General features: G+C 71.4%; 49 protein-coding genes (3 of these 49 cut by a window edge). 28 read left to right on the top strand and 21 right to left on the bottom strand.

Features of this window, described 5'->3' with window-relative positions; translation table 11 throughout:
• Positions 1-9, bottom strand: the beginning of a protein-coding gene (locus tag FLL47_RS31195) for a hypothetical protein (protein ID WP_144125669.1). 792 nt of this gene lie to the left of the window's left edge; 9 of the gene's 801 nt are visible here — the first part of the coding sequence; the start codon lies at positions 7-9; its stop codon lies off the left edge, out of view.
• Positions 1-931 carry the 5' portion of a metallophosphoesterase family protein gene (locus FLL47_RS31190; RefSeq protein WP_222106281.1) on the bottom strand. Its footprint begins 8 nt before the window's first position, so the window shows 931 of its 939 coding nt (coding positions 1-931); the start codon lies at positions 929-931; its stop codon lies off the left edge, out of view. The genes FLL47_RS31195 and FLL47_RS31190 overlap by 17 nt, the downstream gene beginning before the upstream one ends.
• Before the next feature lie 62 nt (positions 932-993).
• A complete protein-coding gene (locus tag FLL47_RS31185; RefSeq protein WP_144125667.1) occupies positions 994-1,419 on the bottom strand; it encodes a GNAT family N-acetyltransferase in 426 nt (141 codons plus the stop codon).
• 43 nt (positions 1,420-1,462) lie between these two features.
• A complete protein-coding gene (locus FLL47_RS31180) occupies positions 1,463-1,915 on the bottom strand; it encodes a hypothetical protein (RefSeq protein ID WP_144125664.1) in 453 nt (150 codons plus the stop codon).
• Between the two features lie 80 nt (positions 1,916-1,995).
• Between FLL47_RS31180 and FLL47_RS31175 the strand changes: the two genes are divergently transcribed.
• Entirely contained in the window at positions 1,996-2,694 is a 699-nt protein-coding gene (locus FLL47_RS31175) for a hypothetical protein (RefSeq protein WP_144125661.1), read from the top strand.
• A 55-nt stretch (positions 2,695-2,749) separates the two neighbouring features.
• On the opposite strand, the gene FLL47_RS31170 is transcribed toward FLL47_RS31175, so the two are convergent.
• Both FLL47_RS31170 and FLL47_RS31165 read right to left on the bottom strand, forming a co-directional pair.
• The gene (locus tag FLL47_RS31170) at positions 2,750-3,592 is read right to left on the bottom strand and encodes a DUF4184 family protein (protein WP_144125658.1); all 843 of its coding nucleotides are present in this window, start codon (positions 3,590-3,592) and stop codon (positions 2,750-2,752) included.
• Positions 3,593-3,658: 66 nt separating this feature from the next.
• Complete coding sequence (locus FLL47_RS31165) at positions 3,659-5,746, bottom strand: prolyl oligopeptidase family serine peptidase (protein WP_144125655.1); 2,088 nt, start codon at positions 5,744-5,746, stop codon at positions 3,659-3,661.
• A 155-nt stretch (positions 5,747-5,901) separates the two neighbouring features.
• On the opposite strand from FLL47_RS31165, the gene FLL47_RS31160 reads away from it, so the two are divergent.
• On the top strand, positions 5,902-6,948 hold the full coding sequence (locus tag FLL47_RS31160; RefSeq protein WP_144125652.1) for a glucose 1-dehydrogenase: 1,047 nt from the start codon (positions 5,902-5,904) through the stop codon (positions 6,946-6,948).
• Positions 6,949-7,027: 79 nt separating this feature from the next.
• Here FLL47_RS31160 and FLL47_RS31155 read toward each other — a convergent pair whose 3' ends face one another.
• Genes FLL47_RS31155 through FLL47_RS31145 form a run of 3 tightly spaced genes read right to left on the bottom strand, consistent with a single transcriptional unit; the run spans position 7,028 to position 10,264 of the window.
• Positions 7,028-7,819 carry an alpha/beta fold hydrolase gene (locus tag FLL47_RS31155; protein WP_144125649.1) on the bottom strand — a complete coding sequence of 264 codons (792 nt, stop codon included), beginning with the start codon at positions 7,817-7,819 and terminating at the stop codon, positions 7,028-7,030.
• Between the two features lie 55 nt (positions 7,820-7,874).
• The gene (locus FLL47_RS31150) at positions 7,875-8,768 is read right to left on the bottom strand and encodes an SDR family oxidoreductase (protein ID WP_144125646.1); all 894 of its coding nucleotides are present in this window, start codon (positions 8,766-8,768) and stop codon (positions 7,875-7,877) included.
• Positions 8,765-10,264 (bottom strand): flavin-containing monooxygenase, encoded by a 1,500-nt coding sequence (locus FLL47_RS31145; protein WP_222106291.1) that lies wholly within the window; start codon positions 10,262-10,264, stop codon positions 8,765-8,767. The genes FLL47_RS31150 and FLL47_RS31145 overlap by 4 nt, the downstream gene beginning before the upstream one ends.
• A gap of 151 nt (positions 10,265-10,415) precedes the next feature.
• Between FLL47_RS31145 and FLL47_RS31140 the strand changes: the two genes are divergently transcribed.
• Positions 10,416-11,033, top strand: coding sequence for a TetR/AcrR family transcriptional regulator (locus tag FLL47_RS31140; RefSeq protein ID WP_186316010.1), 618 nt, complete (start codon positions 10,416-10,418; stop codon positions 11,031-11,033).
• Positions 11,034-11,338: 305 nt separating this feature from the next.
• Positions 11,339-13,435 (top strand): glycoside hydrolase family 6 protein, encoded by a 2,097-nt coding sequence (locus tag FLL47_RS31135; RefSeq protein WP_186316009.1) that lies wholly within the window; start codon positions 11,339-11,341, stop codon positions 13,433-13,435.
• Between the two features lie 104 nt (positions 13,436-13,539).
• Here FLL47_RS31135 and FLL47_RS31130 read toward each other — a convergent pair whose 3' ends face one another.
• Complete coding sequence (locus FLL47_RS31130; protein ID WP_144125637.1) at positions 13,540-15,882, bottom strand: transglycosylase domain-containing protein; 2,343 nt, start codon at positions 15,880-15,882, stop codon at positions 13,540-13,542.
• A 241-nt stretch (positions 15,883-16,123) separates the two neighbouring features.
• Between FLL47_RS31130 and FLL47_RS31125 the strand changes: the two genes are divergently transcribed.
• The 3 genes from FLL47_RS31125 to FLL47_RS31115 all read left to right on the top strand — a co-directional run bounded on the left by FLL47_RS31125 (position 16,124) and on the right by FLL47_RS31115 (position 18,517).
• On the top strand, positions 16,124-16,696 hold the full coding sequence (locus FLL47_RS31125; protein WP_144125634.1) for a YceI family protein: 573 nt from the start codon (positions 16,124-16,126) through the stop codon (positions 16,694-16,696).
• A 323-nt stretch (positions 16,697-17,019) separates the two neighbouring features.
• The gene (locus tag FLL47_RS31120; RefSeq protein ID WP_144125631.1) at positions 17,020-17,409 is read left to right on the top strand and encodes a TOBE domain-containing protein; all 390 of its coding nucleotides are present in this window, start codon (positions 17,020-17,022) and stop codon (positions 17,407-17,409) included.
• Between the two features lie 58 nt (positions 17,410-17,467).
• A complete protein-coding gene (locus tag FLL47_RS31115; protein WP_186316023.1) occupies positions 17,468-18,517 on the top strand; it encodes an ABC transporter ATP-binding protein in 1,050 nt (349 codons plus the stop codon).
• Positions 18,518-18,669: 152 nt separating this feature from the next.
• On the opposite strand, the gene valS is transcribed toward FLL47_RS31115, so the two are convergent.
• Positions 18,670-21,204 (bottom strand): valine--tRNA ligase, encoded by a 2,535-nt coding sequence (gene valS, locus FLL47_RS31110; RefSeq protein ID WP_144125625.1) that lies wholly within the window; start codon positions 21,202-21,204, stop codon positions 18,670-18,672.
• Between the two features lie 358 nt (positions 21,205-21,562).
• On the opposite strand from valS, the gene FLL47_RS44325 reads away from it, so the two are divergent.
• The 5 genes from FLL47_RS44325 (at position 21,563) to FLL47_RS31085 (ending at position 24,961) form a co-directional block, all read left to right on the top strand.
• On the top strand, positions 21,563-21,787 hold the full coding sequence (locus FLL47_RS44325; RefSeq protein ID WP_246158903.1) for a TM2 domain-containing protein: 225 nt from the start codon (positions 21,563-21,565) through the stop codon (positions 21,785-21,787).
• A 135-nt stretch (positions 21,788-21,922) separates the two neighbouring features.
• Positions 21,923-22,594 carry a tRNA (guanosine(46)-N7)-methyltransferase TrmB gene (trmB, locus tag FLL47_RS31100; protein ID WP_222106286.1) on the top strand — a complete coding sequence of 224 codons (672 nt, stop codon included), beginning with the start codon at positions 21,923-21,925 and terminating at the stop codon, positions 22,592-22,594.
• Between the two features lie 253 nt (positions 22,595-22,847).
• A complete protein-coding gene (locus FLL47_RS31095; protein WP_144125619.1) occupies positions 22,848-23,861 on the top strand; it encodes a golvesin C-terminal-like domain-containing protein in 1,014 nt (337 codons plus the stop codon).
• A 273-nt stretch (positions 23,862-24,134) separates the two neighbouring features.
• On the top strand, positions 24,135-24,332 hold the full coding sequence (locus tag FLL47_RS31090; RefSeq protein WP_144125616.1) for a hypothetical protein: 198 nt from the start codon (positions 24,135-24,137) through the stop codon (positions 24,330-24,332).
• 140 nt (positions 24,333-24,472) lie between these two features.
• Positions 24,473-24,961: a hypothetical protein gene (locus FLL47_RS31085; RefSeq protein ID WP_144125613.1), complete on the top strand. Its 489-nt coding sequence runs from the start codon at positions 24,473-24,475 to the stop codon at positions 24,959-24,961.
• Between the two features lie 69 nt (positions 24,962-25,030).
• Here the strand turns inward: FLL47_RS31085 and FLL47_RS31080 are convergent, their stop codons facing one another.
• Positions 25,031-26,713: a hypothetical protein gene (locus tag FLL47_RS31080; RefSeq protein WP_144125610.1), complete on the bottom strand. Its 1,683-nt coding sequence runs from the start codon at positions 26,711-26,713 to the stop codon at positions 25,031-25,033.
• 340 nt (positions 26,714-27,053) lie between these two features.
• Here FLL47_RS31080 and FLL47_RS31075 point away from each other — a divergent pair, with 340 nt between their 5' ends.
• The 7 genes from FLL47_RS31075 to FLL47_RS31045 all read left to right on the top strand — a co-directional run bounded on the left by FLL47_RS31075 (position 27,054) and on the right by FLL47_RS31045 (position 34,461).
• The gene (locus FLL47_RS31075; RefSeq protein ID WP_144125607.1) at positions 27,054-27,890 is read left to right on the top strand and encodes an SDR family NAD(P)-dependent oxidoreductase; all 837 of its coding nucleotides are present in this window, start codon (positions 27,054-27,056) and stop codon (positions 27,888-27,890) included.
• A gap of 118 nt (positions 27,891-28,008) precedes the next feature.
• Complete coding sequence (locus FLL47_RS31070) at positions 28,009-28,833, top strand: GDSL-type esterase/lipase family protein (protein ID WP_144125604.1); 825 nt, start codon at positions 28,009-28,011, stop codon at positions 28,831-28,833.
• Positions 28,834-29,035: 202 nt separating this feature from the next.
• Positions 29,036-30,613 carry a cellulose binding domain-containing protein gene (locus tag FLL47_RS31065; RefSeq protein WP_144125601.1) on the top strand — a complete coding sequence of 526 codons (1,578 nt, stop codon included), beginning with the start codon at positions 29,036-29,038 and terminating at the stop codon, positions 30,611-30,613.
• Between the two features lie 259 nt (positions 30,614-30,872).
• Positions 30,873-32,924 (top strand): MDR family MFS transporter, encoded by a 2,052-nt coding sequence (locus FLL47_RS31060; RefSeq protein WP_144125598.1) that lies wholly within the window; start codon positions 30,873-30,875, stop codon positions 32,922-32,924.
• A 123-nt stretch (positions 32,925-33,047) separates the two neighbouring features.
• A complete protein-coding gene (locus FLL47_RS31055) occupies positions 33,048-33,494 on the top strand; it encodes a TlpA family protein disulfide reductase (RefSeq protein WP_246158901.1) in 447 nt (148 codons plus the stop codon).
• 58 nt (positions 33,495-33,552) lie between these two features.
• On the top strand, positions 33,553-33,984 hold the full coding sequence (locus FLL47_RS31050; RefSeq protein WP_144125595.1) for a DUF4395 domain-containing protein: 432 nt from the start codon (positions 33,553-33,555) through the stop codon (positions 33,982-33,984).
• Between the two features lie 90 nt (positions 33,985-34,074).
• A complete protein-coding gene (locus FLL47_RS31045) occupies positions 34,075-34,461 on the top strand; it encodes a VOC family protein (protein WP_144125592.1) in 387 nt (128 codons plus the stop codon).
• A 103-nt stretch (positions 34,462-34,564) separates the two neighbouring features.
• Here the strand turns inward: FLL47_RS31045 and FLL47_RS31040 are convergent, their stop codons facing one another.
• Positions 34,565-36,814, bottom strand: a complete 2,250-nt coding sequence (locus tag FLL47_RS31040; RefSeq protein ID WP_186316007.1) for an ATP-binding cassette domain-containing protein — start codon at positions 36,812-36,814, stop codon at positions 34,565-34,567.
• 483 nt (positions 36,815-37,297) lie between these two features.
• On the opposite strand from FLL47_RS31040, the gene FLL47_RS31035 reads away from it, so the two are divergent.
• Together FLL47_RS31035 and FLL47_RS31030 are read left to right on the top strand one after the other, a co-directional pair.
• On the top strand, positions 37,298-38,824 hold the full coding sequence (locus FLL47_RS31035) for a cation:proton antiporter (RefSeq protein ID WP_144125585.1): 1,527 nt from the start codon (positions 37,298-37,300) through the stop codon (positions 38,822-38,824).
• A 126-nt stretch (positions 38,825-38,950) separates the two neighbouring features.
• Positions 38,951-39,568: a hypothetical protein gene (locus FLL47_RS31030; RefSeq protein ID WP_144125583.1), complete on the top strand. Its 618-nt coding sequence runs from the start codon at positions 38,951-38,953 to the stop codon at positions 39,566-39,568.
• Positions 39,569-39,624: 56 nt separating this feature from the next.
• On the opposite strand, the gene FLL47_RS31025 is transcribed toward FLL47_RS31030, so the two are convergent.
• A complete protein-coding gene (locus FLL47_RS31025; RefSeq protein WP_144125580.1) occupies positions 39,625-40,761 on the bottom strand; it encodes a lytic polysaccharide monooxygenase auxiliary activity family 9 protein in 1,137 nt (378 codons plus the stop codon).
• Between the two features lie 311 nt (positions 40,762-41,072).
• Here FLL47_RS31025 and FLL47_RS31020 point away from each other — a divergent pair, with 311 nt between their 5' ends.
• The 3 genes from FLL47_RS31020 to FLL47_RS31010 all read left to right on the top strand — a co-directional run bounded on the left by FLL47_RS31020 (position 41,073) and on the right by FLL47_RS31010 (position 44,098).
• Positions 41,073-41,600 (top strand): hypothetical protein, encoded by a 528-nt coding sequence (locus FLL47_RS31020; RefSeq protein WP_144125577.1) that lies wholly within the window; start codon positions 41,073-41,075, stop codon positions 41,598-41,600.
• A 90-nt stretch (positions 41,601-41,690) separates the two neighbouring features.
• Positions 41,691-42,599, top strand: coding sequence for a Gfo/Idh/MocA family protein (locus FLL47_RS31015; protein ID WP_186316006.1), 909 nt, complete (start codon positions 41,691-41,693; stop codon positions 42,597-42,599).
• A gap of 110 nt (positions 42,600-42,709) precedes the next feature.
• Entirely contained in the window at positions 42,710-44,098 is a 1,389-nt protein-coding gene (locus FLL47_RS31010) for a serine/threonine-protein kinase (protein ID WP_144125571.1), read from the top strand.
• 96 nt (positions 44,099-44,194) lie between these two features.
• Here FLL47_RS31010 and FLL47_RS31005 read toward each other — a convergent pair whose 3' ends face one another.
• Positions 44,195-45,697 (bottom strand): GH1 family beta-glucosidase, encoded by a 1,503-nt coding sequence (locus tag FLL47_RS31005; protein WP_144125567.1) that lies wholly within the window; start codon positions 45,695-45,697, stop codon positions 44,195-44,197.
• A gap of 741 nt (positions 45,698-46,438) precedes the next feature.
• Entirely contained in the window at positions 46,439-47,035 is a 597-nt protein-coding gene (locus tag FLL47_RS31000; RefSeq protein WP_222106279.1) for a GNAT family N-acetyltransferase, read from the bottom strand.
• A gap of 301 nt (positions 47,036-47,336) precedes the next feature.
• Here FLL47_RS31000 and FLL47_RS30995 point away from each other — a divergent pair, with 301 nt between their 5' ends.
• Positions 47,337-48,092, top strand: coding sequence for an SDR family NAD(P)-dependent oxidoreductase (locus FLL47_RS30995; protein WP_144125560.1), 756 nt, complete (start codon positions 47,337-47,339; stop codon positions 48,090-48,092).
• A 102-nt stretch (positions 48,093-48,194) separates the two neighbouring features.
• Here FLL47_RS30995 and FLL47_RS30990 read toward each other — a convergent pair whose 3' ends face one another.
• The 3 genes from FLL47_RS30990 to FLL47_RS30980 form a co-directional block, all read right to left on the bottom strand.
• The gene (locus FLL47_RS30990; RefSeq protein ID WP_144125558.1) at positions 48,195-49,154 is read right to left on the bottom strand and encodes a carbohydrate ABC transporter permease; all 960 of its coding nucleotides are present in this window, start codon (positions 49,152-49,154) and stop codon (positions 48,195-48,197) included.
• A 70-nt stretch (positions 49,155-49,224) separates the two neighbouring features.
• The gene (locus FLL47_RS30985) at positions 49,225-50,244 is read right to left on the bottom strand and encodes a carbohydrate ABC transporter permease (protein ID WP_144125990.1); all 1,020 of its coding nucleotides are present in this window, start codon (positions 50,242-50,244) and stop codon (positions 49,225-49,227) included.
• 91 nt (positions 50,245-50,335) lie between these two features.
• Complete coding sequence (locus FLL47_RS30980) at positions 50,336-51,685, bottom strand: ABC transporter substrate-binding protein (protein WP_144125554.1); 1,350 nt, start codon at positions 51,683-51,685, stop codon at positions 50,336-50,338.
• A 339-nt stretch (positions 51,686-52,024) separates the two neighbouring features.
• Between FLL47_RS30980 and FLL47_RS30975 the strand changes: the two genes are divergently transcribed.
• The 3 genes from FLL47_RS30975 to FLL47_RS30965 all read left to right on the top strand — a co-directional run bounded on the left by FLL47_RS30975 (position 52,025) and on the right by FLL47_RS30965 (position 54,326).
• Positions 52,025-52,228 carry a cold-shock protein gene (locus tag FLL47_RS30975; protein ID WP_120320032.1) on the top strand — a complete coding sequence of 68 codons (204 nt, stop codon included), beginning with the start codon at positions 52,025-52,027 and terminating at the stop codon, positions 52,226-52,228.
• 245 nt (positions 52,229-52,473) lie between these two features.
• Complete coding sequence (locus tag FLL47_RS30970) at positions 52,474-53,274, top strand: trans-aconitate 2-methyltransferase (protein ID WP_144125552.1); 801 nt, start codon at positions 52,474-52,476, stop codon at positions 53,272-53,274.
• Between the two features lie 26 nt (positions 53,275-53,300).
• Positions 53,301-54,326 (top strand): adenosine deaminase, encoded by a 1,026-nt coding sequence (locus FLL47_RS30965; RefSeq protein WP_144125549.1) that lies wholly within the window; start codon positions 53,301-53,303, stop codon positions 54,324-54,326.
• Positions 54,327-54,443: 117 nt separating this feature from the next.
• Here the strand turns inward: FLL47_RS30965 and FLL47_RS30960 are convergent, their stop codons facing one another.
• Together FLL47_RS30960 and FLL47_RS30955 are read right to left on the bottom strand one after the other, a co-directional pair.
• On the bottom strand, positions 54,444-54,923 hold the full coding sequence (locus tag FLL47_RS30960; protein WP_144125546.1) for a type II toxin-antitoxin system PemK/MazF family toxin: 480 nt from the start codon (positions 54,921-54,923) through the stop codon (positions 54,444-54,446).
• Between the two features lie 10 nt (positions 54,924-54,933).
• On the bottom strand, positions 54,934-56,798 hold the 3' portion of the coding sequence (locus tag FLL47_RS30955; protein ID WP_144125543.1) for an EAL domain-containing protein. It continues 1,111 nt past the right edge of the window; the window shows 1,865 of its 2,976 coding nt (coding positions 1,112-2,976); the start codon falls outside the window, past its right edge — the gene reads right to left on this strand; its stop codon occupies positions 54,934-54,936.

The raw sequence follows: 56,798 nt of genomic DNA, 5'->3' as shown, positions 1-56,798 counted from the left end.
AATGTGCACGCGGCAAGGCTAGCGCCGCAGCTGAACAGCGGGGATCCGAGCAGCTCGATTCGACTGGGCTGGGCGGTATGAAGCGGCCGGCCGGGTGGACCGCGCTGCCGGCCGGCCCTGACCGGCGCGGCCTACGTCCGCGGGCGTCGGTGGTAGCCGGGGCCGCCCGGTTTGTCCATCTCACCGCGGTAGACACCGTCCCGGATCTCGGACTCGTATCCCGCGTACTCGGGCATGCCCATCTCCGGGCCACCGCCAGCTCGGCCTCCACGTCGTACGGCACCCGCACGAACTGGATCGAGAACGGCGCCTCGGCCTCGGACCCGTACACCCCCTCCAGGATCACGTACACCGGGGTCGGGTCGTCCATGGAGTTGCCGACGCTGCCGGTGTTGAACAGGGTGCGCCGGGCGCGGTCCACCTCGTAGTACGGGTCGTGGGTGTCGCCGTAGCCGACCACCGACGGTTCCGGTCCGTCGCCGGTCGCCGGGGTGTTGGCGAACATCGACAGGAACTCCGCCTCGTCGTGGTCGAAGCGGACGCGGTGGTGCACCGTGCCCGACGAGGCATGGTAGAGCCGTACGCGTCGCCCGCTCATCAGGAAGTCGTGGCTGAAAGGTAGCGCCCGCAGCCACTCGCCCTGCCCCTGCGACAGCTGCGCCAGCCACCACGCGAATGACTTCGTCGGGGTGTCGAAGGTCCGGGCGGGATCGGGCAGGAAGTCGTCCCAGTTGCCGAGGATGTTGACCTCGCACCGCTCCCGGCACAGGTCGATGACCTCACGCCCGCGCGGTCCCTTGCCGACGTAGTCGCCGAGATTGAAGATGCGCGTTATGCCGCGGGCGTCGATGTCGTCGAGGACCGCCTCCAGGGCGGTCAGGTTGCCGTGCACATCGGAGATCAGGGCGATGCGGTCGAGGGGCTGGCGCATTTCATGATCCTATTTGTGGCGCGGGCACGCCGCTGTCCCGTGCCGTGCACCACGGCGACCGGTCAGCGGGCGGTCAGGGGTTTGACCCAGCGCGACCACTGCGGCTGCCGCGCATAGCCGACGGCGGTCCACGCCTCGGCGGCGAGTTCGTTGGCGTCGAGCACCATCGCGTCGGCCCGCCGCCCGCCCAGGGCCGCGAACCGCTGCTCGGCGGCGTTCAGCAGGGCACGCCCGATGCCCTGGCGGCGGCGGTCCGGGTGCACGGCATACCGGTAGAGGTGGCAGCGCCAGCCGTCCCACCCGGCGATCAGCGAACCTACGATCTCGTCGCCGTCCACGGCCAGCAGCAGCGACTCGGGGTCGCGGGCCAGCAGCGCGTTTACCGCCTCGGCGGCGTCGCCGCGGTCGGTGTTCTCGGCGGCGGTCTTCCAGAAGGCGAGCAGCTGCTCGATGTCGGTGGCGTCGGCGGTGCGCAGGGAGAACGGCATGCCGGGATTCTCCCTGCCGCAGTGGAACGTGGCCGCGGTGCCCCTAGCCCGTCCAGGGCAGGAACATGAGCGCGGTGATGGCGGTGGACGCCGACGTCACGCCGAGCATGGCCGTCCAGAGCACGCTCAGCGCCGTCGGGGCCGGATTGCCGGCCAGGAACTGCCGGATGACCGTGGCACGCTCCGCGGCCGGGACCACCTGGTCGAGCCAACCTTCGGATTCGGCGTGGTAGAAACGCGTCCACAGCCGGGCGGCGTTGACCCCGACCGCGCTCAGCCCGCACAGGACCGAGGCCAGCAGCAGCAGGACGGCCTGCCGGCCCGCCAGGTCGAAGACGCCGCTGGTGGGGGGACCGACGGTGGCCGCCGCCACGCAGAGCAGCACGGTGCCGGCGAAGCCGAGCGCGGCGATGCCGTTGGCGGCGGACTGATACTGCCGCACCCGCCGCGAGGCCAGGAGAGCCAGCTGCAGGTGCACGTCAGGGGTGTCGGTCACGGCACTTTCTAGCATGGGCTGGCAATACCATGTGGTCCCTGCGTGCGACGGGTGCCCGCGGAGGCGCGACGGGGGGGTCGGTGGAGCGTAGGCGGACCGCACTGCGGGTGCGCGTGCACGCGGTGCCCGGGCAGTCACGGCTGCGCCGCGTCGTGGTGCCGGATCCGCCCCTGCGTGACACCCACCAGAGCCTGTTGCTGTGGCAGCACACGGGTGCGCTGACGGCGTCACGCGCGGACCTGTGGCGGTTGGGCGCACTGTTCCGGCTCGCCGCGGTGAGTCCGCACACCGCGGTCCACGTGCCGCTGCGGCGCAACCCGCGCGACGAGCACGCCGAGTTCTGGTCACGCGAACAGGGCCTCGGCGACCTGCTGATCATGCGAGGCGACGTGGGTCTGCGGCCGGCGCATTGGACCGCGCTACGCACCCGGCTGGGCCGCGGCCCGCGGCCGGGCAGGCTCGCCTTCATGAGCGTGCCGCCGCCGCGGCCGCCCGTCGCCGAGCCGGGCTGGGACTGGCGGGAGCACGCCCTCGGGGTGCATGAGCACGGGGACACGGTGTTCTGGTCGGGTACGGCGCGTGCCCTGTATGCCGCCGGCGACGATCTGACCTGGTGCTCCGGCCAGGTCTCCCGGCACGTGGACATCCGGCGGCACGGCGGGCCGGCCCTGCTCAGCCAGTGGACCGGTCCCGGCCGGCCGGACCGTTCCGCCGGCCGCCGGGACACCAGCTGGGAGTGCATGATCCTGGCGGTGGATCCCCGGCGGCGCCGGCCCTGACGGGTGTACGCGGTCAGGAACGCCGGCTCGTCGGCGTACAGGTCTGTGGTCCCTGTTAACGATCGGCTGCCATGCCCGACGTCGTGTGAGCGGCCGGGTCGGTCCCGTCCCCGCCGTGCCGAACTGCCGGAACGGGTCGACTCGAAGATCCGCGCTGCCGTAGGGAGGCATGCGCCTGTACCGCTGCGGCGCCCGCGAAGAGTGCCAGTGCGGCGAACAGGATCACTCGCACGGCCTGGTCGCCGATCAGCCGCACCGGGTGCAGGGGCAGCGATGCCAGGCCGAGCGCGAACACCAGGGTCACCACGGACCAGAACGGGATCGGCCGTGGCGCGGCCGTCGGCGGTCCCTGCCCGTACCAGCGCCGCAGCAGGCGGGTTCGGCCGACATGGACCAGCAGCGCGATGGCGGCGGCGAAGCCGACCAGGTTGGAGGCAGCGGACAGGAACTCCCACCACGGCATGGCCGGCCATGCCTGGCGATGCAGGAGCGGGAAGATGACGCGGCCGCCGTCGACGGTCGGATGGGTGAACGCGTCCCAGCCGATGTGGCTGCCCGCACCGATGAGCGCCGAGGTCGCGGTGACCCGCCGGCGATGACGTGCCAGGCCCAGCACGCCGTAGTCGCGCAGGGCCAGAGGGCCGCCTGCGGGCAGGTGCGCGGCGATCGTCGGCGCTGCCCAGCGGACCAACCTGGTGCCGACGACGGTCAGCGGCAACGCCCACCACAGGGGGGCGTGCCACGCGTGACTGTGGATCGTCACGCCGTAACCGTCGGCGGCGAAGGCGAGGTCGGGCGCGACTGTGCCGATCGTCAGCGCGACGCCGTCGAACCAGCGGGGACGCCACAGCTTGAGTGGGACGACGGCGACAGGATGGGTCGGCAGCGTCAGCGGCATGATCCAACCGTATAGAGGGTTCAGCCGTGACCATCAGCCCGCATCGCCCACGCGAGGCGGGCGACGTCAGGCCTGCCGGGTGTATGCGGTCAGGAACGCCAGCTCGTCGGCGTACAGGTCCAGGGTTCGTGACACGGACCGGTTGCCGTGCCCGACGTCGCCCTCGCTGCGCAGCAGCACCGGGCGCGTGCTCGACGTGGCGTGCTGCAGAGCGGCGGTGAGCTTGCGGGCGTGCAGGGGGTCTACCCGGCTGTCGCCGTCGAACACGGTGAACAGCACCGCCGGATAGTCCGTGCCCTCGTGCACGTGGTGGTACGGAGAGTAGGACAGCAGCCAGCCGAGCTGCTCCGGGTCGGCGGCGGTGCCGTACTCCCCGGCCCAGGTCGAGCCGAGGCCGAACAGCTCGTAGCGGACCATGTCCAGCAGCGGCGCGGAGCAGACCACCGCGGCGTACGCGTGCGGCCGCTGGGTCAGTGCCGCGCCGACCAGCAGGCCGCCGTTCGATCCGCCCATGATCGCCAGCTGGCCCGGGGTGGTCGTGCCCGAGGCGACCAGCCAGTCCGCGGCGGCGTGGAAGTCGTCGAAGACGTTCTGCTTGCGGGCGAGCATGCCGTCACGGTGCCACTGCTCGCCCTCCTCGCCGCCGCCGCGCAGGTTCGCCACCGCCCACACCCCGCCGGCCTCCGCCCAGGCGATGGCCATCGGCGAGTACCAGGGGGTCAGCGAGATGTTGAAACCGCCGTAGCCGTACAGCAGCGTGGGCCGTGGCCCGGTGGCGGGCGCGGCGGGCGCCACGACGAACATGCGCACGTCGGTGCCGTCGGCCGAGGTGTAGGTGACCTGCTCGGTCACCACGTCGCCGACCATTACCGCGCCGGGCGGCCGGGCCCACAGGCCGACCGTGTTGTCCCGGGCGTCGAAACGGTGCACGGTGCCGGGCGTGGTGTGGTCGCCGTAGCTGAACCAGGCCTCGTGGCCGCCGTCGCGCCGGGACGTCAGCGGGCCGAGGCTGCCCACGCCGGGCAGCGCCACCTTGGCGATCTCTTCGCCGGTGGCCAGGCCGTGCACGGTCAGCTCGCTGAGCGCGTGCCGGGTGGTGGCCACCAGCAGCACCGGCGACTCCAGCGCGGGGCCGTCGAGGATGGCGTAGTCGTCCAGCACCGCTCCGGCGTCCTCGGCGATCAGCTCGCGCCAGTGCGGGTACGCCGGGTCGGCGGGGTCGGCCACGCACAGCCGCCACCGGGGCGCGTCGCGGTTGGTCTGCAGGTAGACCAGCCCGCCGTGGAAGTGCGGGTAGGTCATCGCGTCCACGCCCTGCTGCACGGGGCGCAGCGCGGGCGCGTCCGGCGGGCTCGCCGACAGGTCGGCCAGCCACAGGTCGTTGCGCGGGTCGGTGCCCTGGGTCTCGCTGATGGTGAGCCAGCGCCCGTCCCGCGACACCCGCGGCATGAAGTAGCGGCCCCGGGGCGAGCCGTCGCCGAGGATCAGCGGGTCGGTGTCCGGGTCGGTGCCGAGCCGGTGCAGGTACACCCGGCGGTGCAGCTTCGGGTCGTCGCCGTCGACCGTACCGGGCGCGAGGAATCGCGAGTAGTAGAAGGCCTCGCCGCCGGGCAGCCAGGCGATCGCGGTGTGCCGCATCCGGTCGATGGGCCCGTCCACGATCGTGCCGGTGGCCACCTCCATCACCCGCAGCAGCGGCTCCTCGGTGCCGCCCACCGACAGCGCGTACGCCAGCAGCGTGCCTTCCGGCGACGGGTAGTACCAGTCCAGTGTCGTCGCGCCGGTCGGGTCGACGGCGTTCGGGTCGAGCAGGACCCGCTCGGTCCCGTCGGCCTCGATCACCAGCAGCACCGCGTGGTCCTGCTCGGCCGCCCGCCGCTGGAAGAAGCCGCGATCGCCGTACCAGACGGGTGCCGTCACCGCGCCGACGGCGAGCAGCTGCGCCAGCCGGTCGCGCAGCGCACCGCGTTCCGGCCAGTTCGACCGGGCGGCCGCCAGCAGTTCGGCCTGCGCCCGGGACCAGGCCGCGGTGTCCGGGTCGGCGGGGTCCTCCAGCCACCGGTACGGGTCGGCGATCCGGTGGCCGTGGATCTGCTCCACGAGGTTCAGCCGGGCGGCAGGCGGGTAGGCGGAGGGGGCGCGGTCGGTGGACATGCCGTAAAGGATGCACGACACGTGGTGTTGTCGCACGTGCGAGTAGCGGCGTCTGACGCTGGCCGGTACACCCGGCAAGCCGGACATCGTGGACATGACCGGGTCGGCGGGCGATTGCCCGGCGGATGGTGACCGACGAGCCTAGGGTGACGGCTATGCGAGGTTTGATCGTCGAGGCGGGACGCCCGAACTCGGCCCGATACGTCGACGACCTGCCCGAACCGGACGCGTCCGAGGGGCAGGTGCTGGTGGCCGCCGTCGCCGTGGGCGTGTGCGGCACCGACCGCGAGATCGTCGCGGGGGAGTACGGCACCGCGCCCGGCCCCGGAAACCGCCTGGTCATCGGCCACGAGTCGCTGGGCCGGGTCATCTCCGACGACTCCGGCCGCTGGCAGCCCGGCGATCTGGTCGCGGGCATCGTGCGCCGGCCCGACCCCGTGCCCTGCGTCAACTGCCTGGTCGGCGAGTGGGACATGTGCCGCAACGGCCAGTATGTGGAGTGCGGCATCAAGGAACGGCACGGCTTCGCCCGGGAGCGCTGGCGCGTCGAGCCCGACTTCGCCGTCGGTCTGGACGCCTCGCTGCTGGAGGTGGGCATGCTGCTCGAGCCGACCAGCGTGGTCGCCAAGGCCTGGGAGCACATCGAACGCATCGGTCTGCGCGCCCGCTACGACCCGCAGACCGTGCTGGTCACCGGCGCCGGCCCGATCGGCCTGCTGGCCGCGCTGCTGGGCCGCCAGCGCGACCTCGACGTGCACGTGCTCGACCGGGCCACCGAGGGCCCCAAGCTCGACCTGGTCGCCGGCCTCGGCGCGACCTACCACACCGGCCAGGTCTGCGACCTCGACTTCGAACCGGACCTGGTCCTGGAGTGCACCGGCGCGCCGCCGGTCATCGCGCAGGTCATCGACCAGGTCGGCCCGAACGGCACGGTATGCCTCACCGGCGTGTCCAGCGGCGGCCGCAAACTCGCCCTGGACCTCGGCGGCCTCAACCGCGACATGGTCCTGGAGAACAACGTCGTCTTCGGCTCCGTCAACGCCAACCTGCGCCACTGGCAGGAGGCCGCCCACGCCCTCCAGTCCGCCGACCAGGCCTGGCTCTCCGCCCTGATCACCCGCCGCGTCCCCGCCGCCGACTACGCCTCAGCCCTGGAGAACCAACCCGACGACATCAAAGTCGTCCTCGACTTCGCCCCCTGAGCCGTCAACCGAAGGAAGGGCACCTTCTTATCGCTATGCGTAGAGGAAGGTGCCCTTCCAAACACCTCAGTGCCGCTGATCAGGCGCCGCGGGCGGTGGTGGCGAGGATGACCTCGGCGAGCAGGGCCGGGTCGTCGCTCATCGGCACGTGACCGCACCCCGGCAGGGTCACGTGCCGCGCCTGCGGCAGCCGCTGCCGGGCGGTCCCGGCCTGGCGCGGCAGCAGGATCCGGTCGCGATCGCCCCAGGCCACGGTCACCGGCACGGAGGGCTCGCCCCGGAACTCGTAGCCTCGCGCGGCGACCCGTGCCACCGGCCCGAACCCGGCGCCGGTCCGCAGCGCGAGGGCGTCGGCGATTGCTCGCTCGGCGTCGAGCCGGCCGGGGTGGCGCATCAGCATCGCGAAGGCCAGGGCCCGGGTCCGCGAGGGCCGCATGTTGGCGCGCACCATCGGCTGCGGCAGCAGCGTGCCCCAGCGCAGCGCGGTGAGCACGGTCAGCGCGTACCGCACCTGCCAGCGCTTCCAGAAACCGGCCGGAGCGATCGCGGTCGCGGAGGCGACGAGCCCGGCCGCGGCCAGCTCCAGGGCGATCGCGCCGCCGAGGCTGTTGCCCGCCACGTGCGGCCGGTGCAGGCCCTGCTCGTCGAACCACGACGCGACGGCGGCGACGGTCTGGGCCATGTCGCCGGGCATGCCGCCGGGGGGCACCGGCGAGCGGCCGAAGCCGGGCAGGTCGATCGCGATCACGTCGTGGGCCTCGGCCAGCAGGTCGAGCACCGGCTCCCAGGCCCGCCAGTGATGGCCGATGCCGTGGATCAGCACCAGCGGCTCGCCCGCGCCGCGCCGCTCGTACGCCACCTCGATCGTCATGCCGCCCCCTCCTCGCCGCAACCGGCGCGCAGACCGCACGATGCGGCCTGCCTGCTTATCGGGTCTCCCCTCGGACGGTCTCGGCGCTGTGCGTGCCGAAGGAGCGGCCCAGCGCCGCCACCTCCCGCTCCAGCGCAGGCACCAGCGACCGTGACCGCCGCCCCACCAGCCGGTCGCTGAACGAGCTGTTCACGACCGTGCGAAGCAGCTGCACGCCGCCGATGGCCCGCGGCACGTAGACCCGCCTGCGCCGCTGCTCGACGCCGCGTACGAACGCGCGGGCGCACTGCTCGACGGAGCTGGTCGAGCCGACCGGCCAGGGCAGGCTGCCGAACGCGGCGCGGAACGACGGCAGGTCGTCCTTGGCGTCGCGGACCAGGTCGGTGTCGATCCATCCGGGATGGGCGGTGCCGACGCCGACGCCGTGATGGGCCAGCTCCAGCCGCAGCGCGTTGCCGAAGTGCTCGACCCCGGCCTTCGCCGCGCAGTACGCGGACATGCCGGGCAGCGCGGTGAACGCCGCGGTCGACGACACCAGCAGGTAGTAGCCGCGGGCGGCGATGACCGGCGCGGCCGTCGCGGCGGCCGTGCGCATCACGCCGATCAGGTTCACCTCGACGGTGCGGGCCAGCGCCTCGATGTCGCCGGTCGCGACGGTGCCGAGGCCCGCGATCCCGGCGTTGGCGATCACGCAGTCGATGCGCCCGTATGCCTGCAGAGTCCCGGCCACGGACTGCTCCAGCGCGGCCGAGTCGGTGACGTCGGCCTCGAACCAAGCCGCGTCGGCGACGGTGTTCAGCTCCTCCGCCAGCGCGCGCAGCCGGGCCGGTTCGAGCCCGACCAGCGACATCCGTGCCCCGCGGGCCGCGGCCAGCCGGGCGGTGTGCTCGCCGATGCCCCGGGCCGCGCCGGTGATCAGCACGACCTGGCCGCGCAGCGAATTCTTCATCGGCGCTCCTCGGTGACGGGAGTGCGGGCCGGTACGGCCCGGTAGGCGGCGGCGTCGAAGCGGCGCGTGCGCAGCCAGTACGACCAGGTGTAGCCGGGCCACAGGGTGGAGTTGCGGCCGCTGGCGTCGAGGTACCAGCTGCGGCAGCCGCCGCTGGTCCACACCGTGCCGTCCATTGCGCGGTCCAGGTCGGCGTTGTACGCCCGCTGCGCCTCCGGCCGCGGCTCGATCGCGGCGACGCCGGCGGTGTCGAGGTGGCGCAGCGCGCCCAGCAGGTAGCTGATCTGGCACTCGATCATGAAGACGACGGAGTTGTGGCCGAGCCCGGTGTTCGGGCCGAGCAGCAGGAACAGGTTCGGGAAGCCGGTGACGGCGGTGCCGCGGTAGGCGTACATGCTGCCGGCCCAGTGCTCGGCCAGGGTGCGTCCGTCGGCGCCCCGGATCGCCTGCGCCATCGGCAGGTCGGTGACGTGGAAGCCGGTGCCGAACACGAGGGTGTCGGCGGGGTGCTCCCGCCCGTCGGCGGTGACCACGCCGTCGGCGGTGATCCGGGTGATCGGCTCGGTGACCACGTCCACGTTGGCGCGGTCCAGCGCGGGATAGAAGTCGTTGGACAGCAACACCCGCTTGCAGCCCATCGTGTACGAGGGCGTGAGCCGCTCGCGCAGCGCGGGGTCGGCGACCGAACGGCGCAGATGCCGGCGGGCCATGCCCTGCCCGAACCGCATCAGCGCCGGGCGCAGGAATGCGGTGGCCTGGAACTCGCGTCCCCAGTACACCCCGGCCCGCACCAGCCAGTGGGTGAACGGTGCGGAGCGGAACAGTCGCCGCTCGAGCACGCTGATGCGCCGGTCGCGGCGTGGCAGCACCCAGGCGGGGGTGCGCTGGAACAGCGTCAGCGCGGCCACCTGAGGTGCGATCTGCGGTACGAACTGGATCGCCGACGCTCCCGTGCCGACCACGGCGACCCGCCGCCCGGTCAGGTCGAGGTCGTGCCGCCAGCGCGCGGAGTGGAACGTCTCGCCGCGGAAGTCGCCGAGCCCGGGCAGCTCGGGGATCGACGGCTCGGTGAGCGGCCCGCCCGCCGCGACCAGGATCTGCGCGGTGTAAGCGCCCTGCGAGGTGTCGAGCCGCCACAGCCCCGCCTGCGCGTCCCAGGCGGCGGCGCGCAGCTCGTGCCCGAGCCGCAGGTGGGGGCGCACACCGTGTTCGTCGGCGCAGCGGCGCAGGTAGGCCCAGATCTCCGGCTGCGGTGAGAAGCTGCGGCTCCAGCCCGGGTTGCGGGCGAAGGAGAAGGAGTACATGTGCGAGGGCACGTCGCAGGCGCAGCCGGGATAGGAGTTGTCGCGCCAGGTCCCGCCGACCTCGTCGCCGCGGTCGAAGACCAGGAAGTCCCGGTGGCCCGCGCCGCGCAGCCGGATGGCCGTGCCGATCCCGCCGAAGCCGGCGCCGATGATCGCGATGCGGGTATGGCGATCCGCATTGTCGCTGCTCACAGGCGACCTCCTATGTGGTACCAGCGAGTACCAGCCCTTGCCCGAGAAATTACCATCGGGTAACAGGGCAGGGAAGGCCCGAATTCGCCACGAGCCACCGGTACAGTCTCCACCCATTCGACCCCTGACGCGCCCGACCAGCGGAGGAGCCTTGGCCGCCCCCACCCGGACGCCCGAGTCGGTCCGCCGTGACCTGACCGCGGCGCTCGCCACCTGCGTCGCCGAAAAGGGCTACGCATCGACCACCATCGCCGACATCGTTGCGTTGGCCAGGGTCTCCAAGCGCACCTTCTACGAGCACTTCACGGCCAAGGAAGAGTGCCTGATGGCGCTCTACGAACACGTCTGCGACCGGCTGATCCTGATCATCCGTGCGGCGGCGTCCGGCGACCAGCCGTGGCCGCAGCGCATCAGCGACGGCGCGGCGGCCTACCTCGGCGCGCTGGAGACGATGCCCGCGTTCACCCGGACCATGCTGATCGAGGTTCAGGCGGCCGGACACCGGGCGTTCATGCTGCGCCAGCTGACCCTGCAGCGCTTCGCGGGGACTCTGGTGGACCTGGTGGAGGTGGGCCGGCTCAGCGACCCGGACCTGCAGCCGCTGTCGCAGCCGCAGGCGCTGGCCATCGTCGGCGGCATCAACGAACTGCTGCTGCACGCCATCGACCCGTACACCGGGTCGGCCGGCGAGGACGTCGAGGGCCGTTTCGCGGCACTGCACGAAGACGTGGTCCGGTTGATCTCGGCGGTGCTCTACCACCGCGCCTGAAACTTTCATCCGCTGGTCAACGCATAGATGTCCGGTGTTGTGTCGGGCTTGTTTCGTGTGCGACGATGACCGCATTCGCGTTGGGAGCACACGCGATTTCATCGCCGAGGGCACCCGGTGTCTCACCGGGACGGCGTTGTCACGGACCGCGTTCCGGTCGTCTGCGTTCACCTCAGTTCCGCCCGCCGGGCCGGGCAATCCGCACCACCTCGTGGCGTCTCGGCGCGGCCCTCCTCCGGCCGTGGCCGTAATCGTCCACACCGGACCCCTGCCCGGGGATCCGGACACGGCCCAAGGAGAAGGCAATGAGATTCCCGATCAGGCTGTCCGGAAGGCGCAAGGTGATCGCGCTGACCGGTGCGAGCGCCCTCGTGGTCGCCGGCCTTGTCACGCTCCCCGCGGCGATCGCGCACGCCGCGCCCGGTTGTGACATCACGTACACCACCAACGACTGGACCGAAGCCCCCGGCAGCGGCGGCTTCACCGCGTCCATCACCGTCAAGAACACCGGTGACCCGATCACGAGCTGGTCGCTGAAGTTCGCGTTCCCGTCCGGCCAGACGTACACCCAGGGCTGGTCCGCGAACTGGACCGCCTCCGGCGCCAACGTGACCGGCACCAGCCTGTCCCACAACGGCAGCCTCGGCACCGGCGCGTCGACCAACATCGGCTTCAACGGCCGGTGGACCGGCAGCAACCCGAAGCCGACGTCGTTCACGCTGAACAACACCACCTGCACCACGGGCGGGGTGACCCCGACGCCGAGCGGCGGCCCGAGCAGCAGCCCGAGCACCCAGCCGAGCCCGAGCACCAGCGCGAGCCCGCAGCCCCGCTCGATCATCATCACGCCGTCGTCGGTGAGCGTCGCCGAGGGCAGCAGCTCGACGGTCAACGTCAAGCTCAGCGCCGCGCCGACCGCCAACGTGACGGTGGCCCTGGCGCGTAGCGGCGACACCAGCATCACCGCGCCGACGTCGGTCACGCTGACCCCGTCGAACGCGGTCGCCGGCGTCAGCGTCGCCATCGCGGCCGCCGAGGACAGCGACCAGACCAACGGCACCGCGACCGTGGCGGCGTCCGCCTCGGGCTACACCGGCGCCTCGCTGGCCGTGACCGAGATCGACAACGACATCACGCAGAGCGGCAAGGTCGACAACCCGTACGCGGGGGCTCGCGGCTACGTGAACCCGGAGTGGAGCGCGAAGGCGGCCTCCGTGTCCGGTGGCAGCCGGGTCTCCAACATCTCCACCGCCGTCTGGCTGGACCGGATCGCGGCGATCGCGGGCACGTCGGGCAGCAGCTCGAACGGCTCGATGGGCCTGGCCGCCCACCTCGACGAGGCGCTGCGGCAGTACAACGCCGGCAGCGGCCCGCTGACCGTCCAGTTCGTGATCTACAACCTGCCCGGCCGTGACTGTTCGGCCCTCGCCAGCAACGGCGAGCTGGGCGTGGACGAGCTGCCGCGGTACAAGTCCGAGTACATCGACCCGATCGCCGCGATCATGGGTCAGTCGAAGTACGCGGCACTGCGCATCGTGGCGGTCATCGAGATCGACTCGCTGCCGAACCTGGTGACGAACCTGAACATCGCCAAGTGCGCGACGATGAACTCCAACGGCGGTTACGTCAAGGGCGTCGGGTACGCGCTGAACAAGCTCGGCGCGATCTCGAACGTCTACAACTACATCGACGCCGCGCACCACGGCTGGATCGGCTGGGACACCAACTTCGGCCCGTCCGCGGTGAAGTTCAAGGAGGCCGCGGTCGCCGAGGGCAGCACCGTCGACAAGGTGCACGGCTTCATCTCCAACACCGCCAACTACTCGGCCACGGTCGAGCCGTACTTCACCATCAACACCTCGGTCGGCGGCACCTCGGTGCGGCAGAGCAAGTGGGTGGACTGGAACTACTACGTCGACGAGCAGTCGTTCGCGCAGGCGTTCCGCCAGCGTCTGGTGACGGAGGGCTTCAACTCCAACATCGGCATGCTGATCGACACGTCCCGCAACGGCTGGGGCGGCGCGAACCGGCCCACCGCGGCGAGCACCTCCACTTCGGTGGACACGTTCGTCAACCAGTCGCGCATCGACCGGCGCATCCACATGGGTAACTGGTGCAACCAGTCCGGCGCGGGCATGGGCGAGCGTCCGCGCTCGGCCCCGGCCACCGGCATCGACGCGTACGTCTGGGTGAAGCCCCCGGGCGAGTCCGACGGCTCCTCCTCCCTCATCCCGAACAACGAGGGCAAGGGCTTCGACCGGATGTGCGACCCGACCTACACCGGCAACCAGCTCAACGGCAACAACCTGACCGGCGCCCTGGCCAACGCCCCCATCTCGGGCGCCTGGTTCCCGGCCCAGTTCGCCGAGCTGATGGCCAACGCCTACCCGCCGCTCTCCTGACCGGCTGAGTAGAAGGAAGGGCACCTTCACAACGCTATGCGTTGTAGAAGGTGCCCTTCTTAACCCTTGCGGCAGTTGGCCTGCCTGTGCGGGTGCGCCGAGGGTCAGCGGCCGGATCCGGGCGGCTGAGCGCCGCCCGCCTGGCCGCCACCACGGCCGGGTCGGCCGCCCCCGTTGCCGCCACCGGAGCCGCTGTCGCCGTTCTCGTCGCCGGAGCCGTTGTCACTCCCGTTGTCGCCGGAGCCGCTGTCGTCGTTGTCGTCGCCGCGGCCCGGACGGTCGTCGCCGTTGCCGTTGCCGTTGCCGTTGCCGTCGCCGTTGTTGTCGCCGTCCCCGTCGTGGGACTCGTCCCGGGGCTCGGTCGGCTCGGTCGGCTCCGGCTCGGGCGACAACGCCGACTCGCGCAGCGGGGCCGGGAAATCCTTGACCTCGAGTCCCTGCGAACCGGTCGCGAGGGTCGAGGCGACGGCCCGGTACACCTTCGACAGCACCGCCGCGCCGACCGCGTCGGTGGGGGTGTCCGGGTTCGCCGCGATCGCGGCCGCGGCCAGCTGAGGCGTGTACGCCACGAACGACTCGGTCATGTTGTCGGTCGAGCTGCCCGTCTTGCCGGCCACCGCGCGGCCGCCGAGCAGGTCCGACACCGCCGTCGCGGTGCCCCCGTCGCAGCGGCCGAACGCCCCGGACTGCCCGACCGGGCAACGGGCCGCGTCGGTGGCCGCCCGCGCGATCTCGGGACTGATCGCCGGACCACACGTGGTGTCGGCCACGTCCAGCTGCCGACCGGTGCCGTCGGTGACCGCGGCGACCGGCAGCGGTGCGCAGTAGACGCCGTCGGCGGCCAGCGTCGCGTACGCGTTGGCCAGGTCGAGCGGTGTGGTCAGCGAGACGCCCAGCACGAACGAGCCCCAGCCGGCCGCGTCGGTGGCCGCGTGCGAGGCGTTGTCCGGGTGCCGGAACCTGATGCCCAGCCGCTGCGCCATCTCGATCGTCTTGTCCGCGCCGACCTGCTGCTCCAGCCAGACGAAGTAGGTGTTCACCGACCGGCCGAAGCCGGTCCACATGTCGCGCTTGCCGTCCATCCACGCCGGGTTGGCATTGCGCGGGCACCAGTATCCGTCGCAGCTGGCCGGGCCGGTCGCCTCGGGCCAGGTGGTGGTGAGCTTGGTCGGCGCGTCGAACCGGGTGTCCAGGGTCTTGCCCGCCTCCAGGGCGGCCAGCATGGTGAACATCTTGAACGTCGAACCGGCCTGGTAACCGTGGATGCCGGTGCCGCCGGCGACGAGCTGGTTCATCGTGTTGCCCGCGCCGGTCGCGGCGCTGTAGCGGCGGTTCACCGCGAGCGCCAGGACCTTGCCGGTGCCGGGCTCGACCACGGCCATCGGCAGGGCGCGCTTGTCGGTGTACCCGTACACCTTGGTCACCTGGGTCTGCGCCGCGTTCTGGAGCTTCGGGTCGAGCGTGGTGACGATGCGGTAGCCGCCCTGGCGCAGTGCCTGCTCGCGGTCCTCCGCGGTGTCGCCGAACGTGTCCTGGTCGCGCCACCAGCTGCGGAAGTAGTCGCAGAAGAAGCCCCAGCCGGCCCGCGACGCGGTGCAGTCGTTGGGGCTCGAGCCGCGCTTGACCACGGGCGTGCTCGCCTTGGCGGTCGCGGCCTGTGCGGCGGTGATCACGCCGGTGCCGGTCATCGCGGTGAGCACGTAGTCGCGGCGGGCCAGGGCGCGCTCGATGCCGCCGTTGAGCGGGCTGTCCGCCTCGGGCGATTGGAGCAGCCCGGCCAGCAGCGAGGCTTCGCTCAGGGTCAGCTGCGCGGGGTCCTTGGAGAAGTACGTGTGCGAGGCGGCGTAGATGCCGTACGCGCCGGAGCCGAAGTACGCGATGTTCAGGTAGCGCTCGAGGATCTGCGCCTTGCTCAGCTCCTTCTCCACCGCCAGGGCGTATCGGGCCTCGCGGATCTTGCGAGCGGGGGTCTGCTCGGTGGCCGCGGCGCGCTCCTCGGTCGACAGCGAGGGGTCGCTCTTGAGCACGTTGCGCACGTACTGCATGGTCAGCGTGGAGGCGCCCTGCGAGACGCCGCCGCTGGCCCCGTTGGCGACCACGGCGCGCAGTACGCCCTTGAGGTCGACACCGTGGTGGGAGTAGAAGCGGGCGTCCTCGGCGGCGACGACGGCCTGCGGGACGACCGGGGCCACCTCGGCCAGCGTCACGTCGCGGCGGTTCTCGTCGTAGAAGGTGGTGACGACGGTCTTGGCGTCGTTGGCGTACAGGTAGCTGGCCTGCGCCGTGGTGGGGTGCTTGAGCACCTCGGGGAGCGTGTCGTAGGCGGGCGCGGACTTCTCCACCGCCCAGTTGGCCAGTGCTGCGGCAGGCATCGCCCCGGCGGCGACGACGGCTCCCGCGACGACGGCGAGCAGCGTGAGTCGAGTCATCCGGTTGAGCGGCGGCATCGCAGCACCTTCGGGGGAGAGGTCGGGGATGCTCAAGACTGCCCGGAGATCTCCGATGTGCCAGGATTTGTGGCGTGCATCTCATCTGAAAAAGGGCATATTCCCATGGGCTGAGTGGTCCTCCTGTTCGAGAGCGTTTGAGTGATCCGGAAAACAGCGTGTCGATACCCGAAATATCGTTGCGCCGCGTATAGTTGAACCGTCACGTAAGAGATGCACGCTTCCATCGGAGGACACGGACATGACCACGCTGAACACCCGCACCTGGAACGGCCTGACCATCCCCACGCCCGGCACCTACGCCATCGACCCCGCGCACACGCGCGTCGGCTTCGTGATCAAGCACATGGTGGTCAGCAAGGTGCGCGGCGCGTTCAAGGACGTCGCCGGCGAGATCGTGATCGCCGAGGACCCGCTGGCCTCGTCGGTGAACGCCGTCGTGCAGACCGCGAGCATCGACACCGGTGTCGCCGACCGCGACAACCACCTGCGCACCGGCGACTTCCTCGAGACCGAGAAGTACCCGGAGCTGAGCTTCCGCAGCACCGGCCTGCGGGCCGAGTCGGGCGAGGACTTCACCCTCGTCGGCGAGCTCACCATCAAGGACGTCACCAAGACGGTGGAGCTCGCGCTCGAGTTCGGCGGTGTGAACAAGAACCCGTGGGGCCAGGAGCTCATCGGCTTCACCGCCACCACCGAGATCGACCGCGAGCAGTTCAACGTGACCTGGAACCAGGCGCTCGAGACCGGCGGCGTGCTGGTCGGCAAGACCCTCAAGATCGAAATTGAGGGCGAGGCCACCCGCCAGGCCTGAGCCTGTCGGGCTCCACGCGGCCGCGACCGGCGGTCCGACGACGCCCCGCCCTGGAAGGTGCTTGGGGGAGCACCTCCGGACGTGCGGGAGACGTCCAGCCGGTCGGGCCGCGGCGTACCGGGCGGGCGCGTGGCCGCGCGTCACGTCCGGTCATCGGGGAACCCGCCGCCTTCTCTCCTCGGGCGGCGGGTTCCCCGACACGCGTTCCGGCCCCTCCGCTGCGGCGCAGGCCGCCGATGGCGTTTCGGACGTCCCGAGCCTCCGCCGCGTGGCAGTCGCTCGGACCGCGCGGCGCTCGCAGATGCCAGGGGTACATTCGCCGCATGACCGCATTTCGGATCGGTGAGGCTGCGGAGCTGCTAGGCGTCAGCGCGGACACGGTGCGGCGGCTGGTCGACTCGGGCCGGTTGCGGGCGCACCGCGACGAGCACGACCACCGGATGGTGGCCGGGGCCGACCTCGCGGCGTACGCCCGCACCCAGGCCGACGACCCCGACGGCCGCGCCGACCGCTCCTCGGCCCGCAATCGCATGCGCGGCATCGTCACCGCCATCGTCAAGGACACCGTGATGGCCCAGGTCGACATCCAGGCGGGCCCCTTCCGGGTGGTGTCGTTGATGAGCCGGGAGGCCGTCGAGGAACTCGGGCTCGACGTGGGCAGCGTCGCCGTCGCCGTCATCAAGTCCACCAACGTGGTGGTCGAACGTGACTGACCCGCGGACCGCGGTCGGCACCGGGGCGACAGTCGGGGGATGGCCCTGCGGGCGGGCGCTGCTCTCCGCGCACCTCGTCGTCGAGCGGCCCGGGTTCCGGCTCGACGTGGCGCTGTCCGTGGCCCAAGGTGAGGTCGTCGCCCTGCTGGGGCCGAACGGCGCCGGCAAGACCACGGCACTGCGCGCGATGGCCGGGCTGCTACCGCTGCACGCCGGGCGGCTGCGGCTGGGCGAGGAGGTCCTCGACGATCCGGCCGCCGGGATCTTCGTACCGCCGGAGCACCGCCGCGTCGGCGTGGTGTTCCAGGACTACCTGCTCTTCCCGCACCTGTCCGCGCTGGACAACATCGCCTTCGGCCCGCAGGCGCGAGGGGCGTCGCGCCGCGTCGCGCGTGCCGAGGCGGCCCGTTGGCTGGCCCGCGTCGAGCTGACGGCGCTGGCCCGGCAGCGGCCCCGGCAGCTGTCGGGCGGGCAGGCCCAGCGGGTGGCACTGGCGCGGGCCATGGCGGTGAGCCCGGATCTGCTGCTGCTCGACGAGCCGCTGGCCGCGCTGGACGCGCGTACCCGGATGGAGACCCGGGCGCGGCTGCACCACGACCTGCGTACGCACGAGGGCGCGACCCTGCTGGTCACCCACGATCCGCTGGACGCGCTGGTGCTGGCCGACCGGCTGGTGATCGTCGAGGACGGCCGGATCGTGCAGGAGGGCGACGCGGCGGGTGTCACCGCCCAGCCGCGCACGGAGTACGTCGCCCGGCTGGTCGGCCTGAACCTGTACCGCGGCCGGGCCGACGGGCACACCGTCACACTGCCCGGCGGATTCGCCATGGTGGCCGACGACGAGGTGCACGGCGACGCGTTCCTCGCCTTCCCGCCGTCGTCGGTCGCGCTGCACCCGCAGCAGCCCGCGGGCAGCCCGCGCAACACCTGGGCGGCCACCGTCGTCGGCGTGCTGCCGCACGGCGACCATCTGCGGGTGGAGCTGGGCGGCCCGATCCGCGCCGCCGCCGAGATCACGCCCGCGGCCGCCGCCCAGCTCGGGCTCCTGCCCGGCACCGAAGTCTGGGCCGCCGTGAAGGCCACCGAGACCCGCGCGTACCCGTACTGACCGCGACCGTCCAGGCCCCGGTGACGAAGATCGGCGTTTCGTGTCAGAAAGTGGGGCCTGATCTGGCGCGAAACAGGGATCATGTTCGCCGACCACCGTTAAGAAGGGCACCTTCTACTACGCATAGCGATGTGAAGGTGCCCTTCCTTTCCTCAGACCTGTGCGAGGTAGGTGGGGGAGGGGTGGCGGGTGATGGAGGTGATCACGCCGGCGTCGCGGACGTCTTGCTCGATCAAGGCGAAGGCGGCGTTTTCGGGGACGGCCAGGCCGCGCAGGGGGGTGCGCATGGACACCTTGGCCTCGGACTTCGCCCGGCGCACCGCCTCGATCGCGGCCGTCGCGGCGGCCAGCGGCGCCGGATCGCCCGCCGCGGCAGCCAGCTCGGATGGCGTGGGCCAGGCGGCGCGGTGGACCGAGCCGGGCTGCCACCACGACCAGGCTTCCTCGGTCACGAACGGCAGCACCGGCGCGAACAGGCGCAGCAGCACCGACAACGCGGTGCGCAGGGCGAGCCGGGCCGAGTCCGCGGCGGCCGGGCCGTGCTGGCCGTACGCGCGCAGCTTGACCAGCTCCAGGTAGTCGTCGCAGAACAGCCAGAAGAAGCGCTCCGCGGCGTCCAGGGCCCGGCTCTGGTCATACTGCTCGAACGCCGCGGTCGCCTCGGCGATCACCGGCTGCAGCGCGGCCAGCAGGGCACGGTCCAGCGCCTCGGTCACCTCCGCGTCGGGTGCGGGCTCGCCGAGGCCGAGCACGAAACGCGTCGCGTTGAGGATCTTCATGGCGAGCCGCCGGCCCACCCGCATCTGGCCGGTGTCGAAGGCGGTGTCCGCGCCCGGCCGGGCCGCGGCGGCCCAGTAGCGCACCGCGTCCGAACCGTGCTCCTGCAGCAGGCCCAGCGGCGTCACCACGTTGCCCACCGACTTCGACATCTTCTTGCGATCCGGGTCGAGGATCCAGCCCGCGATGGCCGCGGTGCGCCAGGGCAGCGCGTCGTGCTCGGTGTGCCCGCGCAGCACCGTCGCGAACAGCCAGGTACGGATGATCTCGTGGGACTGCGGGCGCAGATCCATCGGGAACACCCGGGCGAACAGGTCGTCGTCGAACCCCCAGCCGCCCGCGATCTGCGGCGTCAGCGACGAGGTGGCCCAGGTGTCCATCACGTCGGGATCGGCCGTGAAACCGCCGGGCCGGCCGCGCTGGTCCTCGGCGTACCCGGGCGGGGTGTCCGAGCTGGGGTCGATCGGCAGTGCGTGCTCGGCGGGCGTGATGGGCCGGTCGTGATCGGGCGTACCGTCGGCGTCCAGCGGATACCACACCGGGATCGGCACGCCGAAGAAGCGCTGGCGGCTGATCAGCCAGTCGCCGGCCAGCCCGTTCACCCAGTGCTCGTAGCGGGTGCGCATGTGCGGGGGCTGCCAGGTCAGCTCCTGCCCGCGCTCGCGCAGCCGCTCCCGCAGCGTCTCGTCGCGCCCGCCGTTGCGGATGTACCACTGCCGGGTGGACACGATCTCCAGCGGCTTGTCGCCGCGCTCGTAGAACTTCACCGGGTGGGTGATCGGCTCCGGCTCGCCGAGCAGCTCGCCGCGCTCGCGCAGCAGTGCGGTGATCCGTTCCCGTCCGGTGTGCACGGTCGCCCCGGCCAGCCCGGCGTAGGCCGCCTGGCCGTCCTCGGACAGCCCGTCCGGGGCGTCGGGCAGGAACCGGCCGTCGAAGCCGAGCACCGGCCGGGTCGGCAGGTCCAGCTCGCGCCACCAGATCACGTCGGTGGTGTCGCCGAACGTGCACACCATCGCGATGCCGGTGCCCTTGGCCGGGTCGGCCAGCCGGTGCGCCAGCACCGGCACCCGCGCGCCGAACAGCGGCGAGCGCACCGTGGTGCCGAACAGCGGGCGGTAACGCTCGTCGTCCGGGTGCGCCACCAGCGCCACGCAGGCGGGCAGCAGCTCAGGCCGCGTGGTCGCCACGACCACCGGTCGGCTCTGCGTGGCCGCCGTGATCGGTGCGGCGCCGGCCGCGTCGGGATGGAACACCAGCCGGTGGTACGCCCCCGGGCGGTCCCGGTCCTCCAGCTCGGCCTGCGCCACGGCGGTGCGGAACGTGGTGTCCCACAGCGTCGGAGCCTGCGCCGGGTAGGCGTCCCCACGGGCCAGCGCCCGCAGGAAAGCGCGCTGCGACACGGCACGGGCCCGCTCGCCGATCGTGGTGTAGAGCAGTGACCAGTCCACGGACAGGCCCACCAGCCGCCACACCTGTTCGAACGCCTCCTCGTCCTGCGCGGTCAGCCGCTCGCACAGCGCGATGAAGTTGCGCCGCGACACCGGCACCTGGTGCTTGCCGGGCCTGTCCGGCGCAGTGAACTCCGGGTCGTACGGCAGCGACGGGTCGCAGCGCACCCCGAAGAACTGCTGCACCCGGCGTTCGGTGGGCAGGCCGTTGTCGTCCCAGCCCATCGGGTAGAACACGGCCCGGCCCCGCATGCGCTGGTAGCGGGCGATCATGTCGGTCTGGCTGTACGAGAACACGTGCCCCACGTGCAGCTCGCCGCTGGCGGTCGGGGGCGGGGTGTCGATGGCGAACACGCGCTCACGCGGCGCGGCGCGGTCGAAGCGGTACACACGCTCGGATTCCCAGCGCTGTGCCCACTTGTCGGGCAGACCGTCGATGGTCGGCTTGTCCGGAAGGCTCATGACCTCACCTCGGTGGGGATAAGGCGCCCGAACGCGAGAGAGGTGGGGTGACCGCCACGCGCCCTGGGGCGCGGCGATCGAAGAGACTACGCGCGGCCCGAGTCGGCTACGCGTACGACGAACGACGTGAAGAGCGCGTGGGTCATGGCTCCTCCTTCGACATCGCTCGTTTGCGTCGATGGTAACCGGTCGCCCGGTTCCGCGCTGCCTCGTTCACCCCCGGCGGGCAGACGTTGGCTGTGGGGATGACCGGGGGTCACCCGTTGTGGTGGTTGTTCACGGGTGGGGCTGTTGTTACGGTCCGTTCTCGCTGGTCGCGGCTCGGCGATCGGCCCACCCTGACAAGAAGGACACCTCTGTGACCACGACGACGGCGACGACCAGCAAGTCCTGGCTCGTCACCCTGCTGCTCTGCTTCTTCCTCGGCGCCCTGGGCGTGCACCGCTTCTACGTCGGCAAGATCGGCACGGGCATCCTGATGCTGATCACCTTCGGTGGCCTGGGCCTGTGGGTGCTGATCGACTTCATCATGATCCTGATCGGCAAGTTCTCGGACAAGCAGGGCCAGGCGCTCGCCAAGTGAGCTGACCACCCGTCCGCGCGCTGACGTGGGCGGTCGGCGGCCCCTCGCGCCCGACGGCGCGGGGGGCCGCCGCTGTATCCTGACTGTCTTGTGACCACCTCTGACCTGGCCGACACTCTCGACGACGGCCGCCGCATGATGCGCATCACCACGTTCTACCCCCGTCGCGGGCGGGTGAGCGGGCGGCACGAGGACGCGCTGACCAGGCTGTGGCCCACCTACGGCGTGACCATCGCCGACCCGTACCCCCCGCTGGACACCGAGGCCCTGTTCGGCCGCCGCGCCCCGCTGGTGCTGGAGATCGGCTCCGGCATGGGCGACGCCACCGTCGCCATGGCCGCCGCCGACCCGGGCCGCGACTACCTGGCGGTCGAGGTGTTCCCGCCCGGCCTGGGCAACCTGCTGGCCGTCGTCGAGGAGCGCGGCCTGGCCAACGTGCGGGTCGCCCAGGGCGACGCGCTGCACCTGCTGCGGCAGATGCTGCCGCCGGACAGCCTGGACGCGGTGCACGTGTACTTCCCCGACCCGTGGCCCAAGTTGCGCCACCACAAGCGCCGGCTCATCCAGCCGGACAACGTGACGCTGCTGCGCTCGCGGTTGACCGTGGGCGGCGTGCTGCACTGCGCCACCGACTGGGCCGACTACGCCGAGCAGATGGCCGAGGTGCTCGACGCCGCGGACGGCCTGGCCAACCTGCACGACGGCTTCGCCCCCCGCCCGGCGCACCGCCCCGTAACCAAGTTCGAGCGCCGCGGCATCGCCGCCGGCCGCCAGATCTTCGACCTCCTCTACCGCCGCACCCGCTGACCGCACCGCCCGCTCGGCGCACTGCGCGCCGCCCCGTTTTTTCATAGACGTTGGCCTATTACATCGACTTTGATCGCCGCCCAGTCGATGTAATAGGCCAACGTCTATCTCATGGCGATGGGCGCCGCGGGGCGCCCCCCCGGTCTATGGAGTTAAGTTTCGTCGTTGAGTTGTTATTCGTAGGTTATCGACGAGATCGATGTATGTTCATTAATGTTTGGCCACCAGATCCTCTTACCCCGGGAGGCCTCGAATGGTGGCTACCGCCACACCCCTGCTGCGCCGTGCCGCGGCGTTCGCGGGCGGCGTCGCGCTGACCCTCGGCGCGCTGCTGTCCGTGCCCACCGCCGCGCAGGCGAGCACCGACTACGGCCCGGCGGCCTGGGTGCCCGCCAGCACCAGCAACTACACCAACGCCAGCCGCGAGTCCGACTACAACATCAACTACGTGGTCATCCACACCGTCCAGGGTTCGTACACCAGCGCCATCAACTGGTTCCAGAACCCGGCCGCGCAGGTCAGCGCCCACTACGTGGTGTCCAAGGGCGGCGCGGTCACCCAGATGGTGCGCGAGGCCGACGTGGCCTGGCACGCCGGCAACTGGACCTACAACACGCAGTCCATCGGCATCGAGCACGAGGGCTACGTCGAGCAGGACGGCTGGTACACCGAGGCCATGTATCAGGCCTCGGCCGCCATCGTGCGTAGCGTGACCAGCAAGTACGGCATCCCGAGGGACCGCGCCCACATCATCGGCCACAACGAGGTCCCCGGCGCGACCCACACCGACCCGGGTTCACGCTGGAACTGGTCGTACTTCATGCAGCTGGTCAACGGCACGACGCCGCCGCCGCCGTCGTGGACGTCGACCGTGGACAACACCACCGCGGGCCGGTTCACCGCCTCGGCCAACTGGGGCACCTCGACGTACTCGGCGCAGCGCTTCGGCGCCGACTACCGGTTCGCCAACCCGGCGGCCGTCTCGGACGCAGCCTGGTACAAGTTCAACGTTCCCGCGACGGCCAGTTACCGGGTCGAGGTCTGGTATCCGGCCAACACGGGCTACAACGCGACCACGCCGTACGTCGTCGTGACCACGGGCGGCAATCAGACGGTGCACGTCAACCAGCAGGGCAGTGGCGGGGTCTGGGTGAACCTGGGCACCTTCAGCCTCGCCGGGGGCGACTACAACGCCGTCGGCGTGAGCCGCTGGAGCGGCGGAGCCGGCTATGTGATCGCCGACGCCGTGAAGCTCACCCGGGTCTGATCCGCGCCGCAGGCCGCAGTCGTGCCCGCGCCGCCGTCGGTGGCGCGGGCACGACTGCGGCGCGTATGCCACCTTGCGCGTATGCGGATCTTCGTGCGGCCTGCTAGGCTCCTGCGCATGTACATCTGAGCGTGATCCCCACGCCCGCGCCGTGTCACCTGCGCGGCGAGCGTGCCGCGCCGGCCCACGGGCCCGCGCCGTCTGATCCGTCTTTAACCACGCCCCTGCCCGTTCCGGCAAGCGTCGGCGTGCCCGCATCCGTAGGAGACATTCATGCGTGAAGATCACAGCTCGGAGAGCCCCGCCGCGGACGAGACCGCGGAAGAGGTCGAGCAGCAGCCCATGAACCGCGCCGAGCGCCGGGCCAAGGGCAAGAAGACCCAGCAGCAGGCGTACGGCAAGCAGGCGGTCACGCCCAAGTCGAGCCAGGGCCACGGCCCGCGACTGTGGGCCAACCGCCGCGCCGGCTGAACCCAGCGAACACCGTCCGCCGATCCTGGCCGCACCCGCGGTCCGGGGTCGGCGGATCTTCTTTGTCGGTGCCCCTGCCTACACTCCCGCGGCATGACGATGCAGACCATTGTGGACCGTCTCGCCCGGGCGGGTGGCGGATGTCCGGCTTGGTGACCTACACCGAACTGCTCGACCGGGTGGAGCGCCTGGCCGGCGGTGGAGAGTTCGACGCGGCCGCGTCGGCGCTGGTGGCGCTGCGGCGCTCGGGCGGCGCGGCGGGCGTGGACGGGATGCGGCCGCTGCTGGAGCTGGCGGCGGGGATGCCGCCGGCACGGCTCACGGCACTGCTGCGGGCACTGCTGCGGCACCGGAGCGCCGACCGCGGCTGGCACGTCGACAGCGTGATCGGGGCGCTGTGCCCGCTGCTGCCCGACGAGCTGCCCCCGGACCTGGTCGCCGAGCTGCTGACGTTCGCCGAGGACAGTTCGTACGACATACCGGTGATGACGCTGGCCAAGCTGGTCGCGCTGCATCTGCGCCACGCCCCGCTGCCGCCCGCGGTGCTGGCCACCATGGAACGGCGCAAGCGGGAGAGCCTGTGGCTGCGGGAGCTGGCCGCCACCGCGGCAGCCCGGTCGTCCCGGTGACTGCGCTGGTGGCTCGTCGCGGCGAGCCGCCTGGACGGCGAGCCGCCGCCGACTCCCCACCAGCGGCGATCAGGGGCGGGCCGCGGGGGACCGCCGCCGATCGGTGCACACCGGGGGCGCCATCACGGTCTGGTCGGCGCTGTAGGCCAGTGTGACCGTGACGCAGTAGTCCTCGTCCTTGTCGAAGCCGGGCAGGGTGACCGTCTCGGTCCCGGCGGGCAGCGACTGCAGCGCGCGCATCGGCTGCCCGGCGGGCGCGGCGGACAGCACCACCGCCGCGGTCGCGCCGTCGGGGTAGGACCAGCTGATGCGCAGCCGTGTGCCCAGGTCGGCCACGGCCAGCCCGGTCACCGGCGGCGGTGCCGACGGGGCGGGGCCGCTCGGGGTGGCGGCGGGCGACGGCGTCGCCTCACCCTTGCCGCGTTCGCCGGCCAGGATGAACGTGCCCACCAGCGCCACGATCGCGACCACCGCCGCGACCACGGCCAGTGCCGCGGCCCCGCCACCGCGCCACCGCCGTACGGGTGACGCCGTGCGCTGCGGCACGAGCAGCCCCGGCGGCGGCGTCGTGGCGATCGGGTATGCCGGGTCGACGGGCACGTACGGTCGGCCGGGCGCGAGGTACAGCGCGGGGATCGCCTGGCCGGGGCCGGTGCGTCCCGGGTCGGCCGCGGAGCGGCCATGATCCCGGCCGGTCAGGCCCGCCCCTCGGGTGGACCCGCTGGAGCCGGTCCGGCCCGCCTCCTGTGCGGGCATGCCGAAGCCGGCCGGGTCGGCTTCCCGGTCGGGGCTGCCGTAGTCGGGCAGGTCGTCGACGCCCGCGTCGGCGTCGTCCCTGCGGCGCGGCGTCGTGCCCACCGGGCCGGACCGCCGGGCGCGGGCCTGCCGGGCCGGATCGTCGTAGCGTTCGAAGATCTCGTCGTCGGGCCACTCGTCGGGCTCGGCGGTACGCGGCACGGGCTGATGCGGGCCGGAGATCAGGTCCTCCGCGTGCGGGATCAGCACCGGCAGCACGCCCGGCCCCGGATCCTCCGCGCGCCCGGCCTCGTCCTCGGACGGCGCGGTGCCGCAGCGGTGGTCGGTCTGCGCGCGGGCCCGCACCGCCGCCTGCAGGAGCCGGTGCACGTCGTCGCCCTCGGGCAGCGTGGCGGCCTGCTCCCGCACCCTGGCCAGCAGATCGTGCGCCTGGTCGAAGTCGCCGCAGTCGCGCCACATGCCGGCCAGGCGGATGGTCATGCGCAGGTTGACCGGATGCCCGGGACCGTGCCGGGACGCGTGCGCCGCGAGCACCTCCGACAGCTGCCTGCGGCCGTCGGTGCAGGTGCCGCGCGCATGCTCGACCACCGCCGCGTCGGCCCGGGCGGACAGCGTGCGGTCGGCGTCGGGCCCGTGGGTGAGGGACAGGTCGCGGATCAGGTCGCGATAGAGGTCCGCGGCCCGGTCGAGCGCGCCGGTGCGGTGCATGCAGACGGCCAGCACGCCGAGCGCGTGCAGGGTGTGCCGGTCCAGGTCGCCGTGCAGCGTCTGCGCGGCGGCGTGGGCGTACGCCGCCCAGCTGCGCGCGGCATGCGGCTCACCCAGGTGCAGCAGCACCCCGGCGTACAGCGCGGCGGTGTCCGCCTCGGCCGCGTCGGCCTGCCGCGGATCCTGGTGGGCCAGTGCGAGCTGGTCGCGCAGCAGCTGCTGTGCAGCCGGAAAGTCGAGCCGGCTCACCAGCTCGCGGGCACGCGCCAGCCGTCCCCCCTCAGGCATGGGACTCATCGTGCCCGCTTCCGCACGATCTGTGAAGCCCCGCAGGTCGACACTCCTACCCGGACGGTCACCCGCACCCAGACCCCCAAGGTCATCCGACTTGCCAGGCACCTGTGCGTATCTTGAGCCCGCATTCGCCCATGTGCCAGGCAAGTCGAGCGATCATGGCGGCCGGGCGGCCGGGTCGCGCCGGGCGCGGCCGTGGACGGCTGCGGACCGGCGTGGGCGGAAGGGTCGGGCGGGGATCCGCTGTGGGGTGGGTCGGCGGGAGGCGTGCGGGCGGTGCGCGGAGTTAGGGTGTGCCACCCGCGGGTGCGGGAGCGTGGTGAAGGGGTGCGGGATGGGGCGGGACGTCGCGGGGTTGACGGTGGCGGTGACCGGGGCGGCCCGGGGGATCGGCGCGGCGGTGGCCGCCCGGCTGGCCGTGGCCGGTGCGAACGTCGTGCTCGGCGACCGCGACCTGCCCGCACTGACCCAGACCGCTGCGGCGCTGGCCGGTGAGGTGCTGCCGGTGGAGTTGGATGTCACCGAACAGGCGAGCATGGACGCCTTCCTGGACCGGGCCGAGGAGGCGTACGGGCCGGTGGACGTGCTGGTGAACAACGCGGGCGTGATGTGGGTCGGGCCGTTCGCCGACGAGCCGGCGCAGGCCGCGCGGCGGCAGTTCGACGTCAACGTGCACGGGGTGCGGCACGGGTTCCTGGCCGCGGCGCCGCGGATGCGGGCCCGCGGACGCGGGCACATCGTCACGATCGCCTCGGTGGCGAGCCGGATCAGCCCGCCCGGCGAGGCCACCTATGCCGCGACCAAGCATGCCGTGTACGGGTACGCCGCCGGTGTGCGCCACGAGCTGCGCGGTACGGGTGTGCGGGTCAGCCTGGTGATGCCGGCGGTGGTGGAGACGGCGCTGGCCGTCGGGACCAGCCACGGCGGCGTGCCGCGGCTGCGTCCCGAGGCGGTCGCCGCAGCGGTGGAGCGGGTGATCCGGCGTCCGCGTTTCGAGGCGTTCGTGCCGGGGCGGCTGGATCCGCTGACGCGGCTGCTGGCGCTGCTGCCGCAGGCGGGCCGGGACCTGGCCTACCGCCTGCTGGTGCCGGACCAGGTGGCGGTCGGGGACGGGGCGGCACGGGCGGCATACCAGCGGGACGCAGGACTGTCCGAAGCGGACGGCCAATAGGGATTCCGGGTCTTGTGACCTAGGCCACACGGACATTACCCTTCGGTAACCGCGTGCCCGCGCGGTGGTTCGTGCCCCCTTATCCGCGTTTTCCGTACCCCCCGGAAGGCAGGCTCCCATGCGTCTCGCGCGTCCGTCCCTCGCGCTCGCCGCTGCCCTGGCCGCGGTCATTCTGTCGGCGAACCCGGCAGCCGCCGCAGGTCCCATCCCCAACTCGATGGCCAGCATGGGTGACTCGATCACCCGAGGCTTCAACGCCTGCGGCTGGTATTCCGACTGCACCGCCCGTTCGTTCAGCACCGGCAGCTACGCCTCGGTCAACAGCCACTACCGCCGCGTCCTGGCCAAGAACACGGCCATCAACGGCCGCAACTACAACGACGCCAGGAGCGGTGCGAAGGCGGCGGACATGCCCGGCCAGGCCAACACCGTGGCCGGGCGCAACGTCGACTACGTGACCATCCTGATCGGCGCCAACGACGCCTGCACCGGCTCGGAGTCGAGCATGACCTCGGTGGCCGCATTCCGGGCCTCCATCGACACCGCCCTGAACACTCTCAAGACCCGGCTGCCCAGCGCACGGGTCGCGCTGATCTCCATCCCGGACGTCAAGCGGCTGTGGGAGGTCGGCAAGGGCTCGTCCTCGGCCCGCAGCGCCTGGTCGCTGTTCGGCATCTGCCAGTCGCTGCTGGCCAACCCGACCTCCACCGCGCAGGCCGACGCGGACCGCCGCGACCGGGTGCGCCAGCGGGTCGTCGACTTCAACGCCCAGCTCGCGCAGGCGTGTGCGGCCTACGGGGCCAACTGCGACTTCGACGACAACGCGGTGTTCAACTACCCGTTCGCGCTGTCGCAGGTGAGCACCTGGGACTACTTCCACCCCAACACGGCCGGGCAGACGGTGCTGGCCCAGCTCTCGTACGTCGCCGGCCACAACTGGTGAGCTGCACGAAGGGGCGTCCCGCAAGGTGGGGCGCCCCCTTTCGCGTGCCAGAATCGACAACACTCTTTACTGTTAATCGTCTTTAATTTAATGTGGCATTCAAGCTCATGAGCGTCCGACCGTCCCCCACAGCTCGCCGTCGGGCGACGTGCTCTCCGCAGCCGTCGCCCGCCGCGCGCTACCTCGAAAGGACCACCGCCTCATGAGAAGGTCCCTGCGGGCCGGGCTCGCCACGCTCGGCGTGGCGCTGCTGGCCGGCGCACTCTCCCTCGTCGCGTCGTCGCCGGCCCACGCCGCGACCGCGACGTTCACCAAGGTCTCCAGCTGGGGCTCCGGCTACGAGGGCAAGTTCACCGTCACCAACAACACCTCGTCGACCATCACCAGCTGGAACGTGCAGTTCGACCTGCCCTCCGGCACCACCATGGGCGTGTTCTGGGACGCCGCGGTGACCAAGTCCGGCCAGCACGTGACCGCGACCAACGTGGGCTGGAACGGCACGCTGGGCCCCGGCGCGTCGACCAGCTTCGGCTTCAACGCCAGTGGCTCGGGCAACCCGACCAACTGCACCGTCAACGGCGCGAGCTGCGGCGGTGGCACGCCGCCGACCTCCTCGCCGCCGCCCGCGGGCGTGCCGGGCAAGCCGGGCAACCCGTCGGTCACCTCGGTCACCAACACCTCCGTCTCGCTGAGCTGGGGCGCGTCGACCGGCACGGTCACCGGCTACCGGGTGTACGAGGGCAGCACCGTGCGCGCCACCGTCACCGGCACCTCCGCCACGCACAGCGGACTGGGCGCCTGTACGGCGCACACTTACACCGTGAAGGCGTACAACAACAGCGGCGAGTCCGTGGCCAGCAACGCCGTCACCGGGACCACGTCCGGCTGCACCAGCTCGGGCTTCAAGGGCGCCGCGCCTTACTACTACGTCGGCTGGGGCAACCCGCCCGCGCCCGCCACGGTCATGAGCGCCACCGGCATCAAGTGGTTCACCATGGCGTTCATCCTGTCCGGCGGCGGCTGCACGCCGGCCTGGGACGGCAACCGGCCGCTGACCGGCGGGGCCGACCAGAGCACCATCAACGCGATCCGGGCCGCGGGTGGCGAGATCGTGCCGTCGATCGGCGGCTGGAGCGGCAACAAGCTCGGCCCGAACTGCTCCTCGGCGGCCGCGCTGGCCGGGGCGTACCAGCAGGTCATCAACGCGTACAACCTCAAGGCGATCGACGTCGACATCGAGAACACCGACGAGTTCGAGAACGAGGTCGTGCAGGACCGCGTCCTCGGCGCGCTGAAGATCGTCAAGCAGAACAACCCCGGCATCAAGACGATCATCACGTTCGGCACCACGACCACCGGCCCGAGCTGGTGGGGCACCCGCCTGATCAACCAGGCCGCGGCGCTGGGCGCGAACATCGACATCTTCACGATCATGCCGTTCGACTTCGGCGGCGGCGCGAACATGTACCAGAACACGGTCAACGCGACGGTCGGCCTGAAGAACGCGCTGAAGACGGCGTTCGGCTGGAGCGACGCCACGGCGTACGCCCACGTCGGCATCTCCGGCATGAACGGCCTGTCCGACCAGCAGGAGCTGACCAGCACCGCGACCTGGACGCAGATCAAGGACTGGGCCAACGCCAACGCGATCGCGCGCCTGGCGTTCTGGTCGGTCAACCGCGACCGCGGCTGCGCCGGCGGCGGCGTGGTGGCCAACTGCAGCGGCATCGCCCAGCCCGACTGGGAGTTCACCCGCATCACCGCGGGCTTCACCCGCTGACCCGAACCCCCGGCCCGCGGCCATCCCCCCGATGCGCGGGCCGGGTCCCTCCCGCCCTGTCCGGCCCACCCCGCCCCAGCCCTGCCCGCCCCGCCCCTGCCCGCCGCCCCACCCCGGCCGGCCCGCCCCGGCCCGTCCCACCTCGCGCAACTCTTAAAGACCTGCGGCCTGGGACTACTTGCGAAGGCGCAGGTCGTTAAGGGTTGCGGAGCGGGAGGAACCGGGCTTGCGGGCGAAACGCGGCAATTAGTGTTAGCGCATGGACCGCAGTGGCGAGCTGAGCTCGGTGCGGCGCAACGCCGTGTTCGGCACGGTGGCGCTCGGCCTGCTGCTGGCGGCCCTGGACCAGACCATCGTCGGGACGGCGCTGCCGACCATCGTGGGGGACCTGGGTGGAGCCTCCCACCTGTCCTGGGTGGTGACGGCATACCTGCTGGCCGAGACGATCGCCACCGCGCTGGCCGGCAAGCTGGGCGACCTGTTCGGGCGCAAGCTGATGTTCCAGGTCAGTGTCGCGATCTTCATCGTGGCGTCGTTCTTCTGCGGGTTCGCGCACAACATGGCATGGCTGGTGGCCTGGCGCGGCGTGCAGGGGGCCGGCGCGGGCGGCATCCTGGTGACCGCGATGGCGCTGATCGCCGACTACATCCCGCTGCGCGAGCGCGGCAAGTACCAGGGCGCGCTCGGCGCGGTCTTCGGCGTGGTGACGGTGCTCGGGCCGTTGCTGGGCGGCCTGTTCACCGACCACCTGTCCTGGCGGTGGGCGTTCTACATCAACATCCCGCTCGGCCTGCTGGTCATGTTCATCTGCGCGTCGACCATGCCGAAGCTGCCCACCGCCCGCCGCCCGATCATCGACTACCTCGGCATCGCCCTGATCGCGGTCGCGTCCACCTGCCTGATCCTGATGACCAGCTGGGGTGGGGTGGAGTACCCGTGGCTGTCCCCGGAGATCATCGGGCTGGGCGTCGGCGGCTTCGTCGCGTTGCTGTTGTTCGTGCTGGTGGAGGTGCGGGCACGGGAGCCGATGATGCCCATGCGGCTGTTCCGCAATCCGGTGTTCACCATCTGCGGGGTGCTCAGCTTCATCGTCGGCTTCTCCATGTTCGGGGCGCTGACCTTCCTGCCGACGTTCATGCAGTACGTCCAGGGCGCCTCGGCGACCGCGTCGGGGCTGCGCATGCTGCCGCTGGTGTTCGGCCTGCTGATCACGTCGATAGCCAGCGGCACGATCGTCGGGCGTACGGGCCGCTACAAGTGGTTCCCGGTCTTCGGCGGCTTGATCACGGCATTGGGCATGTGGCTGCTGTCGCAGATGACGGCGCTGACCACGCTGTGGGTCGAGTCGCTGTTCCTGTTCGTGCTGGGCCTCGGGCTGGGCATGAGCATGCAGACGCTCACCATCGTCGTGCAGAACACCGTCAACTACCACGACCTGGGCGTGGCCACCTCGGGGGTGACGTTCCTGCGCACGCTGGGCAGCGCGTTCGGGGTGGCGCTGTTCGGCACGGTGTACACCCACTCGCTGAACGCGCAGCTGGAGCGCTTCGGGCCGCTGCTGGGGGCGCTCGACCCACGCCGACTGGAAAGCCCGGCCGGGGTGCACAGCCTGCCGGACCCGATCCGGATCCTGGTGGTCGGCGGCTACACCGAGGCGCTGCAGCGGGTGTTCCTGGCAGCGGTGCCGGTGGGCCTGCTGGCCGCCTTCATCGCGCTGTTCCTCAAACAGGTGCCACTACGCGACACCGCGCGGGCCGCGGCCAGGGACATGGGCGAGGGTTTCGGCATGCCCGAGTCCCCGGACCGCACCGAGCAGCTCGAACGGGCCGTCGCCACGGTATGGCGGCAGAAGGGCACCGCCGTCGCGCCGCGGGTGCTGGCCTCGGCCGGGGTCGACGGCGGCGTCGGGCTGGCCTGGTGCCTGTCCCGGGTGGTGCTGTTCGCCGAGCACTACGGGCAGGCCCGGGTGACCGACATCGCCGAGCACTACCACCTGCCGCCGCAGGTGCTGTGGCCCGCGTTCCAGGGTGCCGTCGCCGACGGATACCTGGCCGCCGTCGACGGCTCCGTCACGCTGACCCCGCGCGGCATCGCCGAGTACGACCGCATCGCGACCGCCTGGCGGCAGTGGCTGGCCGGCGAGCTGTCGGACTGGGACGACACCTCCGACGAGGAGTTCGAACAGGCGGTCCGGATAGCCGGGCGCGAGCTCGTGTTCGAGGACGAGGCCACGCCGGTGTCGCCGGCGCCGCCTGGGCCGGTGCCGGCGGGTGCCGGCCGCGGAGGCCCCGGCCGGCACCGGGCCTCGTAGCCGGGGTGAAGAGCGGACTGGGCGCGGAGTCTGAATGAAAACCGTGTGGCCGGGGTGTGAACCGCGTCCGTTCCTCGGGATGATCATCGCCAATCGGGGTGATCACGTGTCACGCTGGCGACCATGGACATGACCGGGCTCATCGTCGGAGGTGTGGCGCTGCTCGCCGCCTCCGCGTACGGGCTGGTCCACCGCCGCCGGGCGGGTAGGGTTCGCGCCGTGCCCGCCACCGCCGACCCCGTGCATCCGCTGCTGGCCGAGCTGGGCGTGGAGCAGGGCGAAGTCACCCTGCTCCAGTTCTCCTCGGCGTTCTGCGCCCCGTGCCGGACCACCCGGGTGGTCTGCGCCGAGGTCGCCCGCACCACGCCCGGCGTGGCCCACGTCGAGGTCGACGCGGAGAGCCGGCTGGACGCGGTCCGTGGCCTGGACATCTGGAAGACCCCCACCGTGCTGATCGTCGACGCGGACGGCCGGATCGCCGGCCGGGCCCAGGGCGCGCCGACCCGCGCCCAGGTGCTGGCCGCCGTCGCGCCGCTGCTGCCCACACCGGCCGAGAAGAACTCCGCATGAACGGATCGGCGACAGCGCGCCGGGCTCGTGCCGCCGGCAAGTCACCCGAGGAGATGGCATGACCGACCCCCGCGGTCCCCGGTTCGCCGCCGCGCTCACCGCCCTGGTCATGGTGGCGGTGCTGGTCACCGGCTCCGGCTGGCTGGCCCTGGCGCAGGCCGTGGTGTTCGCGCTGACCGCGGCGCAGCCGCGCCTCGGCCCGTACGGGCTGGTCTACCGCACCCTGCTCGCGTCGCGCCTCGGCCCGCCCGCGGAGCTGGAGCCGCTGGCCCCGGTGCGCTTCGCGCAGGCCGTCGGCTTCGTCTTCGCCGCCGTGGCCACGCTGGGCTACCTGCTCGGCTCGCCGCTGACCGGGGCGATCGCCGCCTCCTTCGCGCTGGCGGCCGCCTTCCTCAACGCCGTCTTCGGCCTGTGCCTGGGCTGCGAGCTGTTCCTGGCGTACCGCCGCCTGACCGGCCGCCCCCTGGCCGCCCGCGTCCCCGTCTCCTGATTTCGACCCGGCTGCGTCGGACCCGTCTGCTACAACGGCGTGGTTGATCCGGCACGGCGAAGGAGCGGGCTGCTGGCTACACGGATCCAGGTGACGATCGACTGCGCGGACCCGGGGCGGTTGGTGGAGTTCTGGGCGCTCGCGCTGCACTACCGGCCGCAGCAGCCGCCGGACGGGCACCCCACCTGGCGCTCGTACTGGCTCACCAAGGGCATCCCGGAGGAGGAGCTGGAGGGCGCCGACGGCCTCGACTCGATCGAGGACCCGGCGGGCGTCGGCCCGCGCTTCTGGTTCCAGCGGGAGCCGAAGGCGGGCAAGAACCGCCTGCACCTCGACCTCGCGGTCAGCGGCGGCCGCAGCGTCCCGCTGGAGACACGGCGCGAGCGCGTCGCCGCCGAAGCCGAACGCCTCATCGCCGCCGGCGCGACCCGCCTGAGGGTGCTCCACACCGAGGGTGCCGACCACTCCGCAGCCTGATCGACGCGAACAGATCTTCACCCGGCGGGGGCCGCTGAGCCGGATACGGGCGGAGCCCCGTTCCTGCCGTAGCGGCGGGGACGGGGCTCCGTGGTCGCGTCGGTCAGGAGCGGCCGGGCTCGTGGCGGCGCAGTGCCAGGCGGGTCAGGAAGATCAGGACCACCATCTGCACGCCGAGCAGGATCATGCACTTGATCCAGTTCTCGGGGACGTGTGCGAACAGCGGGTCCTGGAAGCTCGGCGGCAGCATCGCGCCGACGTCGACCGTGGCCGCCGCGGCGCCGAAACCCCAGCGAGTCGGGAAGATCCAGGAGATGATCTCCATGACCTGCTGCCCGGCCAGCACGAACAGGCCGCCGGAGAACACCAGCTGCGCCATCACCAGGACCACCATGATCGGGGTGGTCTGCTCCGTCGTGCGGGCCAGCGCGCTGACGAGCAGGCCGAACACCGTCGACACCAGGGAGATGCCGACCATGGCGACGATGATTTCCGCGGTCTGGCTCGGGATGACCAGCGACTCCGTGGGCGGGCCCTCGAACAGCGTCAGGTAGACGAACAGTGCCACCTGAGCGGTGTTGATGATGAAGAAGACCGTGATCTTCGAACTCAGGTATGCCGCGGCCGACACCCCCACGGCTCGTTCCCGGGCGTAGATCGGCGCTTCGGCGACGATTTCCCGGACCGAGGCGGCGGTGCCCAGGAAGGCCGCGCCGGTCACCAGCACCACCAGGAGCTGCTGCGCCTGCAGGCTGAACGGGGGCAGCTTGGTCAAGCCGTCCTCGCCCGGGACCGTATAGGCGAGCACCGCCAGGATCAGCGGCATGGCCAGCAGGAACGCGCTGAAGCCCCGGTCGGACAGGATGACATTGATCATCCGGAGGCAGAGCGTGAAGTACTGCCGGATCGGCGCGCTGGGGTTGCGGGCGAACAGCGAGAACTTCCGCCGGTCGATATTGGCCCGGCCGGGTTTGGCCGCGTTCACGTTGGGCCGCACCCGGGCCAGGGCGTCGTCGACGCTGACCGAGGCGGGCTCGGCGTCGTCGGCGGTGTCGGGCACCGGCAGGGGCGCGATGGCCTCGGTGAGGTCGGGCTCATCGGTGCGCTGCGTCGGCACCAGCGGCTGCTGGGTCGCCGCCGGGTCGAACACCACGTCGGCCGGTGCCGGCGGCACCGGCAGCACGGCGGGCTCGGCCCGGTTCGACGGGGTCACCGCGCTGACGTAACGGGCATACAGCGGGGAGTTGCGGAAGGCCCGGGTCCACCGCTCCGGCTCTTCGGTGATCTTCGTGAAGACATCGGCGTAGTCCTCGGCACCGAAGAAGCCGAGCAGCTGGTCCGGCGGGCCGAAGTAGGCCATCGTGCCGCCCAGGCACATCACCAGCACCCGGTCGCAGATGTCGAGGTGCAGCACGCTGTGGGTGACCACGACGACGGTCTTGCCCTTGTCGGCCAGCTCCCGCAGCTCGCCCATCACCTCCTTGTCCAGCGCCGGGTCCAGGCCCGAGGTGGGCTCGTCCAGGCACAGCAGCGACGGCTCGGTGAGCAGCTCCATGGCCACCGAGGCGCGCTTGCGCTGGCCGCCGGAGAGGACGTCGATGCGGGCCTTGGCACGCGGGGTGAGCCGCATGGTGTCCATGACCTCGTCGACCTTCGCCCAGCGCACCTTGCGCGGCACGTCGTCGGCGAAGCGCAGGGCAGCGGCGAAGCGCAGCGCGGTGCGCACCTTGAGCTGCTTGTGCAGCACGTCGTCCTGGGGCACCATGCCGATGCGGTAGCGCAGCTGGGCGTAGTCGGCGTACAGGTCGCGCCCGCCGTACCAGAGCCGGCCCTGGGTGGCGGGGCGCAGCCCGGTGAGCGCCTTGAGCAGCGTGGACTTGCCGCAGCCGCTGGGGCCGATCAGGGCGAGGAGGCTGCCTTCCGGTAGGGCGAAGCTGACGTCGTCGATGAGCACCTTGTTGCCCAGGCGCACCGTCAGGTCGTCGGCGATGATCGAGGCGGGGCCGGTGTCGACATGGTCGTGCAGCTGTACGCCGTCGAAGAGCAGCTCGTGCCGCCCGATCGAGACGATGTCGCCGGCGTGCATGAGGGTCGCCTTCTGCACCTGGCGTCCGTTGAGGAACGTGCCGTTGCGGCTGCCCAGGTCGACGATGTGGAAGGCGTCGCCGAGGCGGCGCATCTCGGCGTGGTGGCGTGAGGCCTGCAGGTCGGCCAGCACGATGTCGTTGTCGGCGTCGCGCCCGAGCCGGGTGCGGATCGAGCCGTCGGCGGCGGTCGTCTGTCCGGAGGCGACCGCTGAGGCGGCGCTCTTGCGGCGTCGAGGCGCGCGGGAAGTGGAGGGGTCAGTTGACACTCGCACATCCTTGCGGCAAGACCAGTGCAGATCAAGCGCCATCCGGTCGGATCCGGCCGCCGTCGGGAACCCGATCGAGCAGCGGGCGGCCCGCGCGTCCGGGTGATATTCCCGCACCATCGTGAAGATCGTCACGGCGACGGTGTTCGGCGCGTACGGATTTCGGAGCTATGGTGGTCGAGGTCGGTGCGTGGACAGTGTCCCCGGGCCTCACTTACAAAAGCCTTCACGGAATACCGTTCGGCTGGAGCCGTGTCGCGCCACTCGCCGCGAGGCGACCGCACGCACCGACCATGAACTTCGCATTTGCCCGCCCGCTCCGGTGCCCGATCATCACCGGAGCGGGCGGTGCTCTGTGCCCGCGGCGAGGTGTCGCCGTCGTTACTTCGGCGAGACTACCAACAAACTCCGACGAAATCCATCGCCGTCTCTTGATCGTGTCGTGCCGCGGATAACGCCAGGTCATGACGTGCAATGAGCGGTATGGACCAACGCACCGTCATCCTCGTGCTGCTGGTGCTAGGTCTGCTCTGCGTGCCCGTCGGCGCGCGGTTGCGGCTGCCGGCGCCCGTGGTGGCCACCCTGTTCGGCGCCGCGCTCGCGCTGCTGCCCGGCAGCTCGCTGTCGCTGCACCCCGAGGTCATCCTGCCCGTGCTGCTGCCGCCGCTGCTCTACGCCGCGGTGCAGCGCAGCTCCTGGCGACGGTTCGCGCGCGGCTGGAAACCCATCCTGCTGCTCGCGGTGGCGCTGGTGTTCGTGACGACGGCCGCGGTCGCCGCCGTCGCGACGCGCATCCATCCCGCCCTGCCGCTGGGCGCGGCCGTCGTGCTCGGCGCGATCACGGCTCCGCCCGACCCGGCCGCCGTCACCGCCATGGCGGGTCGGCTCGGCCTGCCTCGCCGCACGGTCACCCTGCTGCAAGGGGAGGGGCTGTTCAACGACGTCACCGCGCTCACCATCTACCAGGTCGCGGTGGCAGGTGTGCTGACCGGAACCCTGTCGGTCTGGGGCGCGGTCGCCTCATTCGCCTACTCGGCCGTGGCCGGGGCGGGCATCGGCCTGGCCGCCGGTGTGCTCTTCGGCTGGCTGTTCGACCGGCTGCCCACCGCGGAGCTGCGGGCCGGGCTGAGCCTGCTCATCCCGTACGCCGCCTACCTCGCCGCCGACTCCGCACACGCCAGCGGGGTGCTCGCGGTGCTCGCGGCCGGGTTCTGGCTGGGCGCGACCCGGGCCGACCCCGACGACGTGGCCGGACGGCTGTCCGGGCGCAACTTCTGGGACGTGGTCGAGGAGCTCGTCACCGGGTTCACGTTCGGGCTGATCGGGCTGGAGTTCATCGAGGCGCTCGACGACATCGGACCGGGCCTGTGGCCGTACTCCCGTTTCGCGATCTTGATCTGCCTCACCCTGGTGGCGGTGCGTTTCGCGTGGATGTTCGGGGTCGGCGGCCTGGCCAAGCGGATGCGCTCGCGCGACCCTGCGGACGTGCCGGTGGGGTGGGGCGAGACCCTGATCGTGGCGTGGGCGGGCATGCGCGGGGTGGTCACCATCGCGACCGCGCTGGCGCTGCCACGCGACTTCCCGGCCCGCCCGCAGATCGTGTTCGTGGCGGCGGTGGTCGCCGTCGTCACCCTGCTGCTGCCCGGCTTGACGCTGCCCTGGCTGGTGGGCCGGCTCGGGCTGAGCACCGGCGCGAAGCGCCGCCGTCAGGCCGAGCGGGAGGTAATCGCGGTGGCCCAGGACGCCGGGCTGCGCCGGCTGCAGGAACTGCGGGCCGACGGCACGGTGAGCGCGGAGACGGCGCATCGGCTGGGGGAGTGGCAGCGCGCGATCCTGCTCGACGAGGAGGCCGAGGACGACGACTGGGTACGCCAGCGCCAGCGCCTCGGCGACGTGCGGGCACAGCTGCTGGCGGCCTCGCGGGCCGCGGTGCTCGACCACCGGGCGCGCGAGCCCGAGGCCGTGGACGACGTGCTGCGCCGCCTCGACCTGCACAGCGCCCTTTACTAGGCCCTCCGGCGGCCTGCCGGGTCGTCTGACGGCGTGTCCATGACGGTCGCCAGGCTGCCTGAGTGATCCTGTCTTAGCCGCTTGACCTGCGGTTATACATCCGTCTCGACATGGAAGGCGGTCTCGATGAGACCTTGGCGAATGTTCGCCGCACTCGCCGGCCTCGCGCTGGCGACGGCCCTGACCGGCGGCGCCGCGCAGGCCGCTCCACCGGCCGAGCACGACTGCATCACGCTCTCGGGCGCGAACCTCAACCAGATCTACGGCATCGAAGAGCGCATCGTCAGCCCGCCGATCTGCCTGGAGGTGCGCGCCGGCGAGCGGTGGGTGGTGTTGGCGAACTCGTGGACCACGGCGCCCGGCCCCGACGGAGCCGTCTACCCGGCCGGGTACACCCCCGAGCTGCCCGCCCCGATCGACGACTTCAACGCGAAGTTCCGCAGCGCGAAGTACGTGATCGACGGCGGCACCGACCGGGAGCGGGTCGTCACCGCGGGTCCCGAGGTGCTGCGGACTTTCGTGGGCGCGGACGGCCTGCCGTTCTCGGCCTTCCCGTCGCCGCCGCTCAAGCCGCTGCACCCGGGCACGCACACGTTCTCCGTGTACATCGTCCTGTCCGCGCAGCACTGCGACGGCCTCGCCGTCAACGTCGCGCGGAACTGCCTGCCCGCGGGGGAGTCCGAGTGGTTCCCGCAGACGCCGTTCGAGGTGGTCGAGAAGTACGGGAAACCGGGGCGGCCATGAGCCGTGCCACCGGGTGGCGCCCCCGCGGACGGGGGCGCCACCGGTCATCGGTCAGGTCACGGACTCGTACAGGCCAGCGTCGGCAGGTTGTTGGTGCCGCTGTGGTTGCCCAGGAATCCGAACGTGGTGCTGCCACCGGAGCCGAGGCTGCCGTTCCAGGCCACGTTCTTGAACGTGGTGGAGCCGGTGGCGTTGGTGTAGGTGCTGCTCCAACTCTGGTTCACGGTCTGGCCGTTGGCCCAGGTGGCCTTCACCGTCCAGCCGTTGACCGCGGTGCCGCCCGCGGTCACCTTGATCTCTCCCTGGAACCCGTTGTTCCAGTTGCCGATCTGGGTGTACGTCGCCGAGCAGGCGCCCGGCGGGATGGACGGTGCCGGGGTCGACGGCGCCGGGCTGCTCGGCCGCGGCGAGGCCGCGCTGGGCGACGGCGACGCGGTCCGCGACGGTGACGGCGAGGCGGGGTTGGACGGCGGGTTTGACGGGTTGGTCGGCGGGTTGTTGATGCCGGTCACCTGGCCGTTGCCGCCGTCGAAGATGACGTCCGAGCAGCCGTAGAAGGTCTCCTGGCTGTCCGAGCGCTTCCAGACGGAGTAGATGACGTGCCGGCCGGACTTGCCCGAGGGCAGGTTGCCGTTCCAGTAGTAGTAGCCGTCCGGGGCCGGGCCCGACATCGGCGGGTGGTCGATGCTCAGGAACGGCTGCTCCTCCATGTCCGCCCAGGTGAGCGCCTGGTTGGGGTTGTAGCCGTCCTTGGTGACGTACAGGTAGAACCAGCCCGGGTGGGCGGCCCAGTTGCTGTAGCGCCAGCTGTGGTTGGCACCGGAGGTGAGGTGGGTCAGCGGCCAGTCGCTGCGCGGCGCGTCGAAGCCCGCGAACTTGGTGGCGCCACCGCTGCACAGCGCGCCGTCGGGGATGAAACCGCGGGTGCGGCCCTGCCCATCGGAGCGCAGCACGCCGAACCAGTCGTAGAACGGCTGGGTGCCGCCCACGGCGGCGGCGTTCTGGCAGGCGCCGTTGGTCGGCTTGACCTCACCGGTGCTCGACTTGCCGTCCAGATAGCACAGGTAGGTGCGGCTGCCCGGGGTGAGCAGCGCGCCGTGCGCCGCCGCGGTGCCAGGGTTGATCATCGTGATGGCGAGGCCGGCGGCGAGCGTGGCCGCCGCCGCCAGAGCGGCGGCCTTCAGCTTGTTCATGTGCTGTCCTTTCCAGCACGGACGTGCGCCATCTCCGGCGGAGGGTCCCGGCGGTACGCCGTGAAAACGGACCGCGGAAGTCCGGAGTGGACGGAACGAGCCGTGCTGCGGATACGGGATCACCCCTGCCGCGACCACGGTGGGCCGGCGACAGGGGTCAGGGACGGTCCGTCGCGTCGGCGCGGCTCACGCACTGGCCGCGGCGCGCTCCACGTCTGCCCTCGCAGCGCCACGGCATTGACATTCCACCATGTGATCAGCGGCCTCGGCAAATGGTTGCGCCGTGCCATGGCGGGTGCGAGCATGTGCCCGTGTCGATGACCGCGGTACGCCGCAACGCCTGGTGGCTGGTGCCCGAGCTGCTGGCGCTGGGGCTGGTGGCCGGGCTGTTCGCGGTGGCGGCGCCCGCGGACCTGAAGGACGTGCTCGCCGACCGCGTCGCGGTGATCCTGGCGCAGTCGTCCCCGTCCGAGCACCACCAGCACGGCCACGACGTCGCCGCCGAGGACACCGTGCTGTGCACGGCCGAGACCATGGGCATGGAGCCCGCGGACGCGACCCGGATGCAGGACGTGCGCGTGGTGTACGCGTACTTCTTCTGCGCCGCCGGGGAACCGGGCCAGCCGTGGGATTTCGCCGCCCGCATCTCCGGCCCGGTCGTCGTCGAGCTGAGCGAGCCGCCGCGGGTGCGGATCGCCGAGGCGGGGCTCGGCTACCCCGACCGCGTCAAGGCCATGCTGCCCGACCAGTACGAGCCGTGGGCCTTCGGCGGCTTCCACGACCCGAGCCTGCCGACAGCGCTGCAGCAGCGCTATCTCGACGAGGTCGCCAAGGCCTGAGCGGCGCCGCACCGCCGACACGGCGGTCCGCGGCCGGGCGCCCGACAGGCCGCCACCGCGCCGGACCCGTGGGCGGCTAGGCTGATCTTCATGCGATTCGGATTGTTCGGCACGGGCTACTGGGCGGAGCAGACCCAGGGCGCCGCACTGGTGGCCCACCCCGAGGCTGAGCTCGTCGGTGTGTGGGGACGCGATCCGGCCAAGGCCGCCGCGCTCGCGTCGCGCCTGGGCACCCGGCCCTATGACGACGTCGACGCGCTGATCGCCGACGTCGACGCCATCGCGGTCGCGCTGCCGCCCGACGTGCAGGCGCCGATCGCGGAGCGGGCCGCCCGCGCGGGCCGTCACCTGCTGCTGGACAAGCCGCTGGCACTGACCACAGCCGACGCCGACCGCGTGGTCGAAGCCGTCGCGGACACCGGCGTGGCCAGCGTGGTCTTCTTCACCTCCCGCTTCGACCCGGAGGTCACCCGCTCGCTGGAGCAGGCGTCCGCCGCGGGCGGCTGGAGCTCGGCCCGGGTCACCATGTACGCCTCGATCTTCGCGCAGGGCGGCCCGTACAGCGGATCGACCTGGCGCAAGGTGCACGGCGGCCTGTGGGACATCGGCCCGCACGCGCTGTCGCGGCTGCTGCCCGTGCTGGGACCGGTGACCGAGGTGACCTCGCTGGCCGGCGCGCACGCCACCAGCCACGTGCTGGCCCGCCATGAGAGCGGCGCGGTCAGCGTGCTGATGCTCACGCTGGATGCGCCGCCGACGGCGCTGCTGTTCGAGTACCAGCTGCACGGCGAGGCCGGCGTGCTGGACCTGCCCGGCGGGTCCGGCGACCCGGTGGCCAACTTCGGCCGCGCGATCGACGAGCTGCTCGCCGAGGCGCGGCATCCGGGCGAGGGCGGCCCGGCACACCCGTGCGACGTGCGCTTCGCCCGCGAGGTGGTGGCGGTGCTGGAGGCGGCGCAGCGGTCCCAACAGGAGGGACGTGCGGTCGGCGTCCGGTGAACGGTGCCGCGGGGTCGTGAAGCAGGTGGGAGCTGGATCGTTTAAGTGATCCGGAATCGTGTCCGGGCAACCGTTGACACCACAGCGGATCATGCAGCAACGTGCCGTTCATGACCGACTACGCCTACCCGCTGCGCGCCGGCGACCTGATGGTCGAGCGGTACCGACTGATCGACAGGATCGGCGTCGGCGGCATGGCGGTCATCTGGCGGGCCCGCGACGAGACGCTCGACCGCCTCGTCGCGCTGAAGGTGCTCGACCCGCGCCTGTCCGGCGACGAGCGGCTGCGCGAGCTGGCCCGGCGTGAGGCGTGGGCGGTGGCCCGCCTCAACCACCCGGACGTCGCCGGGGTGCACGACTTCGTGCGCACCAGCACCCCGGACGGGCAGGAGATCGCGGTCATCGTGCTCCAGCTGGTGGCCGGCGAGCCGCTGGCGGACCGGATCGCGCTGGGCGCGCTGCCCTGGCGGGAGGCGGTGCGCATCGGCGCCCGCATCGCCGCGGTGCTGGAGGTGGCGCACCGCCGGGGCGTGGTGCACCGCGACATCACCCCGGACAACGTGATGGTGCACGGGGAACAGGTCACGGTCCTCGACTTCGGCATCGCGGCCCGCGTCGGCGAACCCGACGACGACAGCACCGGTGCCAGCTTCGGCACCCCGGCGTACGTCGCCCCCGAGCGCCTCGACGGCATGCCCGCCGAGCCCGCCACGGACGTCTACGCGCTGGGCGTGGTGATGTACGAGATGCTCACCGGCCGTCCGCCGTTCCGGGTGCGCGGCTGGGACGACGTCGCCGCCGACCACGGCCCGGTGGTGCCGCCGGACGTGCCCGAACTGCCCCGCTCGGTCGCCGCGGTGGTGGCCGCAGCGCTGCGCCGCGATCCCGCGACGCGTCCCACGGCCGCCGAGGTGGCCCGCGTCCTGCGCGCGGTGCCCGCCCGCTCGCCGCGGCGGCTGCTGCCGGTGGCGGCGGTGGCGGCCGGGGTCGCCGTGCTCGGAGCGCTGGTCTGGACGCTGCCCACCCGCGAGTCTCCACGTGAGCCGGGTCAGGCGGTCGGCACGCCGCCGGCGAGCACGCCCGGCTTCGGTACGCAGCCGGCGTCGGCGGATCCGTCCGGGACGACCCCCACGACGCCCGCGGCCTCGCCGACCGCGAACGCTTCCCGGCCCGCCCCGAGCACTTCGGCTCCGGCGGGGCCGACGGCCGGCCCGTCGCCGGCCCCGGTGCTCACCGTCAAGCAGGCGCAGGACGCCGCGCTGAAGACGGTCGACGATGCCGCCCGCGGCGGCAAGGTGCGCACCGACGTCGCGACCGACCTGCGCAACACCGTGAACAACCTGGTCCAGGCCAGGCCGACCGGCGCGTTGCTGGCCGCCCAGGTGCAGGCGGCCCACACGAAGATCGATCAGCGGGTGAGCGAGGCGACGCTGGACTGGGAGGTCGGCCGGCAGCTGCACGACGACGTCGCGGCGCTCGGCCGGGCGCTGGAGGCCTGAGCAGGCCGGAAATGCTACGGGCCGGGCGACCATGAGGTCACCCGGCCCAGTCACCCGGCGGCGTGGACGCGAGGGTCTCCCACCACCGAGGAGGCTCTACAGGCCGTTGTCGCGGATCACTCCGCTGTACCAGCGCGCACTGGCCTTGGGGGTGCGCTGCTGGGAGGCGTAGTCGACGTACACCAGGCCCCACCGCTCGTCGTAGCCTTCCTGCCACTCGAAGTTGTCCATCAGCGACCACACGTGGTAGCTCTCCAGGTTCACCCCGTCGGTGATGGCCCGGTGCGTGGCGGCGAAGTGGTCGCGTAGGAAGGCGATGCGGCCGGTGTCCTGTACGGTGCCGTCGGGGCCCATCACGTCGGGGCAGGGCAGTCCGTTCTCGGTGATGGTCAGGGCGATGTCGCCGTAGTCCTTCTTGATGCGGGTGAGGATGTCGTACATGCCCTCGGGGTAGATCTGCTGCCAGAACGCCTCGCTGGTGGGGTGCTTGCGCACCGTCTCACCGTCACCGGTGACGTATATCGGGCAGTAGTACTGCACGGCCAGCAGTTCCACCGGCGACGAGATGACCTCGAGGTCGCCGTCCTTGATGTGCTTCTGCATCGGGGAGAACCGGGCGACGTCGTCCAGCACGTCCTGCGGGTAGTGGCCCTTCAGGATGGGGTCGAGGTAGAGGCGGTTCTCGTAGCCGTCGTAGAGCACGGTGGCCTGCTGCGCCTCGGGGCTCTCGTCGGCGGGGTAGCACGGGTGCAGGTTCAGCGCGGGGCCGATCCGGGTCTGCGGGCTCAGGTGCGGGCGCATCGCCTGCACGGCGAGACCGTGCGCGAGCAACTGGTGGTGCGCGACCACGTACGCGGCGGCCTCGTCGCGCTTGCCGGGGGCGTGCGAGCCGTACAGGTAGCCGTTCTGCACGATGGTCTTCGGCTCGTTGAGGGTGAGCCAGTTGGGCACGGCGTCGCCGAGCGCCTCGGCCAGCACGGCGGCGTACTCGGCGAAGCGGTAGGCCGTGTCGCGGTTCTCCCAGCCGCCGATGTCCTGTAGCTCCTGCGGGGTGTCCCAGTGGTAGAGGGTCACCATCGGGGTGACGCCGCGCTCGCGCAGGCCGTCCACCAGCCGGCGGTAGAAGTCGAGGCCCTTGCCGTTGACCGGGCCCCTGCCGCCGGGCACGACCCGGGGCCAGGAGATGGAGAAGCGGTAGGACCGCAGGCCCAGCTCCTTGATGAGGTCGAGGTCGGTCGACCAGCGGTGGTAGTGGTCGGCGGCGACGTCGCCATGCTCACCGTTGCGCACGCGGCCGGGAGTCTTGGCGAACGTGTCCCACACCGACGGTCCGCGGCCGTCGAGGGCGGCGGCGCCCTCGATCTGATACGCCGACGTCGCGGCGCCCCAGATGAATCCGTCGGGGAACTGCAGCCCCGTGGCGGTGGGTGACGGATCCGGCGTCGGATCCGTCGCGTCGCGGCTCGTCAGCGCGGCGGCCACGGTGGAGGTGGCCACGCCGGTGTCGGCGCGGGCTGCGGTGGAGGCGTAGGCCGCGGTCCAGCCGGCACGGCGTGGCACCGTGTGGCGGGTGAGAGATCGGCCGACAGGACCTGGCATGTGGTGCTCCTCAGATACTGGGAAAAGGACTGATCATGGATGGGAACGCTCCCATGATCAGGTACAGTTGTCCTCATCCCTGTGACGGGTGGAGATGTGGTGTAAAGACTTTCGCACATGTGGCGTAAGTCTGGTGCTGCTGGGCGCTGAGGCGGAGAATGCCGATTGGTATGGGAGCGGGGAAGGGCAGTCCCCGCCCCCATCGGGTGCTCACGCCCTGTGTCTGCCGAGCGGCAGGGTCACGAGGCAGCGTGACGCGCGGGAGCCGTTGGCACGCGACGTAGTCGCGAGCTTCACCTCCTCTCCGGCACCCGGAGGGAGGTCGGTCGCCGGTCGTAGGGAGATCGGCGACCGACCGCCTCTGGGAGCGGCCGGCGATGGCGTCCGGGCGGGCCATCGACGGGACGAATTCTTACATTGATGAACATCCGTGGAAGCGTTCCCATGGACGTTTGTTGGAACGATAGCGACAACTGGGCCGGAGGGGAAGACCCTTCATCGCCCCAGAATCTGTAGGCAACCACCAGGAAATCCTTGGCTGCTAACCGAATCGGCCCCTACCTGCGGAAGCGCTCCCACGGGCCGGGCGTCGATGTGTCGGGCATGTTTCCACATTGACACGAAGCGACGCCCGGACCGCCCTCGGACGGGTGCCGCGGACCCGTCCGAGGGCGGTCCGGCGGGCCCGCTCATGGTCCGCGAGACCCGAGCCGGGCCGGATGTCCATGGCCCGCCCCGCCCTTAGGCCGCCCCGGGATCGCGCCACAGCGTCCACTGTGGCGGGCCGGAGCGCATGGGCGGCTGCCCGGTCACGGTGAAGCCGTGGCGGCGGTAGAAGCTCAGATTGCGCTCGTGCGACGACTCCAGGTACACCGGCAGCCCGGCGGCGTCGAAGCGGGCCAGCGCGTCGGCCAGCAGCAGCGAGCCCAGTCCGGTGCCGCGCGCGGCGACCGTGGTGCCGATGAACTCCAGGTACCAGTGCTCCGCGGGCTGGCGCTCGTGCAGGCGGTCGATCTCGCCCATCCGGCCCAGCAGGTGGGGCAGCCGTGCGCCGGTGGCCCGCAGCAGCGGCACGGCCGCCCGGACGACCGCGGGTGTGGGCAGCCGCCACTCGTGCGGCGGGGCCCACATCGTCACCGCCTGCCGGTCCCCCGTGGTGTAGACGTGCCCGCGCGGGACCGCATACCGCAGCAGGGCTCCGAAGATGCGCTCCAGCCGGGCGTGGCGGCCGCGCGGGGGGACCATCCAGGTCCATACCGGGTCGTCGCCGAACGCCTCGGCCAGGGTGGTGGCAAGGGCCGGCAGATCGGCGGGTACGGCGACGCGAACACTATTCACATCCGGCATCCTGCCGCAGTTCCCGCCGCCGCACGAGCCCCTGCCTGGCTCAACGGCGCGATTCGTGCGGTCTCCCCGAAACTGACGTCCGCTTCGGCGTGGCGGTCGGCGAGCGATCAGGGTTGGCTTCGGATCCTGTGCAGTTGGTGTCGCCGAGGCAGCACAAAGTGCACAAGATTCACGTGGTGGTGTCCGGCCCGCTCGCGTCGGGCGGTCGGCCGCGTCTGCATGCCGAACCGGGTCGCCTGGTGGGTGCCGCGGTGGGCCGTGCGCGAGGGCAGGCTGAAGGTAGGGTCGCCGCATGAACGATCATGGGGAGAACAGGCCGCTGGCGGTGATCAGCGGGGCGGGCACCGGCATCGGCTCGGCCACCGCGCTGGCACTGGCCGAACGAGGACACGACATCGTCGCGATCGGACGTCGGGCGGACGTGCTCGAGCAGGCCGCCGCAGGCATCCGCGCGGCGACCGGGGCGGCCGTGACGACGATCGCCGCCGACCTCAGCGTGCCCGCGGCGGCCGAGCGCGTCGCTGTGGCGCTGGCCGGGCGGGCGGTGGACGTACTGGTGAACAACGCGGGCGGATACCTCGGCCGCGACGGCGCAGGGCTGACCGCCGTGGCGGATCAGTGGCGGGCCACCTTCGAGACCAACGTGCTCACCGCGGTGCTGCTCACCGAGGCGGTGCTGCCGTTGCTGCGCCGTCCGGGCGGGCGGGTGGTGCTGCTGAGTTCGATCGCCGCGCAGCGGGGCGGTGGCGGCCCCTATTCCGCCGCCAAGGCGGCGCTGCACGGCTGGGTGATGGACCTGGCGGCACAGCTCGGCCCGGACGGCGCGACGGCCAACGTCATCTCACCCGGATACGTGGCCGAGACCGAGTTCTTCGACGGCCGGATGACGCCGCAGGGACACGCGGCGCGGGTGGCGCAGACCCTGGTCGGCCGCGCGGGCCGGCCGGGAGACATCGCGGAGGCGGTGTGCTGGCTGGCGGGGGAGTCCGGCGGGTACGTGACCGGTCAGATCATCAATGTCAACGGCGGCTCCGTGCTCGGCCGCTGACGGCCCCACCACGCAACAACATCCGTCCTGGTCAGCGGCCGAAGATGTTAAGAAGGGCACCTTCTGCAACGCATAGCGTTAAGAAGGTGCCCTTCCTTTCGGTCAGCCCTTGACGCTGCCGGCGAGCAGGCCGCGGACGAAGTAGCGCTGCAGGGACAGGAACACGGTCAGCGGGACGATGATCGAGACGAAGGCGGCGGCGGTGAGCCGCTGCCATTCGTTGCCGCGGTTTCCGGCCAGCTCCGCGAGGCGCACCGTGAGCGGGGCGTTCTTCGGGCCACCGGCGAAGATCAGGGCTACCAGCAGGTCGTTCCAGACCCAGAGGAACTGGAAGATGGCGAAGGACGCCAGCGCCGGCACGATCAGCGGCAGCACCACCGAACGGAAGATCTTGGAGTGGGACGCGCCGTCGACCTTGGCCGCCTCGACCAGGTCGCCGGGCAGCTCCGCCATGAAGTTGTGCAGCAGGAAGATGCCCAGCGGCAGGGCGAAGCAGGTGTGCGCGAACCAGACCGTGATGAACTTGGCCGGGCCGTCCAGATCCCAGGCGGGCAGCAGCTGCACCCCACCCAGCGAGACGCCGTAGTTGAAGAACGACAGCAGCGGGATCAGCGCCATCTGCAGCGGGACGATCTGCAGCGCGAAGATGCCGATGTAGACCCAGTCGCGGCCGCGGAACCGGGTCCACGCCAGCGCGTACGCCGCCAGCGCGCAGAAGGCCAGCGGGAACAGCACCGACGGGATCGTGATGACCAGCGAGTTGATGAAGTATCCGGCCAGCCCGCCCGACGCGGACCGGGACCCGAACAGCACCTGCTCGTAGTTCTCCAAGGTGAACTGCGGGTTGGCGAAGAAGTTCCACCAGCCGTTGGACTTGATCTCGTTCTCCGGGCGGATCGACGAGACCAGCACGCCGATCGTGGGCACGGTCCACAGCAGCGCGATCACCAGCGACACGGCGCTCGCGGTGCGGCTGGTCAGCTTCTTGCGCACCCGGCCCCCCACCGTGGGCGGGACCTCGGCATCAGGTGCGGCGACAATCGTCTCGGTACCCGTGCTCATCGCTCCTCCTCGCTGCGCTCGTCGTCACGATGAGCTGAAACGGCCTGCTGGATTCGCTCGCGATGCTCGCTCATCGGGCTCCCTCCAGCCGGCGGCGGCGCATGAGCCTGACCTGGTAGATCACGATGGGTATGACGAACAGGAACAGCAGCACCGCCAGCGCGGCGCCCTTGCCCTTCTCATCGGCCCGGAACGAGTACGTGTACATCTCGTTGGCCACCACGCTGGTGCCGAACTGGCCGCCGGTCATGGTGCGCACGATGTCGAAGACCTTCAGCGTGCCGATGGAGATGGTGACCAGCACGACGACCAGGGCCGGGCGGATGCTCGGGATGGTGACGCGCCAGAACATCTGCCACGCCGTCACGCCGTCGATGCGGGCGGCCTCGACGATGTCTGCGGGGATCGCCTTGATCGCCGCGGAGAGCACCACCATGGCGAAGCCCGCCTGGATCCAGACCAGCACCACGATCAGGAACAGCGTGTTCCACGGCCCGTCCAGCAGCCACTGCTGCGGCGTGCCGCCGAGCGCGACGACGAACTGGTTGAGCAGGCCGATCTGCTCGGTGCCCTCCTGGCGGTATTCGTAGACGAACTTCCAGATGATGCCGGCGCCGACGAACGAGATGGCCATCGGCATGAAGACCAGCGACTTGGCGAACGACTCGAATCTGGCCCGGTCCACCATGACCGCGTAGACGAGGCCGACCGCGGTGGAGACGGTCGGTACGAGCAGCACCCACAGCAGGGTGCTCAGCAGCACGCCGTATTGCACGGGATCGCTGCTGAAGTCGGGGAGCATGCCGGAGTTCTTGTCGGTGAACATCCAGCCGAAGTTCTCCAGGCCCACGAATTCGCTGGAGTCGGCGTTCATGAAGGCCAGGACCATCGTGCGGATCGCCGGCACGATCAGGCCCACCAGCAGCAGCAGACCGGCCGGCGCGAGCAGCCCCAGCGCGATCCACCGGTCCTTGCGTGCGGGCAGCACGTCCAGCACCAGCAGCAACAGGCCCACCACAGCGGCGAAGGCGATGACGCCGTACAGCAGCATCATCAACTTCGGGGCTTCGGCGGTGAAGTCGAAGTTCAACGCGATCTCCTCGGGCACCGGTCGGGAGGAAGACTACGCCGTGTGAGCCCCGGAACGGGACCCACACGGCGTAGATAGATCAACTACCGGCTCACTTGGGCCAGGTGCCCTCGATGAAGTCGAGGGTGGCCTTGGTGTCGGTGCCGTTGATCCAGTTGGTCATGCCCTTCCAGAAGGAGTTCGCGCCGACGGCGGCGGGCATCAGGTCCGAACCGTCGAAGCGGAACACCGCGCCGCTGTCCTGCAGGATGCCGACCGCCACCTTGTCGATCGGGTTGGACACGTTCGCCACGTCCAGGCCCTTGTTGGCGGAGATCCAGTTGTTCAGCTTGGCCCGGCTGTTGGCGAAGTCGGGGCTGGCCAGGTAGGTCTGCACCGCCTGCACGGCCGGGGTGTCGGTGAACGCGCCGACGAACTCGCCGCCGCCCAGCACCGGCTTGCCCTTGGCCGGGTCGATCGCCGGCAGGTAGAAGGCGAACGCGTCGCCGTCCTCGGCCACCTTGGTGCCCTTGGGCCACTGGTTGGCGTAGAACGAGGCCTGGCGGTGCATGCCGCACTTCTTCTGGACGACCGGCAGGCCGCCGTCCTGGAAGGTGGTGGTGGCGATGGACTTCACGCCGCCGATGCCGCCGTTGACGTACTTCTCGTTCTTCAGGATCGAGCCCACCCGGTCGGTCGCCGAGACGATCCGCGGGTCGTTGAACGGGATGGCGTGCGTGACCCACTGGTCGTACACGTCGGGGCCCTGCTCGCGCAGCAGCACGTCCTCGATCCAGTCCGTGGCCGGCCAGCCGGTCGCGTCCTGCGAGCCGATGCCCGCGCACCACGGCTTGAGATTGGCGGCGACCATGGTGTCGCTGAGCTTGATCATCTCGTCCCAGGTGGTCGGGACCTTCCAGCCCTTCTCCTTGAACAGGGACGGGGAGTACCACACGAACGACTTCACGTTGGCGCCCAGCGGGGCGCCGTACAGGCTGCCGTTGACGGTGCCGTACTTGAGCCAGTCGGGGGAGAAGTTCTGCGTGGCCATGGCCTTGGTCTTCTCGCCGGCGGCCTTGAGCTTGCCGCCCTTGGCGAAGAACTCCAGCAGACCCGGCTGCGGAATGAAGGCGAGGTCAGGTGCGTCGCCACCTTCGACGCGGACCTTCAACTGCGCCTCGAACTCGCCGCTGCCCTCGTACTCGATCTTCACGCCGGTGCAGTCGGCGAACGTCTTCCAGGCGTCCTCCAGCAGCCCCGCCTCAGCGTCGCGGATGGGGGAGTAGATGGTGACGGTCTCGCCGGAGATGCCGGTGTAGTCCTTGTAGGCGGCGCATTCGGGGGTGTCGAGCTTGCCCTCGGAGGTGTTGTCGGACTCGCCGCCGCCGCACGCCGCGACGGTGAGAGCCATTACGACCGCACCGGAGAAGGCGAGCAGACGCCGCTGTCTGTGGGATGCCATGGAGTTTCCTCCTCGTGAGCTTGTCGGAGCGCAGCCCCCTGGTACCGGACTACCGCAAGGTGACGCAAGCCATGCAAGCGCTTTCGGTCTCGAACTGTCCAGCGCTGACAACAGTAAGGTTGGTAACGATTCGGAAACCACCCCGGAACCTGTAATCACGATCATCCCGGTCCCCACGGCCGCGCGATGTGGGCTACACTCGTGCTTGGTTTTTGATGTACGTGGTCTGCTCGCGTTGCCCTCCCTGAGAATGAGAGGACCGCCGGTTGCCGCTACTCAGTGGCCAGCCCCCGCACGAGGTGTGCGGCGCGGTTCAGTTTGTGCAAGGAAATGGTGAAAATGGCTCAGGGAACCGTCAAGTGGTTCAACGCCGACAAGGGCTTCGGCTTCATCTCCGTCGACGGTGGTGGCGCTGACGTCTTCGTGCACTTCTCTGCGATCCAGGCCAGCGGCTTCCGCAGCCTCGAAGAGAACCAGCGCGTCGAGTTCGAGATCGTCCAGGGCGCCAAGGGCCCGCAGGCCGACGCGGTCCGCCCGCTCTGATCTTCCCAAGGTGACGCCACCGGAGCCTGGTGCTCCGGCGGCGGTCGTCTGACCCTAACGGGCCGGTGTCACACCGGCCCGTTTGTCGTTCCGCGTGGCCTGTGGGCCCGCCGGAGCGTGTCGAGCCCCGCATCATGCCCTGTATGCGGGGCTCGATGCTGTCCCGGACCGGATTGCGCCAGCCGTTCGCATCGCGCTAGGCTCAAACCAAGACGTACGTACGGTTTGCGATATGGAGGCCGCCCATGTGGAACCCCGAGACCTACCTGCGCTTCGCGGACGAACGCGGCCGCCCGTTTCACGATCTGTTGGCCCGGGTGGACGCCGAGCAACCGCGGCAGGTCGTGGACCTGGGCTGCGGGCCGGGCAACCTGACGGCCACGCTGACCGCGCGCTGGCCCGGAGCGCAGGTGCGCGGCATCGACTCGTCGCCCGAGATGATCGAAAAGGCGGTGGCCGACCAGGGCGGCCCGGGACCGGTGTCTTACCAGGTCGGTGACGTGCGCGAGTACCTGCCGGGGCCGGAGGTCGACGTGATCGTCACCAATGCGGTCCTGCAGTGGGTGCCCGGTCAGGAGGAACTGGTCGGCCGGTGGGCGCGGGCGCTGCGTCCGGGTGCTTGGCTGGCGCTGCAGGTCCCGGGCAACCATGACGGGCCGGCCCACCGGGCGCTGCGCGAACTGTGTGCTTCGTCACGCTGGTCCGCGCTGCTCGGTGAGATCGCCGAGCAGCCGCGGTCGGTGCCCGGGTCGCAGGAGTACGCCCGGCTGCTGCGCGCCGCCGGCTGCGCGGCCGACACCTGGGAGACCGAGTACGTGCACCAGCTTCCCGTCACCGGTGGCCCGCACCCGGTGCTCACCTGGCTCACCGGCACCGCGCTGCGTCCGGTGCGCGCCGCGCTGGCCGAGCAGCCGGGCGCGTGGGAGGCCTTCTGCGTGGCCCTCGAACCGGCGCTGATCAGCGCCTACCCAGCGGACGGGGCCATCGTCGACTTCCCGTTCCGCCGCGTCTTCGCGGTCGGCCGGCGGACCGCCGCACCCTCGTGACCGGGGCCGGAAGGTAAAGTGCCGGCATGGCTAAGGACGATCTTGCGAGCTTCGTGGCGGGACTGCCCAAAGCCGAGCTGCACGTGCACCACGTGGGTTCGGCCTCCCCGCGCATCGTGGCCGAGCTGGCCGCCCGGCACGAGGGCCGCAGCCCGGTGCCGGCCGACCCCGCGCTGCTCGCCGAGTACTTCACCTTCACCGACTTCGCGCACTTCGTCGAGGTCTACCTGAGCGTCGTCGACCTGATCCGCGACGCCGAGGACGTACGCACACTGACCTACGGCGTCGCCCAGGACCTCGCCGCGCAGCAGGTGCGCTACGCCGAGCTGACCGTCACGCCGTACTCCAGCGTCCACCGGGGCATCCCGGCCGAGGCGTTCTGCGAGGCCATCGAGGACGCGCGGCGCGAGGCGGAGAAGGAACTGGGCCTGGTCCTGCGGTGGTGCTTCGACATCCCGGGGGAGGCCGGCCTGCCGTCGGCCGAGCAGACCCTGCGCATCGCGCTGGACCGGCGTCCGGACGGGCTGATCAGCTTCGGCCTCGGCGGTCCCGAGATCGGCGTGCCCCGGCCCCAGTTCAAGCCGTACTTCGACCAGGCCCGTGCGGCGGGCCTGCACAGCGTGCCGCACGCGGGGGAGACCACCGGCGCGCAGACCGTCTGGGACGCGATCCGCGAGCTCGGTGCCGAGCGCATCGGCCACGGCATCTTCGCCGCGCAGGACCCCGCGCTGCTGGCATACCTGGCCGAGCACGCGATCCCGCTGGAGGTGTGCCCCACCTCGAACCTGCGTACCCGGGCCGTGGCGGACCTGGCCGAGCACCCGCTCGCCGCGATCGTGGCCGCGGGTGTGCCGGTCAGCATCAACTCCGACGACCCGCCGATGTTCGGCACGACCCTGAACAACGAGTACGAGGTGGCCGCCCGCCTGCTGGACCTCGACGCGGCCGGCGTGGCCGAGCTGGCCCGCCAGGGCGTCCGCCATTCGTTCGCCACCGACCAGGTCAAAACCGCCCTGCTCACCGAGATCGACGTCTACGCCGCCACGGCCTGACCCGCCACTCCCGGGCAGCATCGACGTCGGTCTATTACATCGACTGGGCGAAGATCGAAGTCGACGTAATAGGCCAACGTCGATAACAGGCGGGGAGCGCGTGCGCGCTGGAGCCGGTCAGGCCTGGTGGAGGGCTTTCACCTTGCGCCAGGTGGGGGTGTCCAGGGCGCCGGCGCGGTTGGCGAAGGCGGCGGTGGTGACGGTGATCGGGTCGCTGAGGTCCAGGTAACTGTTGTGGTCGGCATCGGCGTCCCATGACTTCGTCGCGATCTCGATGTGGTCACGCCGATGGCTCTGGTCCTGGCTGGTGATCTTCAGGATCTCGAACGCGCCGCCCTTGACCCGCAGCACCACGCACGGCCGCACCTTCGACCCGGGGCCGTCCTCGTAGGGCACGTCCGCCCACCAGATCTCCCCGGGCTGCGGGCCGCCCGCGGGCGCAGGCGCCTTCTTCGTGCCCGTGGGCCGCCCCGGCGGGCGCTTGCCGGCGGGGCGCCTGCCCGCGGGGCGGGCGGCCGGGTGGGACGACTTGCGCCAGCGCCACCAGATGGCGAGCGTCAGTACGGCGACCGAGAACAGGGTCAGGAACAGCCACATGATCGGCAGTCTAGGTGGGCTCGCCGAGCAGCGTGCAGGCCACGTCGGCGGGCACCGCCCGGGAGAACAGGAAGCCCTGCCCGTACCCGCAGCCCAGCCGGATGAGGTAGTCGCGCTGCTCGGGCGTCTCGATGCCCTCGGCGATCAGGTCGAGGCCGAGATTGCGTCCCATCAGGACGATGGTGCGCACCAGCTCACCGCTACGCGCGTCGGTGTCGATCTGCCAGACGAAAGACCGGTCGATCTTCAGCGCGTCGATGGGCAGCCGGTGCAGCGCCTCCAATGAGGAGTAACCGGTCCCGAAGTCGTCGATGTGCAGTTGGCAGCCGAGGTCGTGCAGGGTGTGCAGGATGTCGCGGGCCGGGGCGACGTTCTCCATCACCACGCCCTCGGTGATCTCCACAGCGAGGCTGCCCGGCGGGGGGCGGTGCCGGTCCAGCGCCTGGGTGATGTCGTCGATGACGTTGCCGCTCCAGAACTGGCGGTTGGACACGTTGACCGCGACGGACAGTCCGGGGGTGGCGATGCCGGCCGCATACCAGGCGGCCAGCTGGCGGCAGCACTCGTCGACGACCCAGCCGCCGATCGGGATGATCAGTCCGGTCTCCTCGGCGACCGGCATGAACGCGGCCGGTGACAGCACCCCGCGCAGCGGGTGCCGCCAGCGGATCAGCGCCTCGAACCCCTTGGTCCGGCCCGAGCGCAGCGCCACGATCGGCTGGTAGTGCACCTCGAACTCGCCGTTGTCGAGCGCCTGGCGCAGCTCGGTCTCGATCTGCAGCCGGGTGACCGCCTTGGCGTGCATCGCCACGTCGAATACGGCGTGGCGGCCCTTGTGCCGGGACTTCGCCGAGTACATCGCGATGTCGGCGTCGCGCAGCAGGTCCTCGGCGTTGCTGTAGCGGCGGCTGCTCATCGTGATGCCGATGCTGGCGGTCACCACCACGTCCTGGCCGTGCAGCTGGAACGGCTGTGCGAGCACCCCGTGCAGGCGCTCGGCGACCTGGGCGGGGGTGTGTGGCGCGGTCACGTCGTCGAGCAGCACCAGGAACTCGTCGCCGCCGAAGCGGGCCACCGTGTCCGAGTCGCGCAGGGTCGACTTGATCCGCTTGGCGACCTGTTTGAGCAGCCGGTCCCCGGCTGAGTGGCCGAGGCTGTCGTTGACCACCTTGAACCCGTCCAGGTCCAGGAACAGCACCCCGAACGGCCGCCCGCTGCGCCGCCGCGACTGGCGGATCGCCTGGCGCAGCCGGTCCAGGAACAGCGACCGGTTGGGCAGGCCGGTCAGCTCGTCGTAGAGGGCCGCGATGCGCAGCTGCTCCTTCTGCCGCAGCGACTCCTTCAGCAGCGCCTGCCGGTCCAGCGCCACCGCCAGCAGCGCGGCCCACTGGTTGAACGGCTCCCGGCCGGTGGCGCCGCCGGTGGACACGGAGTCCACCACGGCGAGAAAGCCCCAGTCGCTGGCCCCGCCCTTGACCGGCACCACGAAGACGATGAGGTTGGCCGTCGGGTCGGCCAGCTCCCGCACCCGCAGTGGCGGGAATGCGCTGACCGGCACCGACGGCTCCACCGACGGTGTCTCGCCCGGCACGAACAGGCCCATGATCTCCAGGGCGGCGTCGGCCAGTGAAGGCGGCAGCCCGCCCGCCCACAACCCCAGGCAGCCGCCCCGGACCCAGGTGCGTCGCAGCCACTCCAGCCGGGCCGGTTCCCGGTGCCCGCGCAGCAGCTCCATGCCGACCTCGTACTGCGCGGTCAGCGTCTCGCGGAGCAGGGAGCTGTCCCGGAACAGGGTCCGGCCGCGCATCTCCATGAGGATGAGCAGCACTCCGTTGGCGGGCTGGCCGTAGTCGCGGATCAGCTGCGCGATCTCGT

The sequence above is a fragment of the Catellatospora sichuanensis genome (assembly GCF_007483665.1).
GTDB lineage: Bacteria > Actinomycetota > Actinomycetes > Mycobacteriales > Micromonosporaceae > Catellatospora > Catellatospora sichuanensis.
The sequence above is the reverse complement of the archived record's forward strand: the minus strand, read 5'-3'. Positions and strand labels throughout refer to the sequence as shown.

What these genes read in the sequence shown, in the direction of transcription:
- FLL47_RS30980 (WP_144125554.1), bottom strand. Translation starts at nt 51,685, where the DNA reads ATGGCATCCCACAGACAGCGGCGTCTGCTCGCCTTCTCCGGTGCGGTC.
- FLL47_RS31070 (WP_144125604.1), top strand. Translation starts at nt 28,009, where the DNA reads ATGCGTCTCGCGCGTCCGTCCCTCGCGCTCGCCGCTGCCCTGGCCGCG.
- FLL47_RS31155 (WP_144125649.1), bottom strand. Translation starts at nt 7,819, where the DNA reads ATGACGATCGAGGTGGCGTACGAGCGGCGCGGCGCGGGCGAGCCGCTG.
- FLL47_RS31085 (WP_144125613.1), top strand. Translation starts at nt 24,473, where the DNA reads ATGTCCGGCTTGGTGACCTACACCGAACTGCTCGACCGGGTGGAGCGC.
- FLL47_RS31095 (WP_144125619.1), top strand. Translation starts at nt 22,848, where the DNA reads ATGGTGGCTACCGCCACACCCCTGCTGCGCCGTGCCGCGGCGTTCGCG.
- FLL47_RS31130 (WP_144125637.1), bottom strand. Translation starts at nt 15,882, where the DNA reads ATGCCGCCGCTCAACCGGATGACTCGACTCACGCTGCTCGCCGTCGTC.
- FLL47_RS30965 (WP_144125549.1), top strand. Translation starts at nt 53,301, where the DNA reads ATGGCTAAGGACGATCTTGCGAGCTTCGTGGCGGGACTGCCCAAAGCC.
- FLL47_RS31005 (WP_144125567.1), bottom strand. Translation starts at nt 45,697, where the DNA reads ATGCCAGGTCCTGTCGGCCGATCTCTCACCCGCCACACGGTGCCACGC.
- FLL47_RS30975 (WP_120320032.1), top strand. Translation starts at nt 52,025, where the DNA reads ATGGCTCAGGGAACCGTCAAGTGGTTCAACGCCGACAAGGGCTTCGGC.
- FLL47_RS31035 (WP_144125585.1), top strand. Translation starts at nt 37,298, where the DNA reads ATGGACCAACGCACCGTCATCCTCGTGCTGCTGGTGCTAGGTCTGCTC.
- FLL47_RS31010 (WP_144125571.1), top strand. Translation starts at nt 42,710, where the DNA reads ATGACCGACTACGCCTACCCGCTGCGCGCCGGCGACCTGATGGTCGAG.
- FLL47_RS31125 (WP_144125634.1), top strand. Translation starts at nt 16,124, where the DNA reads ATGACCACGCTGAACACCCGCACCTGGAACGGCCTGACCATCCCCACG.
- FLL47_RS30995 (WP_144125560.1), top strand. Translation starts at nt 47,337, where the DNA reads ATGAACGATCATGGGGAGAACAGGCCGCTGGCGGTGATCAGCGGGGCG.
- FLL47_RS31055 (WP_246158901.1), top strand. Translation starts at nt 33,048, where the DNA reads ATGGACATGACCGGGCTCATCGTCGGAGGTGTGGCGCTGCTCGCCGCC.
- FLL47_RS31080 (WP_144125610.1), bottom strand. Translation starts at nt 26,713, where the DNA reads ATGCCTGAGGGGGGACGGCTGGCGCGTGCCCGCGAGCTGGTGAGCCGG.
- FLL47_RS31015 (WP_186316006.1), top strand. Translation starts at nt 41,691, where the DNA reads ATGCGATTCGGATTGTTCGGCACGGGCTACTGGGCGGAGCAGACCCAG.
- FLL47_RS31170 (WP_144125658.1), bottom strand. Translation starts at nt 3,592, where the DNA reads ATGCCGCTGACGCTGCCGACCCATCCTGTCGCCGTCGTCCCACTCAAG.
- FLL47_RS31065 (WP_144125601.1), top strand. Translation starts at nt 29,036, where the DNA reads ATGAGAAGGTCCCTGCGGGCCGGGCTCGCCACGCTCGGCGTGGCGCTG.
- FLL47_RS31150 (WP_144125646.1), bottom strand. Translation starts at nt 8,768, where the DNA reads ATGAAGAATTCGCTGCGCGGCCAGGTCGTGCTGATCACCGGCGCGGCC.
- FLL47_RS30970 (WP_144125552.1), top strand. Translation starts at nt 52,474, where the DNA reads ATGTGGAACCCCGAGACCTACCTGCGCTTCGCGGACGAACGCGGCCGC.
- FLL47_RS31165 (WP_144125655.1), bottom strand. Translation starts at nt 5,746, where the DNA reads ATGTCCACCGACCGCGCCCCCTCCGCCTACCCGCCTGCCGCCCGGCTG.
- FLL47_RS31050 (WP_144125595.1), top strand. Translation starts at nt 33,553, where the DNA reads ATGACCGACCCCCGCGGTCCCCGGTTCGCCGCCGCGCTCACCGCCCTG.
- FLL47_RS31135 (WP_186316009.1), top strand. Translation starts at nt 11,339, where the DNA reads ATGAGATTCCCGATCAGGCTGTCCGGAAGGCGCAAGGTGATCGCGCTG.
- FLL47_RS31060 (WP_144125598.1), top strand. Translation starts at nt 30,873, where the DNA reads ATGGACCGCAGTGGCGAGCTGAGCTCGGTGCGGCGCAACGCCGTGTTC.
- FLL47_RS30990 (WP_144125558.1), bottom strand. Translation starts at nt 49,154, where the DNA reads ATGAGCACGGGTACCGAGACGATTGTCGCCGCACCTGATGCCGAGGTC.
- FLL47_RS31025 (WP_144125580.1), bottom strand. Translation starts at nt 40,761, where the DNA reads ATGAACAAGCTGAAGGCCGCCGCTCTGGCGGCGGCGGCCACGCTCGCC.
- FLL47_RS31185 (WP_144125667.1), bottom strand. Translation starts at nt 1,419, where the DNA reads ATGCCGTTCTCCCTGCGCACCGCCGACGCCACCGACATCGAGCAGCTG.
- FLL47_RS31090 (WP_144125616.1), top strand. Translation starts at nt 24,135, where the DNA reads ATGCGTGAAGATCACAGCTCGGAGAGCCCCGCCGCGGACGAGACCGCG.
- FLL47_RS31160 (WP_144125652.1), top strand. Translation starts at nt 5,902, where the DNA reads ATGCGAGGTTTGATCGTCGAGGCGGGACGCCCGAACTCGGCCCGATAC.
- FLL47_RS31030 (WP_144125583.1), top strand. Translation starts at nt 38,951, where the DNA reads ATGAGACCTTGGCGAATGTTCGCCGCACTCGCCGGCCTCGCGCTGGCG.
- valS (WP_144125625.1), bottom strand. Translation starts at nt 21,204, where the DNA reads ATGAGCCTTCCGGACAAGCCGACCATCGACGGTCTGCCCGACAAGTGG.
- trmB (WP_222106286.1), top strand. Translation starts at nt 21,923, where the DNA reads ATGATGCGCATCACCACGTTCTACCCCCGTCGCGGGCGGGTGAGCGGG.
- FLL47_RS30960 (WP_144125546.1), bottom strand. Translation starts at nt 54,923, where the DNA reads ATGTGGCTGTTCCTGACCCTGTTCTCGGTCGCCGTACTGACGCTCGCC.
- FLL47_RS31075 (WP_144125607.1), top strand. Translation starts at nt 27,054, where the DNA reads ATGGGGCGGGACGTCGCGGGGTTGACGGTGGCGGTGACCGGGGCGGCC.
- FLL47_RS31120 (WP_144125631.1), top strand. Translation starts at nt 17,020, where the DNA reads ATGACCGCATTTCGGATCGGTGAGGCTGCGGAGCTGCTAGGCGTCAGC.